The organism is Paraburkholderia sp. BL6669N2 (assembly GCF_003387275.1).
Taxonomy (GTDB): domain Bacteria; phylum Pseudomonadota; class Gammaproteobacteria; order Burkholderiales; family Burkholderiaceae; genus Paraburkholderia.
The window spans coordinates 1893923-1951593 of sequence record NZ_QUNA01000001.1 but is presented as its reverse complement, the minus strand read 5'-3'; the positions used below and the strand labels follow the sequence as shown (position 1 = coordinate 1951593).

General features: G+C 63.6%; 43 protein-coding genes, 1 tRNA gene and 1 pseudogene (1 of these 45 cut by a window edge). 31 read left to right on the top strand and 14 right to left on the bottom strand.

Going from position 1 to position 57671, the window contains the following annotated elements:
* Positions 1 to 135: the 3' portion of a hypothetical protein gene (locus B0G80_RS08945; protein ID WP_147309846.1), read on the top strand. It extends 132 nt beyond the left edge of the window; only the last 135 of its 267 coding nucleotides appear in the window; its start codon lies beyond the left edge, outside the window; the stop codon is at positions 133 to 135.
* A gap of 31 nt (positions 136 to 166) precedes the next feature.
* Positions 167 to 652, top strand: a complete 486-nt coding sequence (locus B0G80_RS08940; RefSeq protein WP_116117746.1) for a hypothetical protein — start codon at positions 167 to 169, stop codon at positions 650 to 652.
* Positions 653 to 830: 178 nt separating this feature from the next.
* On the opposite strand, the gene B0G80_RS08935 is transcribed toward B0G80_RS08940, so the two are convergent.
* Positions 831 to 4427 (bottom strand): indolepyruvate ferredoxin oxidoreductase family protein, encoded by a 3597-nt coding sequence (locus B0G80_RS08935; RefSeq protein ID WP_116117745.1) that lies wholly within the window; start codon positions 4425 to 4427, stop codon positions 831 to 833.
* Between the two features lie 97 nt (positions 4428 to 4524).
* Here B0G80_RS08935 and B0G80_RS08930 point away from each other — a divergent pair, with 97 nt between their 5' ends.
* The 4 genes from B0G80_RS08930 (at position 4525) to B0G80_RS08915 (ending at position 7518) form a co-directional block, all read left to right on the top strand.
* Positions 4525 to 5430: a LysR family transcriptional regulator gene (locus B0G80_RS08930; RefSeq protein WP_106279359.1), complete on the top strand. Its 906-nt coding sequence runs from the start codon at positions 4525 to 4527 to the stop codon at positions 5428 to 5430.
* Positions 5431 to 5862: 432 nt separating this feature from the next.
* On the top strand, positions 5863 to 6171 hold the full coding sequence (locus tag B0G80_RS08925) for a hypothetical protein (RefSeq protein WP_106279757.1): 309 nt from the start codon (positions 5863 to 5865) through the stop codon (positions 6169 to 6171).
* Between the two features lie 191 nt (positions 6172 to 6362).
* Complete coding sequence (locus B0G80_RS08920; RefSeq protein ID WP_116117744.1) at positions 6363 to 6995, top strand: hypothetical protein; 633 nt, start codon at positions 6363 to 6365, stop codon at positions 6993 to 6995.
* A gap of 19 nt (positions 6996 to 7014) precedes the next feature.
* Positions 7015 to 7518 carry a M48 family metallopeptidase gene (locus tag B0G80_RS08915; protein WP_116117743.1) on the top strand — a complete coding sequence of 168 codons (504 nt, stop codon included), beginning with the start codon at positions 7015 to 7017 and terminating at the stop codon, positions 7516 to 7518.
* Positions 7519 to 7521: 3 nt separating this feature from the next.
* Here the strand turns inward: B0G80_RS08915 and B0G80_RS08910 are convergent, their stop codons facing one another.
* Positions 7522 to 9837 carry an FdhF/YdeP family oxidoreductase gene (locus B0G80_RS08910; RefSeq protein ID WP_116117742.1) on the bottom strand — a complete coding sequence of 772 codons (2316 nt, stop codon included), beginning with the start codon at positions 9835 to 9837 and terminating at the stop codon, positions 7522 to 7524.
* Between the two features lie 169 nt (positions 9838 to 10006).
* On the opposite strand from B0G80_RS08910, the gene B0G80_RS08905 reads away from it, so the two are divergent.
* Positions 10007 to 11449 carry a PLP-dependent aminotransferase family protein gene (locus B0G80_RS08905; protein ID WP_116117741.1) on the top strand — a complete coding sequence of 481 codons (1443 nt, stop codon included), beginning with the start codon at positions 10007 to 10009 and terminating at the stop codon, positions 11447 to 11449.
* 18 nt (positions 11450 to 11467) lie between these two features.
* Positions 11468 to 11782: a helix-turn-helix domain-containing protein gene (locus B0G80_RS08900; protein WP_116117740.1), complete on the top strand. Its 315-nt coding sequence runs from the start codon at positions 11468 to 11470 to the stop codon at positions 11780 to 11782.
* Between the two features lie 50 nt (positions 11783 to 11832).
* Here B0G80_RS08900 and B0G80_RS08895 read toward each other — a convergent pair whose 3' ends face one another.
* On the bottom strand, positions 11833 to 12582 hold the full coding sequence (locus B0G80_RS08895; protein ID WP_116117739.1) for an SDR family oxidoreductase: 750 nt from the start codon (positions 12580 to 12582) through the stop codon (positions 11833 to 11835).
* A gap of 267 nt (positions 12583 to 12849) precedes the next feature.
* On the opposite strand from B0G80_RS08895, the gene B0G80_RS08890 reads away from it, so the two are divergent.
* Positions 12850 to 13980: a BMP family ABC transporter substrate-binding protein gene (locus tag B0G80_RS08890; RefSeq protein ID WP_106279372.1), complete on the top strand. Its 1131-nt coding sequence runs from the start codon at positions 12850 to 12852 to the stop codon at positions 13978 to 13980.
* 43 nt (positions 13981 to 14023) lie between these two features.
* Positions 14024 to 14566, top strand: a complete 543-nt coding sequence (locus B0G80_RS08885) for a nucleoside deaminase (protein ID WP_181919933.1) — start codon at positions 14024 to 14026, stop codon at positions 14564 to 14566.
* A gap of 96 nt (positions 14567 to 14662) precedes the next feature.
* On the opposite strand, the gene B0G80_RS08880 is transcribed toward B0G80_RS08885, so the two are convergent.
* The gene (locus B0G80_RS08880; RefSeq protein ID WP_116117738.1) at positions 14663 to 15241 is read right to left on the bottom strand and encodes a lysozyme inhibitor LprI family protein; all 579 of its coding nucleotides are present in this window, start codon (positions 15239 to 15241) and stop codon (positions 14663 to 14665) included.
* Positions 15242 to 15802: 561 nt separating this feature from the next.
* Between B0G80_RS08880 and B0G80_RS08875 the strand changes: the two genes are divergently transcribed.
* The 8 genes from B0G80_RS08875 (at position 15803) to B0G80_RS08830 (ending at position 24199) form a co-directional block, all read left to right on the top strand.
* Positions 15803 to 18109 carry a bifunctional diguanylate cyclase/phosphodiesterase gene (locus tag B0G80_RS08875; RefSeq protein WP_116117737.1) on the top strand — a complete coding sequence of 769 codons (2307 nt, stop codon included), beginning with the start codon at positions 15803 to 15805 and terminating at the stop codon, positions 18107 to 18109.
* Positions 18110 to 18331: 222 nt separating this feature from the next.
* The gene (locus B0G80_RS08870) at positions 18332 to 18520 is read left to right on the top strand and encodes a hypothetical protein (protein WP_116119584.1); all 189 of its coding nucleotides are present in this window, start codon (positions 18332 to 18334) and stop codon (positions 18518 to 18520) included.
* Positions 18521 to 18645: 125 nt separating this feature from the next.
* A complete protein-coding gene (locus tag B0G80_RS08865) occupies positions 18646 to 20046 on the top strand; it encodes an FAD-containing oxidoreductase (protein ID WP_116117736.1) in 1401 nt (466 codons plus the stop codon).
* Positions 20047 to 20073: 27 nt separating this feature from the next.
* The gene (locus B0G80_RS08860) at positions 20074 to 20424 is read left to right on the top strand and encodes a cupin domain-containing protein (protein ID WP_116117735.1); all 351 of its coding nucleotides are present in this window, start codon (positions 20074 to 20076) and stop codon (positions 20422 to 20424) included.
* Positions 20425 to 20560: 136 nt separating this feature from the next.
* Positions 20561 to 21136: a TMEM175 family protein gene (locus tag B0G80_RS08855; protein ID WP_116117734.1), complete on the top strand. Its 576-nt coding sequence runs from the start codon at positions 20561 to 20563 to the stop codon at positions 21134 to 21136.
* A gap of 5 nt (positions 21137 to 21141) precedes the next feature.
* Positions 21142 to 21948: a hypothetical protein gene (locus B0G80_RS08850; RefSeq protein WP_116119583.1), complete on the top strand. Its 807-nt coding sequence runs from the start codon at positions 21142 to 21144 to the stop codon at positions 21946 to 21948.
* 325 nt (positions 21949 to 22273) lie between these two features.
* A complete protein-coding gene (locus B0G80_RS08835; protein WP_116117733.1) occupies positions 22274 to 22762 on the top strand; it encodes a metallophosphoesterase family protein in 489 nt (162 codons plus the stop codon).
* Between the two features lie 70 nt (positions 22763 to 22832).
* A protein-coding gene (locus B0G80_RS08830) for an IS3 family transposase (protein ID WP_116119582.1) occupies positions 22833 to 24199 on the top strand; the annotation gives its coding sequence in 2 pieces (ribosomal slippage) (positions 22833 to 23298 and positions 23298 to 24199; 1368 coding nt in all).
* 97 nt (positions 24200 to 24296) lie between these two features.
* Here B0G80_RS08830 and proP read toward each other — a convergent pair.
* The 3 genes from proP to argA all read right to left on the bottom strand — a co-directional run bounded on the left by proP (position 24297) and on the right by argA (position 28218).
* The gene (gene proP / locus B0G80_RS08825) at positions 24297 to 25799 is read right to left on the bottom strand and encodes a glycine betaine/L-proline transporter ProP (protein WP_243856777.1); all 1503 of its coding nucleotides are present in this window, start codon (positions 25797 to 25799) and stop codon (positions 24297 to 24299) included.
* Positions 25800 to 26497: 698 nt separating this feature from the next.
* Complete coding sequence (locus tag B0G80_RS08820) at positions 26498 to 26773, bottom strand: oxidative damage protection protein (protein WP_106279384.1); 276 nt, start codon at positions 26771 to 26773, stop codon at positions 26498 to 26500.
* 56 nt (positions 26774 to 26829) lie between these two features.
* Positions 26830 to 28218 (bottom strand): amino-acid N-acetyltransferase, encoded by a 1389-nt coding sequence (gene argA, locus B0G80_RS08815; RefSeq protein WP_106279386.1) that lies wholly within the window; start codon positions 28216 to 28218, stop codon positions 26830 to 26832.
* Positions 28219 to 28241: 23 nt separating this feature from the next.
* Between argA and hrpA the strand changes: the two genes are divergently transcribed.
* Complete coding sequence (hrpA, locus tag B0G80_RS08810; RefSeq protein ID WP_116117732.1) at positions 28242 to 33008, top strand: ATP-dependent RNA helicase HrpA; 4767 nt, start codon at positions 28242 to 28244, stop codon at positions 33006 to 33008.
* Positions 33009 to 33242: 234 nt separating this feature from the next.
* Here the strand turns inward: hrpA and B0G80_RS08805 are convergent, their stop codons facing one another.
* Positions 33243 to 36116 (bottom strand): YadA-like family protein, encoded by a 2874-nt coding sequence (locus B0G80_RS08805; protein WP_408967990.1) that lies wholly within the window; start codon positions 36114 to 36116, stop codon positions 33243 to 33245.
* Positions 36117 to 36137: 21 nt separating this feature from the next.
* Positions 36138 to 36674: pseudogene (locus B0G80_RS48015) on the bottom strand (hypothetical protein); the annotation flags it as partial.
* A gap of 588 nt (positions 36675 to 37262) precedes the next feature.
* On the opposite strand from B0G80_RS48015, the gene B0G80_RS08800 reads away from it, so the two are divergent.
* The 4 genes from B0G80_RS08800 (at position 37263) to B0G80_RS08785 (ending at position 41191) form a co-directional block, all read left to right on the top strand.
* A complete protein-coding gene (locus B0G80_RS08800) occupies positions 37263 to 38282 on the top strand; it encodes a beta-propeller fold lactonase family protein (protein ID WP_116117730.1) in 1020 nt (339 codons plus the stop codon).
* 60 nt (positions 38283 to 38342) lie between these two features.
* The gene (locus B0G80_RS08795) at positions 38343 to 39341 is read left to right on the top strand and encodes a sterol desaturase family protein (protein ID WP_116117729.1); all 999 of its coding nucleotides are present in this window, start codon (positions 38343 to 38345) and stop codon (positions 39339 to 39341) included.
* A 147-nt stretch (positions 39342 to 39488) separates the two neighbouring features.
* Positions 39489 to 40322 (top strand): EI24 domain-containing protein, encoded by an 834-nt coding sequence (locus B0G80_RS08790; protein ID WP_106279395.1) that lies wholly within the window; start codon positions 39489 to 39491, stop codon positions 40320 to 40322.
* Positions 40323 to 40354: 32 nt separating this feature from the next.
* Positions 40355 to 41191, top strand: a complete 837-nt coding sequence (locus tag B0G80_RS08785; protein WP_106279397.1) for a molybdopterin-binding protein — start codon at positions 40355 to 40357, stop codon at positions 41189 to 41191.
* A 285-nt stretch (positions 41192 to 41476) separates the two neighbouring features.
* On the opposite strand, the gene B0G80_RS08780 is transcribed toward B0G80_RS08785, so the two are convergent.
* Positions 41477 to 41941 (bottom strand): rhodanese-like domain-containing protein, encoded by a 465-nt coding sequence (locus B0G80_RS08780; RefSeq protein ID WP_106279399.1) that lies wholly within the window; start codon positions 41939 to 41941, stop codon positions 41477 to 41479.
* A 438-nt stretch (positions 41942 to 42379) separates the two neighbouring features.
* On the opposite strand from B0G80_RS08780, the gene glnA reads away from it, so the two are divergent.
* From glnA to B0G80_RS08760, 4 genes are all read left to right on the top strand, one after another.
* Entirely contained in the window at positions 42380 to 43795 is a 1416-nt protein-coding gene (glnA, locus tag B0G80_RS08775; protein WP_073427532.1) for a type I glutamate--ammonia ligase, read from the top strand.
* A gap of 199 nt (positions 43796 to 43994) precedes the next feature.
* Positions 43995 to 45137, top strand: a complete 1143-nt coding sequence (gene glnL, locus B0G80_RS08770) for a nitrogen regulation protein NR(II) (protein ID WP_116117728.1) — start codon at positions 43995 to 43997, stop codon at positions 45135 to 45137.
* Between the two features lie 44 nt (positions 45138 to 45181).
* Positions 45182 to 46699 carry a nitrogen regulation protein NR(I) gene (gene ntrC, locus B0G80_RS08765; RefSeq protein WP_116117727.1) on the top strand — a complete coding sequence of 506 codons (1518 nt, stop codon included), beginning with the start codon at positions 45182 to 45184 and terminating at the stop codon, positions 46697 to 46699.
* 113 nt (positions 46700 to 46812) lie between these two features.
* Positions 46813 to 48918 (top strand): prolyl oligopeptidase family protein, encoded by a 2106-nt coding sequence (locus tag B0G80_RS08760; RefSeq protein ID WP_116117726.1) that lies wholly within the window; start codon positions 46813 to 46815, stop codon positions 48916 to 48918.
* Between the two features lie 15 nt (positions 48919 to 48933).
* Here B0G80_RS08760 and xth read toward each other — a convergent pair whose 3' ends face one another.
* A complete protein-coding gene (gene xth, locus B0G80_RS08755) occupies positions 48934 to 49710 on the bottom strand; it encodes an exodeoxyribonuclease III (RefSeq protein WP_116117725.1) in 777 nt (258 codons plus the stop codon).
* Positions 49711 to 49880: 170 nt separating this feature from the next.
* Between xth and B0G80_RS08750 the strand changes: the two genes are divergently transcribed.
* On the top strand, positions 49881 to 50168 hold the full coding sequence (locus tag B0G80_RS08750) for a hypothetical protein (protein ID WP_106279408.1): 288 nt from the start codon (positions 49881 to 49883) through the stop codon (positions 50166 to 50168).
* 89 nt (positions 50169 to 50257) lie between these two features.
* Positions 50258 to 50334: transfer RNA gene (locus tag B0G80_RS08745), tRNA-Met, on the top strand.
* A gap of 91 nt (positions 50335 to 50425) precedes the next feature.
* On the opposite strand, the gene B0G80_RS08740 is transcribed toward B0G80_RS08745, so the two are convergent.
* The gene (locus tag B0G80_RS08740) at positions 50426 to 51124 is read right to left on the bottom strand and encodes an aspartate/glutamate racemase family protein (protein WP_116117724.1); all 699 of its coding nucleotides are present in this window, start codon (positions 51122 to 51124) and stop codon (positions 50426 to 50428) included.
* 216 nt (positions 51125 to 51340) lie between these two features.
* On the opposite strand from B0G80_RS08740, the gene B0G80_RS08735 reads away from it, so the two are divergent.
* Positions 51341 to 52633, top strand: a complete 1293-nt coding sequence (locus B0G80_RS08735) for an amidohydrolase family protein (RefSeq protein WP_116117723.1) — start codon at positions 51341 to 51343, stop codon at positions 52631 to 52633.
* Positions 52634 to 52743: 110 nt separating this feature from the next.
* Here B0G80_RS08735 and B0G80_RS08730 read toward each other — a convergent pair whose 3' ends face one another.
* On the bottom strand, positions 52744 to 54852 hold the full coding sequence (locus B0G80_RS08730) for a M3 family metallopeptidase (RefSeq protein ID WP_116117722.1): 2109 nt from the start codon (positions 54850 to 54852) through the stop codon (positions 52744 to 52746).
* Positions 54853 to 55176: 324 nt separating this feature from the next.
* Between B0G80_RS08730 and B0G80_RS08725 the strand changes: the two genes are divergently transcribed.
* Positions 55177 to 56292 (top strand): acyltransferase, encoded by a 1116-nt coding sequence (locus B0G80_RS08725; RefSeq protein WP_116117721.1) that lies wholly within the window; start codon positions 55177 to 55179, stop codon positions 56290 to 56292.
* 249 nt (positions 56293 to 56541) lie between these two features.
* Here B0G80_RS08725 and folD read toward each other — a convergent pair whose 3' ends face one another.
* Positions 56542 to 57402: a bifunctional methylenetetrahydrofolate dehydrogenase/methenyltetrahydrofolate cyclohydrolase FolD gene (gene folD / locus B0G80_RS08720; protein ID WP_106309215.1), complete on the bottom strand. Its 861-nt coding sequence runs from the start codon at positions 57400 to 57402 to the stop codon at positions 56542 to 56544.
* Between the last annotated feature and the right edge of the window lie 269 nt (positions 57403 to 57671).

Here is a 57671-nt window from a genome sequence, read left to right as displayed (position 1 = left end):
CAGACAGACGACATTGCGAGAATCCTGCGCCTTAACCCAAGGCAGATTCGCCAGCTTCACGATGAAATTTCCGGGGAAGGGCTGGGGTTCCACGAAATAATGGAACGCGCGAAGGATATGTTTAACCTGTGGTGATATAGGTGGAATTTGAAACAGGGATGTTCCGATGTTAGATACTCGAAAAGAAATTGAACGGCGCTTATTGGTGCTCCGTGGCCTGGACCTAAGCGATGTAAACCGCGCCGCAAACATGCTGACGCTCGGATTTGGGCCGCTCAGGGAAGCCAAGAACTTCAAGGGAGTACTGAAACATGTGGGCCAGTGGGCGCTTCACGTGCAATGCGCGTGGCGGCTCGAGCGCGCAGGGAACACCGTGGCAACCCAGCAAGATCTTTGCGGCTCTGACAAAGAGGCGTGCGCCACCGCTGACCGTCTGCGCGAGCTGTTGGTCCAGAACGGTCCGACTGTAGTCGAGGCGGTCTCTGCGAGTGAAGCCGGCGGCCTGGAACTCGCGCTTTCGGGAGGGCTGTGCCTTGTCATCGTTCCAGATCGAATCGAAGGATCCGAGGATTGGAGGTTCTTCGCGAGGGGTGTTGATGCCGCGCACTTTGTGATTGAAGGCGGCAAGGTCGATCCCGCAAGCTTGGCGTGAGCGCAGATCGAAAGCGGATTCGCTTGGGCCGGACAGCTTAGCGGGTCTGTGCAGAAGTATGCGCCCAAGGCGCACGCCGGCCACGATCCCAATCATCGCCGCTATGGCAAGAAAGTGGCGAGGGCGATGCGGCGACTACGCCCGCAAACGCCGTCACGATCACGCATGGTCGTTTTCATCACGCCTGTTCAAAAAGTTGAGAAGACGAAACAGGCGGTGCGCCGGCCGCATCGACCCGGTATTCAACAAGCCAGCGTTCACGCTTCGCCGCCGCTGCGAGCACATTTCGCTCCTTCACGTGACCGAAGCCGCGAATCTCATCAGGCAGATTGGCGAGTTTCATTGCCGTATCGAATCGAGCGGTGTCGAGCGTCGCGCAGAATTCGTCGATCAGCGCGAAGTACTGCGCGATCAGCTCACGTTCATTGCGCCGTTCTGCCGTCTTGCCGAATACGTCGAAAGTCGTGCCGCGCAGGAACCTGAATTTTTCGAGCACGCGGAACAACGTGAGGGTCCATTGTCCGAAGCGCTGCTTTTTCAGGTGGCCGTGCTCGTCGCGTCTGGCGAGCAATGGCGGCGCGAGATGAAACGCGAGCTTGTAATCGCGGCCCGGCTCGCCTTCGAACTGGGCCCGCAGCTTGTCCATGTAAGCCGGATCCGCATAGAGACGGGCCACTTCGTACTCGTCCTTATAGGTCATCAGTTTCGCCAGATTGCGCGCCGCCAGCGGCGTAAGGCGAGGTTTTGCCGCGCCCATAACCGCCGTTTCCTTCGCGCGCAGCCGCTCGACCGCTTCGACATAACGAGCCGCATACCGAGGGTTCTGGTAGGCACTCAACCGATCGACGTTGCGCTCGATCAACCGGTCCAGCGACTCCGGCATCTGCACGACGATGGCCTGTTGTCTGGCGGGCTGCGGCGTAAAAGCATCCGCGGCGGCTTCACCGTGCTGTGCGACATAGCGGCCCCATTCGAACGCCAGGCGATTCTTTTCGACGGCCACGCCGTTCAGTTCGATCGCGCGATCGAGACTGTCGTAACCGAGCGGCAGCCAGCCGCGTTGCCAGACAAAGCCGAGCAGCATCGGATTGGCATAGAGCGTGTCGCCCAGCAGCGCGAGCGCGAGACGATTGGCGTCGATGAAGTCGCAGTCGTCGCCGATGCTCGCGCGCAGGTCCTGTTGCGTCTGATCGGCCGGGAAACTCCATTGGGGGTCACGCACGAACTGAGCGGTCGGCGTGGCGCCGCTGTTGATCGCTGCTTTCGTGATGCCGCGTTGCGTGCGCGCCAGCACTTCAGCGGAAGCGGAGACAATCGCATCGCAGCCGAGAATCAGGCGCGCTTCACCGGCCGCAATCCGCGTGGCGTGCAATTGCTCGGGTGCCGCCGCGATCTGCACATGACTGAGCACGGCGCCGCCTTTCTGTGCGAGCCCGGCCATGTCGAGCACGGTGACGCCTTTGTTTTCCAAGTGAGCCGCCATGCCGAGCAAGCCGCCGATCGTCACGACGCCGGTTCCGCCGACGCCTGTCACGAGCACGCCGTACCGCTTCGCGAGTGAAGCAATCGCGGGCCGGGGCAACGCCGCAAAATCGGGCAATGTAGCCGCGGATTCGGGTTTGGCGGGCTTCTTCACCTGTGCGCCTTCCGCCGTGACGAAACTCGGGCAGAAGCCTTTCACGCACGAAAAATCCTTGTTGCACGACGACTGGTTGATCTTGCGCTTGGTGCCGAGCGGCGTTTGCAGCGGCTCGACCGACAGACAGTTCGATTGCACCGAACAGTCGCCGCAACCTTCGCATACCGCATCGTTGATAAAGGCGCGCTTCGCGGGATCAGGATACGTGCCGCGTTTGCGGCGCCGGCGTTTTTCGGTTGCGCAGGTCTGGTCGTAGATCAGAATCGAGGTGCCCGTCATCTCGCGCAACTCGCGCTGCAAGCGATCGAGTTCGTCCCGGTGATGGACCTTCACGCCGTCAGGAAGGCGAATGCTCGCGTCGTATTTTTCCGGCTCGTCGGTCACGATCAGCACGTGCTTCGCGCCTTCCGCAACGACCTGAAACGCGATCTGCGGGACGGTGAGCACGCCGTCCACCGGTTGGCCGCCGGTCATCGCGACCGCGTCGTTGTAGAGCACCTTGTAGGTGACGTTCGCGCCAGCCGCAATCGACGCGCGGATCGCGAGCAGACCCGAATGAAAATAGGTGCCGTCGCCCAGATTGACGAACACGTGACGCTCGTTCGTGAAGTGCATCTGGCCGGTCCACGCGACGCCTTCGCCGCCCATCTGACTGAAGGTCTCCGTCTTGCGGTCCATCCACATCGACATGTAGTGGCAACCGATGCCGGCCAGTGCGCGCGAGCCTTCCGGCACACGTGTCGAGGTGTTGTGCGGACAGCCCGAACAGAACCACGGTTGGCGCTCCGTCACGGAACGCGGCGTGGCCGCCTCGCGTTCCTTGGCCTCGATCACCGCGACGCGCGCTTCGATGCGCGCCCGCAGATCGGCGGGCAGATCGGCTTTGGCGAGGCGCCGGGCGATCGCTTTCGCGATCAAGGCGGGCGACAGTTCGTAGTGCGCGGGCAGCAGCGTCTGCCCACGCGGCACGGACCATTCACCGCCTTCGTCGTCGCGCTGATCGAACTTGCCGAATACCTTGGGACGCACGTCGTCGCGCCAGTTATACAGTTCCTCCTTGAGCGCATATTCGAGAATCTGGCGCTTTTCTTCCACCACCAGAATCTCGTCGAGCCCGGTTGCGAAGTCGCGTGCGTTCTGCGCATCGAGCGGCCATACGCAGCCCACTTTCAGCACGCGGATGCCGACGCGGGCGCAGGTTTCGTCGTCGAGCGAGAGGTCGGCGAGCGCCTGCCGCACGTCGAGATACGCCTTGCCCGCGGTCATGATGCCAAGTCGTGGGTTGGGGCTGTCGATCACCACGCGGTTCAGCCTGTTCGCGCGAATGTAGGCGAGCGCCGCGTACCACTTATAGTTCAGCAGACGCGCTTCCTGCGCGAGCGGCGGGTCGGGCCAGCGGATATTGAGGCCGCCATCGGGCATGTCGAAATCTTCCGGCAGGACGATCTGCAAACGGTCCGGATCGATGTCGATCGACGCGCTCGATTCGACCACGTCGGTGACGCATTTCATCGCCACCCACAAACCCGCGTAACGGCTCATGGCCCAGCCGTGCAGGCCGTAGTCGAGATACTCCTGCACGCTTGCCGGATACAGCACCGGAATGCCGCTTGCCACGAACATATGTTCCGACTGATGCGCGACCGACGACGACTTCGCCGCATGGTCGTCGCCCGCCAGCACCAGCACGCCGCCGTTCGGATCGGTGCCGGCCGCATTCGCGTGCTTGAAGACGTCGCCGCTGCGATCGACGCCCGGCCCCTTGCCGTACCACATGCCGAATACACCGTCGACCTGCGCGCCCGGCCAGAGATTGAGCTGCTGCGTGCCCCACACGGCAGTGGCGGCGAGATCCTCGTTAACCCCTGGTTGGAACACGACGTCGTGTTCCTTCAGATGCTGCTTCGCTTTCCAGAGACCCTGATCGAGCGCGCCGAGCGGCGAGCCGCGATAGCCGGACACGTAGCCCGCGGTGTTGAGGCCGGCGCGGCGGTCGCGCGCCTTCTGCAGCATCGGCAGCCGCACCAGCGCCTGAGTGCCGCTCATATAGACGCGGCCCTTTTCCAGCGTGTATTTGTCGTCGAGCGATACGGCGGCAAGCGCGTCACGTAGCGGGGGCGTCAGCGGGGCGTTCATGGGAAGTCTCCGGGGGGCTTTTATTAGAGGCGGAGTATAGGAAGCGGAATTTCCAACGTAAAATCACGAATACCGAATCCTGCTATTCGAAAAACACATGTCAAAAGACGTTACCTTGCGGCAGATGCGCTACTTCGTGGCGGCCGCCCAGAACGGGCAGTTTTCGATGGCGGCGACCGCCGAGCATGTGTCGCAATCGGCGATTACGAATGCCGTTCTCGCACTGGAGGAAACCCTGGGTACGCGGCTCTTCGAACGCCTGCCTCAGGGCGTCACGTTGACGCCGGACGGGCATGATTTTCTGAATCACGCGAGACACATACTCGATTCGGTGCGCGACGCGGTCTACAAGGCGCCGTTCCGCTCGCACGATCTGAAGGGGACCGTGCGCATTGCGGCGTCGTATACGGTGCTGGGCTATTTTCTGCCCGAGTTGATGGCGCGTTTTCGCGCGACGTATCCCGACATCGCGATCGATCTGCACGACCTGGATCGCGAATCGATCGAACAGGCCGTACTCGCCGGCGACATCGATCTCGGTATCGTTCTGCTCTCCAACGTCGAAAATCTCAGGCGTTTCCGGCACCATGTGTTGATCCGTTCGCGCCGGCAGTTGTGGACCTCGCCGACTCATCCTCTCGCGCAACTCAATGCGCCTTCGCTCGCGGATATCGCGAGTTATCCGTACATTTTGATTACCGTGGACGAAGGCGAGCAGTCGACGCTGCGCTACTGGAAGCAGAACGACGTCGAGCCGAATATCGCGTTTCGCACGAGTTCGATGGAAGCGTTGCGCGGTCTGGTCGCGCATGGTTTCGGCGTGACGATTCTGTCCGATATGGTGTTTCGCCCGTGGTCGCTGGAAGGCAAGCGGATCGACGCTCGGCCCATTCTCAACGCCATTCCGCAGATGGACGCGGGCATGCTGTGGCGCAAGGGCGCAACGCTGGATACGGCTGCAATTGCGTTTCAGCAGTTCCTCATTCATGCATGCGGGAGTTGAAAGCAGGGCGTGAGCGGGCCGGCGAAATTGACCCTGTATTGCGGGAATTGAAGCTGGCGGAAGATGCGTATCTGTTTTTCGCATAGCCTAGCCATTGTTTTCTTCCTGTACGATCGACTGTCGGCCCGTGCCGCAACGCCGCGCCGGCATTAGCCGGAGCCAGGACGCGATGCATCGATTCATTGAGAATCGATCGACGACCTTTTTCGCCTTCCGTCATACCCAAAGAGAGAGCCAGCAAACCCGTCAAGCCTGTGTCGCGCAGCCGCAAATCTCCGCGGGGCTCGCCCGCCGTGCAGGACGTGGGGCGTCTTGCGAATGTGGCGGTCGGCTCGAACGCGGTGTGCGTATCTGGGCCACGTCAACCTGATCGCCCGCAGATTAAGCGGCGCATAATGCTGGAATCCATTTATCAGGATGACGGAGGTCGACGTGACTACCTTTGCTATAGACGCCGTTCGCATCAACCCGACGAGCGACCGGATCACGCACGTGCGTTGGGCTCCCGTCGACCCGTCGACGCGTGACTGGTTGTCCCCCACGGCGATTGTCGAAGTGCCCGAAGTCGTCGCCGCGATCCGTCGCGGAGATGCTGTTTGGTCCCTTTTTACGCTCGGCGGCACGCGCTTTCTGGGGCCCAAAATCGTCTCCGTCTCGCACACGGACGGCCACGACGGGATTGACACGGATGTCCCCGGCGCCCACGTCGAAAAATGCATTGACGACCTGCCGCGCGTTTGATCGCCTCGCCTTAGCGCCATCGACGATCATCCGCTGGAAAAACTACAATAGCGGTTTCCGCATGGCTTGAACCCAAGGCGCCGATTCGGCATCTCGGGTTCAAGCCGTCGGCTCGGCTCAAGTAATCTGCATGTCGATCCGCATAACAAGTGTTTCCCACCAGGCCAACCCAGCCCCAACCGAGAAAATCAATGGCCAACGAAAAATCAAAGCGCGCACGCCGTGCTGCCGAAAGCCTCTTCGGGGATTTGCCGACCACCAGCAACACCACGGCCAGCCGGCCCTCGAATCCTTTCGACAACGACCCATTCAACAGTCCCGCCAGCGTGACTCCGAGCGGGGACGAACTTGTCGTCCTGCCGGGCCAATTCGAACTACCGCCCGGCTATGCGGACGCGGCGGCCATGCGCGATGCGCTCGCGCGCACCTGGCGCATGGACTGGATCAAGGTAGGCAATGGCGAATGCGTGGTCAGGCTGCCGGTCGGATGGCGCGCGGACAAATCGGTGGATGGTGTTTTGCGAATCGAAGCCGCCGGCGTCGTTCGGGCGCAAGGCCGCATCGTGGAGGGCGCCGCATTGCAGATCCTTCCGCGCTACTACCTGAAGGCGGAATTCCATGAATCGAACGACCATTGCCGGATCGTCGTGCGGGATCGCGGCCGTAACAACAGCGTCCTGAAGGATTCGTTCTGGGACACGCGCAGCGGCCCGAACCATCCGCAGTGGAAAATTCTGTCCGACTGGCTGGACAAGGAATATCCCGATCATCGCGATCCGCTTCGGTACTGGGACGATTGCGAAGACAATCGCCGCGGCGTTTGAGCGAGTGCCGAGCGGAACCATGTCCCACCTGAAATACCTGACCGGCTACTCGCCCACGCTTCAAGACAAAGTCAAACAGCTGATCGCCGACGACCAACTCGGTCAGTACCTCGCCACGCGCTATCCGAACACCCACGACGTGCAAACGGACCGGGCGCTGTACGCCTACTGCGCCGACCTGAAGCGCGAGCACCTGCGCAGCGCGGACCAGATCGACAAGGTCAGCTACGACAGCAAACTCGACGTCGTGCGTCACGCGCTCGGTCTGCACACCAGCATTTCCCGCGTGCAAGGCGGCAAGCTGAAGGCGAAGAAAGAAATCCGCATCGCGTCGCTGTTCAAAGCGGCCGCGCCGGAGTTTCTGAAAATGATCGTGGTGCACGAACTCGCTCATCTGAAGGAAAGCGACCACAACAAGGCCTTTTACCGCCTCTGCGAGTTCATGCAACCGGGTTATCACCAGATCGAGTTCGATCTGCGTCTCTATCTGACGCAGCGCGAGCTGGCAAAAAAGCCCGTCTAACGATCAAGCCGCGATCGCCTCGACTTCGGAGGCTTTCAACAAAACGGGAATCGACTTCGACGTCGGCGTTCCCGCGCCGTCGGCAACCGACGACAGCGGCACGAGCGGATTCGTCTCCGGATAATAAGCGCCGAGACAGCCGCGCGGAATGTCGTACTCCACCAGCAGAAAACCATCCGCGTGACGCTCGATACCGTCGGCCCACACGCTCGTGATATCCACACGTTGTCCCGCCACGAAACCGAGCATCGCGAGATCGTCCTTGTTGGCGAACAGCACGCGGCGCTGCCCGTACACGCCGCGATAGCGGTCGTCGAGACCGTAAATTGTCGTGTTGTACTGATCGTGCGAGCGGGTCGTCATCAACGTCATCAGCCGCTCGCCATGCTCCTTGCGAGCCTGGTGGATCGGCGTCGCCATGTCGATCGCATGCACCAGAAACTGCGCCTTGCCGCTCGGTGTCTTCCAGATCCGTTCGCGCGACGCCACGCCGAGGTGGAAGCCGCCAGGATTTTTCAAGCGCTCGTTGTAGTCGGTGAATCCTTCGATCACTTGCGCGATGCCGTCGCGGATCAGCGAGTAGTCCGCGGCCTGCGCGAGCCAATCCACTTTCCCGCTGCCGAGCGTCGCATGCGCCATGCGCGCGACGATCGCGATTTCCGACAGCAGATTCTCGGATGCCGGTTTGTTCATGCCGTAGGAGATATGCACCATGCTCATCGAGTCCTCGACGCTCACGCCTTGCGCCACGCCGTTCTGCATGTCGATTTCGGTGCGGCCGAGCGTCGGCAGAATCAGCGCGTCGCGTCCATGCACGAGGTGGCTGCGGTTCAGCTTGGTCGTGATGTGCACGGTGAGATCGCACGAGCGCATCGCTTCCCACGTGCGCGGCGTGTCGGGCGTCGCGATCGAGAAATTGCCGCCGAGACCAATGAACACCTTCACCTTGCCGTCGAGCATCGCCTGAATCGTATTGACGACGTCGAGTCCGTGCTCGCGCGGCGGTTCGAAATCGTAGACCTCGCCGAGGCGGTCGAGAAACGCCTCAGTCGGTCTTTCCTCGATGCCGACCGTGCGGTCGCCTTGCACGTTCGAATGGCCGCGCACCGGGCACAGGCCCGCGCCGCGCCGGCCGATATTGCCGCGCATCATCATCAGGTTCGACAGGATCTGCACCGTCGGCACCGAATTCTTATGCTGCGTGAGGCCCATGCCCCACGTCGAAATCACGGCGCGCCCCTTCACGTAGATGTCGGCGAGTTGCAGCACGTCTTCGAACGGCACGCCGGCTTCGGCGACGATCGTGTCCCAGTTCTCGGCGCGCAAGTCATCGGCGAACGCGTCGAAGCCGACGGTATGTTCGGCGATGAACGCGACATCCAGAACGCGTTCCAGGCCCGACGCCAAGGCTTCGTCGTCGAGTTCGATCACGCGCTTGGCGACGCCCTTGATCAGCGCGAAATCGCCGCCGACTTTCGGGCGAATGAACACGGAGCTGATCTTCGTGCTGCCCATCGTCAGCATTTCCACCGGATGCTGCGGGCTCGCAAAGCGTTCGAGGCCGCGCTCCTTCAGCGGATTGATCGACACGATGGTCGCGCCGCGTTTGGCGCACTCGCGCAGTTCGCCGAGCATCCGCGGATGGTTGGTGGCCGGATTCTGGCCGAAGATCAGCAGCGTGTCGGCGTGTTCGAAGTCGTCGAGCGTCACCGTGCCTTTGCCGATGCCGACCGTATGCGGCAAGCCGCGGCTGGTCGCCTCGTGGCACATGTTCGAGCAGTCGGGGAAGTTGTTGGTGCCGTACATGCGCACGAACAACTGGTACAGGAACGCGGCTTCGTTGCTCGCGCGGCCCGAGGTGTAGAAGGCGGCGCGGTCCGGATTGTCAAGGCGCTTCAGGTGGTCGGCGATCAGGTCGAACGCTTCGTCCCAGCCGATCGGCACGTAACGGTCGCTCACGGCGTCGTAGACGAGCGGGTCGGTCAGGCGGCCATGCTGTTCGAGTTCGAAGTCCGACTGCGTCATCAATTCGGCGATCGTATGTTTTTCGAAGAACGCCGGCGTCACGCGTTTGCTGGTTGCCTCGGCGGCCACGGCCTTCACGCCGTTTTCGCAGAACTCGAAGGTGGACGCATGCTCGCGATCCGGCCACGCGCAGCCGGGACAGTCGAAGCCGTCCGGCTGATTCTGCTTGAACAGCATGCGGTAGTCGCCGCCCGTCACCTTCTCCTTGATCAGGTTGATGGCGACGTATTTGAGCGCGCCCCAGCCAGCGGCGGGGTGCGTATAGGGTTCGATGCGAGCTTCGGGTTTCTTCATGATGTTGCCGCCGGATCGGGCTTGGACGTGGCTGTTGAGCCGATAAGTGCAAGCCTACTGTGTTCCAAAAAGGGCGCAGCATACAGAAAACTGGAAAGGAAAGGGATACAGTTGGCGGGTTTTGTCATAGACTGGCGCTTCAGCCCACGCTCCCGTGTGACTCAAGTCCTTGAAACTGTACGAAAAACTCGCCGATGAAATGACCGAAGCCGTGCGCCGCGGCGTGTTCGCGGCGGGCGAGCGGATTCCGTCGGTGCGGCAGGCGAGCCAGCAGCACAGCGTGAGTATCAAGACGGTGTTGCATGCGTACGCGTTGCTGGAAAGCCGTGGGATTGTCGAAACGCGCCCGCAGTCGGGCTATTTCGTGCGCGATGCGGCGGCGCGGGCGCTCGCACTCGACGAGTTGCGGCCCGATCGTCCGCATATCCCGCATATGCCGCCAACGCCGCCGGTGGCTGCCGCCGTGGACGTGAGCCGCCTCGTGCTGTCGACTTTGCGCAGCATCCGCGCTCACGACGCCGTGCCGTTCGGCTCGCCGTATCCGGATCCGTCGTTGTTCCCGTGGCGGCGCATCAACCAGTACGCGAACGCGATCGCGCGGCGTCACGCGAGCTGGAATCTGATCGACGACCTGCCGCCCGGCAACCCCGAACTGATCCGGCAGATCGCCCGGCGTTATGCCGAGAACGGCGTGCCGGTCGATCCGGACGAAATCGTCATCACGCTCGGCGCGACAGAGGCGATCAACCTGAGCCTGCAGGCGGTCGCCAAACCTGGCGACACGGTCGCCGTCGAGTCGCCGACCTATTACGCGATGCTGCACGCCATCGAACGTCTGGGCATGCGCGCGATCGAGGTGGCGACGCATCCGGTGCACGGCATCGATATCGAGGCATTGGCTCAGGTGATTGGCGAACAGAAGGTCGCGGCCTGCATGGTGATGCCGAACTTCCAGAACCCGCTCGGTTTCCAGATGCCCGACGCGCGCAAACGACAACTAGTCGAACTGCTCGCGGCGCACGAAATCCCCGCGATCGAGAACGACGTCTATCAGGAGCTGTACTTCGGCGAGACGCGGCCATCGACGTTGAAGAACTTCGACACCAAAGGGCTGGTGCTGCACTGCGCGTCGTTTTCGAAGAGTTTGACCGCGTCGTACCGGATCGGCTGGGCGCTGCCGGGACGCTATCGCGCGCAGGTCGAGAAGCTGAAGTTTCTCAATACGCTGACCACGCCGTCGGTGCCGCAAGTCGCGGTCGCCGATTATTTGCGGCTGGACGGTTACGATCGGCATCTGCGGCACGTGCGCAAGGTGTATCGGCAGCAGGCCAGCATCATGACGGCGATGGTGCAGCGGTTCTTTCCGGCCGGCACGCGCATGTCGACGCCGCAGGGCGGCTACGTGCTGTGGGTCGAACTGCCCGAGCAAGTCGATTCCATGCGGCTCTACCAGGCGGCGCTCGCGCGCAGCATCACGGTCGGGCCGGGCATGATGTTTTCGATGCGCGACGATTTTCGCCACTTCATCCGGCTCAACTACAGCTATCCGTGGACCGCGCAGACCGAAGCGGCTTTGAAGACGCTCGGCGAACTGGTCACGCGGATGGCGTAAAAAGAAGGAGACACTGACATGGAAGACGACGAACTCGATCCGGTGCTGGCGGCCATCCTGACGCAGTTGTGGCGCGCGCATCGTGAAACGCCGGGCGGCGCGTGGTCGCTCGCCAAACTGTCGAAGCAGGCGGGCGTGCCGATGAGCGGCTTGCGGCGTCAGTTGACGGCGCTCGTCGACGGCGGCCTGGTGGATACCACCTTCAGCGAGGAAGGCACAGGCGCGGCGCGCCTGAGCGAACTGGGCCAAAGTCTGTGCGGCGAGTTGTTCGGTAACGGTGACGGCGAGCCGCCCGACGAGGATCAGGCGGACGCGTCGCCGAAACTTCACTGAATCGCGTGGCGCGCAGCGCGAGCCGCGTGCGCGGCTCGCCTGAGCGTGGCTTAAAGCTGGCTCATGCCGCCATCGGCGATGATTTCCGTGCCGACGATAAACGCGGACTCCGGCGCGGACAGATGCAGCACGGTCGAGGCGATTTCTTCCGGCGTGCCGAAGCGGCCGACCGGCACCTGGCCGAGAATCTGCGCGGCGGTGGCTTCGAGCGCGGCGGCGTCGAGGCCGAGCTTGCCGTACAGCGGCGTTTGCACCGGGCCGGGGCTGACCACGTTGACGCGCACGCCTTGCGGCAGCAGTTCCGACGACAGTGTCTTCGCCAGCGAAATCACCGCGGCCTTGCTCGCCGCATACACGGACGACGCCGGCATGCCGATATGCGCATTGATCGACCCGTTGATCACGATCGACGCGCCGCGATTAAGCAACGGCAGCAGTGCCTGAATCTGGAAGTAGGCGCCCTTGACGTTGGTGTTGAACATCGCGTCCCAGAAGGCTTCGTCGACGTCCGGGAACGGCGCGAATTTCGCCATGCCGGCGTTGACGAACACCGCGTCGAGGCGGATGCCGGCGGCGCTGATCGCAGCCGCCAGTTCACGCGCCGACGCTACCGAGCCGGCGTCGTTGCGCACCGCGACGGCATTGGCGCCGAGCGCCTTTCTTGCCGTTTCGAGCGCGTCGGCATCGCGGCCGGTGATGACCACACGGGCGCCTTCACTGGCGAATGCCTGGGCGGCCGCGAAGCCGATGCCGCTGCTGCCGCCGGTGACGAGAACCGACTTACCTTGGAAGCGAGTCATTTTGAATCTCCGAAAGAGTGTTGCGGGTTAGTGAGAGTGATATTGCGCCTGTGCGGAGTGCTTGCCGTACCACTTTTCCGACGCACTCGTTCGAAATTATCGAACATGTTTCGATGCTACCCAGAATACTGGATTCGTTATGGGTGAGATAACGAATAATAATTTTTCCGCGGAAATTGGCCTTCGAATATGGCCCCCTATGCTGGAGCCTTGCCCGGGTTATCCCGAGCGCTGGGGCAGGCACCTTCAACCATCTTCGGAGAATCCATGAAAACAACGCTGGCGCGAGCGCTGCATCAATCACTGCGCATCAAAACTGTCCGAACCGTTCTCGCCGCGACGCTCGGCGCGACCTTGGCATTCAGCGCCGCAGGGGCGGCCGCGGCCACCACGCAGCCAATCGGCATCGCCTTCGTCTACCTCGGCAATCCGGGCGACGCCGGCTGGACCTACGCGCATGAACAGGGCGTGAAGGCGCTCGAGGCGAAATTCGGCGACAAGATCAAGGTGACGCGCGTCGAGAACGTGCCGGAGTCGGCGGATTCGGAGCGCGTGTTCCGCGATCTGGCGTCGAAGGGCAACAAGATCGTGGTGGGTTCGAGCTTCGGCTTTCAGGATTTCGAGCTGAAGGTCGCCAAGGACTTCCCCGATGCCGTGTTCGAACACGCCACCGGCTACAAGAAGGCCGCCAACTTCGCGACTTATGACGTGCGCACCTATCAGAGCGCCTACCTGGCGGGTCTCGTCGCGGGCTATACGACCAAGTCGAACACGCTCGGCTTCGTCGGCTCGGTGCCGGTGCCGGAAGTGGTGCGCAACATCAACGCGTTCACGATGGGCGCTCGCTCGGTCAATCCGAATGCGCGCGTGAAGGTGGTGTGGATCAATAGCTGGTTCGATCCGGGCCGCGAAAAGCAGGCCGCCGAAACGCTGATCGGCCAGGGCGCCGACGTGCTGATCCAGAACACCGATTCGACAGCCACGATGCAGACCGCCGAGCAGAAGAAAGTGCATGCGTTCGGCTGGGATTCGGATATGAAGAAGTTCGGGCCGAATGCGCAACTCGGCGCCTGCGTGAGCAACTGGGGTGTGTACTACACGCACCTGGTGGATCAGGTGATGGCGGGCACATGGAACAATTCGCCGGTGTGGTGGGGGCTGAAAGAGAAAGCGATCGATCTCGCCGACATCAACACGGACGCCGTTTCGCCGGCCGCGCAAAAGGCCTTGAGCCAGAAGCGCGATGACATCATCTCCGGCAAGTTCAATCCGTTTGCCGGTCCGATCATGGATCAATCCGGCGCGGTGAAGGTCGCTGCCGGCAAGTCGCTGAGCGATCCGGAACTGCTGCGTTTGAACTGGTTCGTGCAGGGCGTGGACGGCTCGCTGCCCAAGTAGGAATTTGCTTCGCTAATCTAACTATTATTCAGGGAGATCGCCCGTGAGTCTGACGGTTTCGACGGCGGCCGCCGCAACGGCCGCCAGCTATCCGCCGCAGGGGTTGACGCCCACGCACGAGCAGATCGTGCGGCATCTGCGGCATTCGAGCCGGGTGGCCGAACGGGCGACGCTGCTGGGACATCATCCGTTCGGTGCGGTGCTGGTCGGACCCGACCAGGAGACGGTTCTGATGGAGCAGGGCAACGTCGACACGGTGAATCACGCCGAGTCGGTGCTGGCGCGCGTGGCGGCGTTGAACTTCACGCCTGAGTATTTGTGGAGTTGCACGCTGTACACGTCGGTCGAGCCCTGCTGCATGTGCGCCGGGACCATGTATTGGGCCAACATCGGCCGGGTCGTGTTCGGCATGACCGAGAAGCGCTTGCTGGAAGCGACCGGCGATCACGCCGAGAACCCGACCATGAGCTTGGACTGCCGGTACGTGTTCGATCACTGCCAGAAACCGGTCGAGGTGATCGGGCCGGTGCCTGAAGTGGAAGCCGAGGTGATGGCGGTGCAGCGCGGATTCTGGAGCAGCCGCTAGCTGTGCTTGGTGCGCGCTCGCGAGAGAGAATCGCGACGCTTGCACCCCTGCGTGCGTGCTCGGCCTCGCTGCGCCGACATGCAAAGCATGCTTTGGTCATTGCGCGGCGTCCGCCTGCATTTCCGCCGGCGCCAGCATCGCGACGCCGCAGAACCAGTCGCGGCCGTGCGGCTGATGTTTCCACTGGCCGCTGGTTTCCTTGAGCACGGTGGAACACTGCTCGTTCACCATGATCCCAGGATTCGCCGCCGTGCACTGACGCATCGCCACCTCGGTGGGTTGCGCGGGCGCCATGAGCGGCCTGCGTCGTGTGTCGGGGTCATACGGCGTGGAGGATGGCTGCGGCGTGGCGGTTTGCATCCCGTCGATCAGCGTTCGTAGTTCCTCGATACGCGTCGCGTACCACGTCCCCAGACACACCGCATCGCGGCAGTTCGCTTCACGCCACGCCCACTTGCTGTCGCTGTCGGTGAGAAAGGCGCGCCGGTCGCTGACTTGCCGGCGCGCTTTCCAGTACAGATGCCCCAGCGTGTCGTCGAGCTTCGACAGCGCGGGGTCGTGGCAAATCATCTTCTCGGTTAGCGAGCGTCCCCGGTTGCAGTCGAAGCTGGTGGCGTGCGCGACTGGATGCGCTAGCATCAGCGCGGCGATCAGCAGTGGGCGGATGAAGGTCATGGCGGTCCCGGCAGTGCATGGCTTTTTCATGCAATGGATGATCGACCGAGTTGCCGGAACACGGAGGCCCGAAAAACGCGTGACTTCGGGTGGGTCGTTACCAGATATTGCCTCACGGGGGCGGCGGGGATCGACGCGGGCGGATGACCTGACGATTTCGGGCGTCTGCCGGGCAACTCGCCCGTGAGCGGAAGCACCGCTCGGCAGCACACGGCAAGGCGGCGTTCCGTGCGGGCACCACAAGCACTCACCACACCAGCGGGACCGGCCGGCAGGTCACACGCGGACTCCCGGCAAGCCGCCGCGAAGCGTCCCGACATAATTTGGGGTCCGCCTGTGCAACAGGCGCCGGAACAACCGCGCCCGCGCTGCGCCCGCGCGGCCCGCGCCAAGGCGCCGTCACCCGCTCCAGCAAGGCCTTTGCGCCGTTTCCTTTGACCCTTAACCGGCCCCATTTGCCAAGCCGTCTCCCGTCCGCGACGAATTAAATTCGCCGGCCTCGCGTAAACCCCGGTGTGCCGCGTACACTAAGTTGCCGATGTCGGGTTAGGGGGCGCACATATGACTTGCGAAGCGACATCAGAAAACAAGCTGGAAGCAGCGCCTGAAGGCCGCTATGGACCGAATCTCGCCGAAGCCGTGGTGGCGTCGGAGCGTACGGTGTTGCGGTTGATCACCCGCAACACGCCGCTGCCGGAATTGCTCGACGAAGTATGCCGCCGCGCGGAAGCGCTGCTGGGGGAAGGCGCGTCCTGTTCGATCCTGTTGCTCGATCCGGACGGCGTGCACGCCAGAGTGGGCGGCGCGCCGTCGCTGCCGGCGCATTTCAGCGCCGCGATCGACGGCGCGGCGATCGGTTCACGGGCCGGCTCGTGCGGCACCGCGATGTACGAGCGGCGCCTCGTCGTCGTCGAGGATATCGAAACCGATCCGCTGTGGGCCGACTTCCGGCACCTCGCGTTGCCGCTCGGTCTGCGGGCCTGCTGGTCGGTGCCGTTTGAAAACGATTCCGGCGTGGTGCTCGGCGCCTTCGCGGTCTACTACCGCGCGCCGCGCCGTCCGAGCGCCGGCGAAGAAGCGATGCTGCGCGACATCGGCCACAGCGTCGGTCTCGCCGTGCATCAGGACACCATGGTCCAGCGCCTCGCGCACAGCGAGGAGCATCACCGGCTGGTGGTCGATCATCTGATCGAAGGGATTGTCGTGCAATCGCGTGACGGCATCGTGCTTGCCTGCAATCCAAGCGCGCAGCGCATTTTGCGCACGACCCCGCAGATCGTCGGCCGCAGTATTCATACGGTGATGGTGCGCGCCTATCACGAGGACGGCTCGCTCGTCGCCGACACGGCCCGCCCGACCGCCCAGGTGCTGAGCACCGGCAAACCCGTGCTCGGCGTCACGATCGGCGTGGAGCTGATTGGCGGCGACATCGTCTGGATTACCGAGAACGTCGTGCCGATCATCAAGCCCGGCGAGAGCGAACCGGGTTCGGTGCTGATTTCGTTTACCGACATCGGACCGGTGCGCGAGGCGCAGCGCCAACTCAAGTTCCTCGCCACCCGCGATTCGCTCACCGGCCTCTACAACCGCGCCTATCTCACGGAGCGGATGCGCGACCTGTTCACGCCGGACATGTCGTCCGGCATGGGCGAACTGGCGAGCGTCGCCGTGCTGTTCGTCGACCTGGACGGCTTCAAGAAGGTCAACGACACGGCGGGCCACGAGGCCGGCGACTCCCTGCTCTGCAGCGTGGCGGAGCGCCTCTCGGCGTGCATCTCGCCCGAGGACACGCTCGCGCGCGTGGGCGGCGACGAGTTCGTGATCGTGGTCAGCGCGTATGAAAACACCGCGCGTCTGATCGGCCTCGCGCGCCGCATTCTCGACATGATCGCGGTGCCGTTCGCGGTGGCGGACAACGAGTACTACCTGGGCGCGTCGATCGGCATCAGTCGTTTTCCGGAAGACGGCCAGGACGTCGCCACGCTCATGCGCAACGCCGATTCGGCGATGTATCACGCCAAGCAGCGCGGCCGCAACAACTTCCAGTTCTTTACCGCCGAGCTGAATCAGCATCTGCAGCGCCGCTTCACGATCGAGCAGTCGCTGCGGCGCGCGCTCGCCGCCAACGAACTGAGCCTCGTGTACCAGCCGATCGTCGACAGCCATGACGGCCGCACGATCGGCGCGGAGGCGCTCCTGCGCTGGTACAACAGCGAGCTGGGCAACGTGTCGCCGGGGGAATTCATCCCCGTGGCCGAAGATGCCGGGCTGATCGTCGAGATCGGCGACTTCGTGCTGGCGCGGGCCTGCGAGCAGGTGGCGCAGTGGCGGCGCACGCTGGCGCCGGAGCTGATCGTCGCGGTGAACCTGTCGCCGCGGCAGTTCAACGACGGCCTGGTGGAGCGGATCGAACGGTGTCTGGCGCAGTCGGGGCTCGAGCCGACGGCGCTGGAGCTGGAGATCACCGAACGGCTGCTGATGAGCGACAGCGAAACCGTCCTGCCGATGCTGAGCGCGCTGAACGCCATGGGCGTGCGCATTTCCGTCGACGATTTCGGCACCGGCTATTCGTCGCTGTCGTATCTGAAGCGCTTCCCGCTGCATAACCTGAAAATCGATCGCTCGTTCGTCGCGGGTTTGCCGGATCATCGCGACTCGATTGCGATTACCCAGGCCGTGGTGGCGATGGCGCACTCGCTCGGCATGAACGTCACCGCCGAAGGGGTGGAAACCGCCGAACAGGCGGCGTTCCTGCGCGCGATCGACTGCGACAAGCAGCAGGGCTATCTGTACAGCCGTCCGGTCGGGGCCAGTGCGTATGCCCGCGGTTTGTGGGACGCGCAGCTCAACGTGGCCGACGCCTCCTGAATGTGCCGCCCGTTCCGCACGCGAGCCCGGACGCCTTGCCGGGCTTGCGAATGCGGGCTTGAACGGCGCGCGCCGCGCACATGCTGACGGGATTGTTCGGTTTGCCGGACAAGTGACTTCGCGTTCGCGGTATTTATCCGCGAGGCCGGTCTCCCTAAAATCCTCCCATCGAAAAGTAAATTGAGCGCGATGTCGAAGCGGCATCGTGCGATGGGAGTTGTCATGCCAGATGTAATCAGAGACCAGCTCTACCGGCCGTCGGTGGTCTTACCGATGGTCGCCCTCATGCAGGTGATGGTGTCGCAGGACTTCAATCTCGGCCAGGTCGGCTGGGTGATGGCGTCCCGCGGCGCGCAGGCCGCGCTGCAACGTTCGCGCGAGCTGATCTGCGCCGTGCATTGCCACGCCTGAGTACACGGACGGAAAACAGCAGTCATCCGCAACAATCCGCGGCAGTAGTGAGCGGCGCAGCATGGTGATTCCAGGGCCGAAGGGTAAGATGCTACGACCAGCAGCCCAGCCTCGGGAGAGTTGCCATGCCACAGCACTTCGACGCAGTTGTGATCGGTACGGGACAGGGCGGCTCACCGCTCGCCGTGCGTCTCGGTCAAAGCGGCCGCAAAACGGCGGTCATCGAACGGGCTGCCTTTGGCGGCACCTGCGTGAACGTCGGCTGCACGCCGACCAAATCCTATGTAGCGAGCGCCCGCGCTGCGCATGTCGCGCGTCATGCCGCGGAATTCGGCGTGCAGGTGGGCGGCGCCATCAACGTCGATCTGGCCGCGGTCAAGGCGCGCAAGGACAAGATCATCGGGCAGTCGCGCGATGGCGTGGAGAAATGGCTGCGCGGCACCCAGAACGTGAGCGTGTTCAACGGTCACGCGCGTTTTACCGGACCGCATGCGCTCGCTATCAGCGGCCCGGACGGCAATCTGCTCGATGAGATCAACGCCGACGAAATCTTCATCAACACCGGCACGCGCGCGGTCGTGCCGCCGCTCGCCGGGCTCGAGCGGATTCGCTACTACACCAATTCCAACCTGCTCGATCTGACGGAATTGCCGAGTCATCTGGTGATTGTCGGCGCGAGTTATATCGCGCTCGAATTCGCGCAGATCTTTCGCCGCTTCGGCAGCCAGGTGACCGTGCTGGTGCGCGGTGAACGCCTGCTCACGCGTGAGGATGCCGATTTCGCCGAATCCGTGCAGAAGGTGCTCGCGCGCGAGGGCGTGGAGTTTCGCTTCAATGTGCAGCCTTCGCGGGTCGAGCCGCATCCGCATCGCGAGAACGAAGTGTGCATCGGCTTCGAGCAGAACATTCCCGCGCTCGAAGCGTCGCACCTGCTGTTCGCGACCGGCCGTGAGCCGAATACCGACGACCTCGGCCTTGCCGCCGCCGGCATCGCGGTGGATAAGCACGGCACGATTCCCGTCGACGGCCAGTTGCGCACCAATGTGCCGGGCGTCTGGGCGATCGGCGACGTCAACGGACGCGGCGCCTTCACTCACACCTCTTACGACGACTATCAGATAGTCGCGGCCAATCTGCTCGACGGCGGCGCGCGCAGCGTCGATACGCGGATCATGGCGTATGCCGTATTCGTCGACCCGCCGCTCGCGCGCGTCGGCGCCTCGGAGGCCGAGGTGCGCAAATCGGGCCGCGACGCGCTGATCGCCACCATGCCGATGACGCGCGTGGGCCGCGCGCGCGAACGCGGCGAGACCGACGGCTTCATGAAGGTGATGGTCGACAAGGAGAGCAAGCGGATTCTCGGGGCGGCGATTCACGGTATCGAAGGCGACGAGGCGGTTCACACGTTCATCGACATCATGACGGCGGGCGCGCCGTATCCGACCTTGCAGTACGCGATGCATATTCACCCGACCATCAGCGAACTGGTGCCGACCTTGCTCGATGGACTCAAGCCGATGAAGTGAGCGGCGCACGCGACCGGAGCACGTACGATGAAGCGCGCGATCCGAAGCGGCAATCTGTTCGATCACGACGCGTCCGCGGACGCGGACGAGCAGATCGACGCGCTGGTCGAGCAGGGCGGCGTGAGCATCGAGCGGATCGTCTCCATGGGTCACGCCAGCCCGCCGGGCTTCTGGTACGACAGTCCGCGCGCCGAGTGGGTCGTGCTGCTGAGTGGCGCGGCGGCGCTCGAATTCGAAGGCGAGGCCGAGCTTCACCAGATGAAGGCCGGTGATCACGTGCTGATCGACGCGCATTGCCGGCATCGCGTGGCATGGACGAGCGATCAGGAGCCTAGCGTGTGGCTCGCCGTCTACTACCCGGACGGCGCTGCAACCTGAACGCGGCAATCTGCCGATCGATCAGACGCATCGACAAAGCGTTGAGCCATCGCGGATAATCGGCAACGGCGTGGGTCGTCCGCGGAACGCGGGCGAACGGTGCGCGCAACCGCATTCATCATCAGGAATTCAACCGATGGGCAAGGGACGTGTCGAAGCCTTCAGCGATGGCGTGATCGCCATCATCATCACGATCATGGTGCTCGAGTTGAAGGTGCCTGAAGGCTTCGATCTTGCCGCGCTGCGTCCGGTTCTCCCCGTGTTCTGCGCGTACGTGCTGAGCTTTATCTACGTCGGCATCTACTGGAACAATCATCATCACATGTTCCATGCCGTGCAGAAGGTCAACGGCGCGGTGCTGTGGGCCAACCTCCACCTGCTGTTCTGGCTGTCGCTGTTGCCGGCCGTCACGCATTGGGTCGGCGAAAACCATCTGGCTTCCTGGCCGACCGCGATGTACGGCGTGGTGCTGTTCATGTCTTCGATCGCGTACTTCATTCTGATGGGCGTGCTGATCCGCGAGCACGGCAAGGACTCGACGCTAGCCAGGGCGGTCGGCAGCGACATCAAGGGCAAGGTTTCGGTCGTGATCTATCTGACGGGCATTGCGCTGGCGTTTGTCGTGCCGTGGGTTTCGGCTGCGCTTTATACGCTCGCTGCCGCGTGGTGGCTGGTGCCGGACCGGCGCATCGAACACGTGCTGGAATCGTAAGCGTGCTGTTCGCGCTCAAGCTGGTGCTGGTGCCGGCGTTTCTCGCGGCACTGACCGTGGCGGGACGCGTGTGGGGGCCGTCGGTGGCGGGGTGGCTCGCGGGGCTGCCGGTGGTCGCCGTACCGATCGTGTTGCTGCTCGCCTTGGAGCGCGGGCCGTCGTTCGCGGCGCAGGCGTCGGCGGCTTCGATCGCGGCGATTGCTGCGTCGGAAGCCTTCAACTTTGCGTATGCATGGACCTGCCGGCGTGTCGCGTGGCCGCTCGCGTCGATGGCGGGCATGGTGGGCTGGGTCGGCGTGGCAATGGTGCTCACGCAGATTCCCGCCGGACTTGCATGGGCGGTCGCGGCGGCGTGCGTGGCGGTGGCGGTGTCGCAAAGCGGCTTGCCGCGCGTGACCGGCCGCGTGCCGGCGGCGCGCCTCGGACTCGGCGATCTCGTCGCGCGCATGATCGCCGGCGCGTTGCTGACGGTCGCGGTGACTACGCTGTCCGCGTCGATGGGCGCGACGTGGAGCGGACTGCTGTCTGTCTTTCCGTTGCTCGGCATCGTGCTCGCGGTCTCGGCGCAGCGCGCGCACGGCGCGGACTTCGTCGCCTTGCTGATGCGCGGCATGGTGATCGGCCGCGCCTCGTTCGCGGCGTTCTTTGCCGTGACGGCGACGATGCTGCCGCGGTATGGCGTGTGGCTCAGCTTTGCGTGCGCATCGGCGGCTTCGGTGATCGTGCAGGGCGCGACTAAACGGATGCTCGATGCGAAGCGGCCGGTTCAGGCTGGGTCGCGTGAACTCGCGGAGCGGCAGTTGGCGGATTGAGCGGGGTGAGTTTGAAGTGCTTATTGCGGCTCATTGCGGCTCGCAGCGTGTCGAGGCCATTGGCCGCGGCACGAAGCGGCTGAAGCGGCTGAAGTGGCTGAAGTGGCTGAAGTGGCTGAAGTGGCTCAAGTGGCTCAAGTGGCTCAAGTGGTTCAAGCACCTCAAGCACCTCAAGCACCTCAAGCACCTCAAGCACCTCAAGCACCTCAAGCACCTCAAGCACCTCAATGCGATGCATCGCGGTGCTAGAGACTCGAAGCGCGGAGATGCCCGCTCAGCGAAACCACCGCGCACGCAGTCCGCTCATTTGCCCGATACTTCCAACATGACTTCGCGCCCTCGACAACCCACACGCAGACGAATCGGCCTGATCTCGGACACGCACAACCTCGTGCGCCCGGAGGCGTTGCACTATCTGGCCGGTTGCGACGCGATCATTCACGCGGGCGATATCTGCAACGAAGCCGTACTCGATGCACTCGCGCAGATCGCGCCGGTCACAGCGGTGCGCGGCAACAACGACACCGGCGACTGGGCCGCGTCATTGCCGACGCACACCACGCTAACCGTGCAGCAAGTGACGATTCTCGTCGTGCACGATATCGCCGACGTGGGCGCCGATCCGCGCAGCCAGGGCATCAACGTAGTGGTAACCGGCCATTCGCACAAACCGTTGATCAGCGAACGCGACGGCGTGCTGTACGTCAATCCAGGCAGCGCCGGACCACGCCGTTTCAAGCTGCCGATTTCAGCTGGGATACTGATCGTCGAAGGCGCGCACGCAAGCGCGAGCTTCGATTCGCTGGTGCCATGAAAAACGGGCCGGCAAAAAATGAACTGCACCCCAAAAGTTGGACATCGATCCAACCTTTGGGGTGTTTTTCATGACGAAGCACAGTGAGCAGCTAAAAGTAAAAATGGTGAAGCAGTACCTGGCCGGGGTTGCTGGGACCGGGGTGCTGGCACAACGATATGGAGTGGGTCGTTCTGTGTTGCGTCGCTGGATAGCGGCCTATGAGCAACACGGACGTGAGGGATTGCGCAAGAAGTTCAGTCATTACGATGCGCGGTTCAGGATGTCGGTTCTTGCTCACATGTGGAAGAAGGATTTGTCACATGAGCAGGTGGCAGCGGTGTTCGACATTCGCAGTCCGGCTTGCATAGCGAGGTGGGAACGCCAGTATCATATTGGCGGTATTGACGCATTGGCACCCCGCCCCCGAGGGCGACGCCCCAAGGTAATGACCCAACCCGATCACGACAAGCCGACCGAAGATGGTGCGCCGGATGAGCGCACGCGCGAGCAGTTGCTCAAGGAAAACGAATACCTGCGCGCGGAGGTGGCGTACCTAAAAAAGCTCGATGCCCTGCTTCAGGCGAAGAAGCAGGCCGCGCAAAAGAAAAAACGCAAATAGTGCAGGCACTTCGGCAACACCACCCGGTGGCCGCCCTGCTCAAGGCCGCGGGTCTGGCGCGCAGCACGTTCTACTACCAGTTGAACGTGCTGACTGCTGGCGACCGGCACGCAGATCTCAAGACCCGGATCAAGGCCGTGTATGAAAGTCATAAGGGTCGCTATGGCTACCGACGCATCACGGCATCGATCCGGCAAACCGGTCAGAGCGTGAACCACAAGACCGTGCAACGTCTGATGGGACAGCTGAAACTGAAATCGCTGGTGCGGGCGAAGAAATACCGCTCCTGGCGCGGCGAAGTCGGGCGTATTGCACCGAACCTGCTGAACCGCGAGTTCAGCGCGCAACAGCCGAACCAGAAGTGGGTCACGGATGTGACGGAGTTCAACGTGCTGGGACAGAAGTTGTATCTGTCGCCGGTCATGGATCTGTATAACGGCGAGATCGTCGCTTACCAGATGAGCGAGCGTCCAGTCTTTGAACTGGTGAGCAGCATGCTCAAAAAGGCGCTGGCAAAGCTGGGCAGGCAGGACGCACCGCTACTCCATTCAGATCAGGGCTGGCAGTATCAGATGTCTGCCTATCGAAGGTTGTTGCATCAACGCGGCCTGACCCAGAGCATGTCACGGCGGGCAAACTGTTATGACAATGCGGCAATGGAAAGCTTCTTTGGCACTCTCAAGTCGGAGTTCTTCCGGCTGAACAGATTTGAGAGCGTCGACGCACTGAAGGCCGGCATCAAACAGTACATTCATTACTACAACCACAAACGCATCAGGCTGAAGTTAAACGGCCTGAGTCCTGTGATGTACAGGACTCAGGCCTCCGCAACCTAGCCACAAACTGTCCAACTTTGCGGGGTCAGTTCAAAATTGCCGACCCGTTCTCAGACTGCTCGCGGACTAGCCGCGTCAACCGTCAAACAACCCACGCTCAGGCACGCGCCGTCGCGGCTGCCGCAAAGCGTTCGTCCATCTCTTCGGCTTCACGCTCACCACGCAACACCGCATGCGCTTCCGCACGCGTCGCCACGCACGGGCCCGAGCCGAGCAGCGGCTTGCGGGCGGTTTCGCGCAGCGCCATCACCGAGACGATACCGATCAGCGACGCGCCCATCAGGTAGTACGCGGGCATCATCAAATTGCCGGTGCTGTTCACCAGCCATGCGGTCACGAGCGGCGTCGTACCGCCGAACAGCGACACCGAAACATTGAAGCCGATCGCCAGCGCGCCGTAGCGGATTTTGGTCGGGAACAGCGCCGGCAGCGCCGACGGCATCACGCCGGTAAAGCACGACAGCAGCACGCCGAGAATCATCAAGCCGCCGAACACCGGCAGCACCGTGCCCATGCGGATCAACAGCAGGGCGGGAATCGACAGCGCGAACAGGCCCACGCAACCGAACAGCATCACCGGCTTGCGGCCGATCGTGTCGGACAGACGGCCGGCGGCGAGCGTCATCGGCATCATCAGCACCATGACCAGCAGCACGAGGAACAGGCCGTGCGTCTCGTTGAAGTGCAGCGTGGCCGACAGATAGCTCGGCAGATACGAGAGCGCCATGTAGTCGGTGACGTTGAAAATCAGCACGAGGCCGACGCACAGCAGCAGCGGCTTCCATTGCTGCGCGAGCAACTGACCGAGCGACTGCTTCGGCACCGCCTTGTCTTCCGCTTCACGTTGCTCGGCCTGCTTTTTGAATGCGGGCGTTTCTTCGAGCTTCATGCGGATGTACAGACCCACCAGACCCAGCGGGCCGGCGATCAGGAACGGCACGCGCCAGCCCCACGAGAGCAGCGCGTCGTTCGAGAGCGTGGCGGTCAGCACGGCAACGGTGCCCGCGCCGAGCACGTAGCCGATCAGCGTGCCGAACTCGAGGAAGCTGCCCATGAAGCCGCGGCGCTTGTCGGTCGAGAATTCGGCGATGAAGGTGGCCGCGCCGCCATACTCGCCGCCGGTCGAGAAACCTTGCACCAGACGCGCAACCAGCAGCAGCACCGGAGCGAAAATGCCGATCGTCGTGTAGCTGGGGATCAGACCGATCGCGAAGGTGCCGAGCGCCATCATGATCATGGTCATGGCGAGCACACGTTGTCGGCCGATGCGGTCGCCGAGCGGCCCGAACACCATGCCGCCCACCGGCCGCACGAGGAACGCCGCGGCGAACGTGCCGAACGTGGCGATCAGCTGCGCAGCCGGACTAGCCGACGGGAAGAACACTTTGCCGAGCGTGACTGCAATGTAGCTGTACACGCCGAAATCGAACCATTCCATGGCGTTGCCGAGCGCCATGGCGCCGACGGCCCGCTTGAGGAGAGATTTGTCGACGACGGTGATGTCGTCCAGAGAGAGGCGTTGTTCTTCTTTGTGGTGTCGCCAGAAGCCGTTGCTGGAAGCGGTCAAGGTGAAAACTCCAATGACTGCGACGAAACTCATGATGCGCATGAACGTTCCGCCACGGTTGCTGGGAAGTGCAGTTTCGCGAGCGAGGCGAAGCATCTCCGTCGCCGTTGAAGGGCGATGGAGCGGGGCGCGATAGAAAACACAACGCCCGTGCCTCGCGAGACAGGTCGCGAAAAAACACTCGTCTAGATTGTGCTGACGTTGCACCTGCGTGGCCGTGGAAGGGGGGCAGATGCATGAGGACGCTGTGGCTGAAAGCTGGCCCATGCGCCGCTGGAAGGCTTGAAACGAAAAAGGCCGGTGCTTTATTCGCCGCTCACGTGTGACGCGAAACGGGGAAACGACCGACAAGCCTTCTTGTATAAAAACTGTTCAATTCGGGATGGCACACGCACTGCGCGCCAGATTGAAGAGAACGTGAATGAAGGTGAAATGCTGTTGGAACGAGGCACATGATAGCACGATAACAGAGGATCGTGCAAACCCGGAGTCCGCCGGGGGCCTTGGCGGGCATGCTCAATCCCTTGCCGGGCGGGGGATCGAGCGGATCTTGGCGGTCTGAAAAAGCGGCTTAAAACGGCGCGGAAATGTACCGTTTGGGGAATGTTCACGGCGAGGTAGCAGCAGCGATCTGGCGGTCTCGATTCGGCGAATCCGGCGGCGCGTGCGGACGAAAAAAATCCGCGCACGCGGCGCGGATTTGGTCATGCAGTTTAAAAGCGCGAAAGCCTTTACTCAGCCGACGGCGGCACATAACCCTGCGCCGTATCCGCGCCTTCGCCGAAGAAGAACTTTTCGGTCTGCTTCATCAGGTATTGGCGCGCGCGCGGATCAGCCATATTCAGGCGGTTTTCGTTGATCAGCATGGTTTGCTGCTTCAACCAGGCTTGCCAGGCTTCCTTCGAAATGCTTTCGTAGATCCGCTTGCCGAGTTCGCCGGGCAGCGGCGGGAAATCGAGGCCTTCGGCTTCTTTGCCGAGCTTCGCGCATTGAACCATACGAGACATGCTGTGCTTCTCCTAGAATCGGTGTGGGGGCGGACAGTCGCTATATATAGGGCCGCTCAGAGCTGTTTCATCAGCACGAGCGACTTGCGCTGCCAGTTATAGAGTCTGCGGCGGTCTTCCGGCAGGTCGTCGACCGTGACCTTGACGAAGCCGCGCTTGAGGAACCAGTGTTCGGTACGCGTGGTGAGCACGAAAATGCGCGTCAGGCCGCGCGCCCGCGCGCGTTGCTCGATGCGCTTCAAAAGCCGTTCGCCGTCGCCGGTGCCTTGCGCTTCGGGCGCGACCGTCAGGCAGGCCATTTCGCCGATGCGCTCCTGCGTGTACGGATACAGCGCCGCGCAGCCGAACAGGACGCCATCGTGCTCGATCACCGAGAAATGGTCGATGTCGCGTTCGATCTGGTGACGGCCGCGCCGCACCAGCGTGCCGTCCGATTCGAGCGGCTCGATCAGCGCGAGAATGCCGCCGACGTCGTCCGGCGTGGCTTCGCGCAGGCTTTCGAGGTTCTCGTACGAGATCATCGTGCCCACGCCGTCGTGCAGGAACAGTTCGAGCAGCAGGCTGCCGTCGAGCGCGTAAGGGATGATGTGCGCCCGCGCCACGCCGCCGCGGCAAGCGCGAATCGAGTGCTTCAGATAGAAGCCCGCGTCACCGGTGACTTCACCGCTTTCGTGCAGTTTGTAGGCGTCGTCGAGCGATAGTTCGCGCACCAGTTCGGGGCCTTCTTCGCCGGCTTGCATCAGCCCCGGCGTTTCGGTCAGGAACACGATCTTGTCGGCGCGCAGCGCGATCGCCGCGGCGGACGCCACGTCTTCCATGGCCAGATTGAAGGCCTCGCCGGTGGGCGAGAAGCCGAGCGGCGAGAGCAGCACTAGCTTGCGGCTCGCGAGCGAGTGGCGGATCGAATCGGCGTCGATCTTGCGCACCACGCCCGTGTGCGCGAAATCGACCCCGTCGAGAATGCCGACCGGCCGCGCCGTCACGAAGTTGCCCGACACCACGCTGATGTGCGCGTGCGCCATTGGCGTATTCGGCAGACCCTGGCTGATCGCGGCCTCGATATCCAGACGCACTTCGCCGGCCGCCTCTTTCGCGGATTCGAGCGCGCGCGCGTCCGTAATGCGCATGCCGTGCGAAAACTCGGACTCGACGCCGTGCAGGCTCATCTGTTCTTCGACCTGCGGGCGCGAGCCGTGCACCAGCACGATCTGGATGCCCATGGCCTGCAGCAGCGCGATGTCGGAGACGAGCGCGTTCAGGAGCCCCTGATGCACCACCTCGCCGCCGAACCCGACGACGAACGTCTTGTTGCGGAACGCATGGATGTAAGGGGCGACTGAGCGCATCCAGTCGACGAATTGCGCGTGCTGGGCGAGATCTTCCGTTGCGCCGGCGGGGGCCGGAGCGCTCGCGGGCGCGGGGACGAGGTCGGTTTGGGAATTCATGCCGGGGATTATAATGCGCCCCCATGTCGAATGTACCCAAAAGTCCCGCTGCGGCGAACGAGAATCCGGCGCCGGCCGCCGATCAACCGAAGGCCGGCGACGCGAAGCGCCGCGATGCGCAGGACGCCGAACGCAACACGCCGCACACGGGGCGCGAGCCGCGGCGCGCCGCGGAAAATGCGCAAGCGCACGAGCATGATTCGGACCGCGACGTGCGCGGTCCTGGAAAAGACTCGGCGCCGAAACACGCTGCAAGCGATGAATCGCGCCGGGCGTCCGAGCGTGCGCAGTCGCCGGCGCAGAAAAATAATCCGAGCGGCGAGGCGCACCGCCAGGGAAGCGGCGAGGGAGCGAAGCACGCCGGAAGCGGCGGGTCGCAGTCGCCGCGCGGCAAGGAAGGTGGGCGTTCCGGCCAGCACCTTAAGCGTGGACAGAATGCGCCGCAGGACGGGCAGTTGCAGCGTGGCGGTGAGCGTGGTGCCCAACCCGCGGACTCGCTGGGCCAGAAGCAACGGGAAGCGGGCGGTCGTGTCGATCGACCGCGCCACGTTTCTGGACAAAGCGGAGAGCCGCAGCGCCACACGGCGTCGCAAAGCGGAGAGCAACCGCGTCAGTCGGGCGCGCAAGGCGGGCAGCAGCCGAGCCGCACGCCTGCGCAAGGCGGACAGCAGCCGCGTCATACATCCGGGCAAGGTGGGACACCGCGCCGTGAGTCGGGCGGCGCACCCGCGCAAAAATCACCGGCGACAAACGACGCCGAGCGCAGCTCCAACCGCCGCGAAGCGCAGCCGCCACGTGAACCACGCGCGCCACGCGCACCGCGCGTCGTCCAGCCCAATCCGATCCCGCCGATTACTTACCCGGAAGCGCTGCCGGTTTCCGGCCGTCGCGAGGAAATCGCCAAAGCCATCGCCGGGAATCAGGTCGTGATTGTCTGCGGCGAAACCGGCTCCGGTAAAACCACCCAGCTGCCGAAAATCTGCCTCGAACTCGGGCGCGGTCTCGGCGCGGGCGGCTCCGGTCTGATCGGCCACACGCAGCCACGCCGGATCGCCGCGTCGGCGACCGGCCGCCGCATCGCCGAAGAACTCGGCACGCCGTTCGGCGAAGTGGTTGGCTACAAGGTGCGCTTCACCGACAATCTGTCGCCGGGCGCCTCCGTCAAGTTGATGACCGACGGCATTCTGCTCGCCGAAACGCAAACCGATCCGCTGCTCAAGGCGTACGACACGCTGATCATCGACGAGGCGCACGAGCGCAGCCTGAACATCGATTTTCTGCTCGGCTATCTGAAGGAAATCCTCGTCAAGCGTCCCGATCTGAAACTGATCGTGACCTCGGCGACGATCGACGCGGACCGTTTCGCGCGCCACTTCGGCAGCGAAGAAAAGCCCGCGCCGGTGATCGAGGTGAGCGGGCGGCTGTATCCGGTCGAGGTGCGCTACCGCCCGGTCGCGGAAGACAGCCCTGCTGTGAAGGCCGCGCAAGGTGATGCGCCTGCTGCGCAACGCGGCGGTGACCGGCCGAAAACCCAGCGCGAAACCGATCGCGATCTGATGGACGCGATCGTCGACGCCGTCGACGAACTGTGCCGCGAAGGCCCGGGCGACGTGCTGGTGTTCCTGCCCGGCGAGCGCGAAATCCGCGACGCCGCCGAGGCGCTGCGCAAGCATCATCCGCCGCATACGGAAATTCTGCCGCTGTTCGCGCGGCTTTCCGCAGCCGAACAGGAGCGCGTGTTCCGAACCTCGAACGCGCGCCGCATCGTGCTGGCCACCAACGTCGCCGAAACCTCGCTGACGGTGCCGGGCATTCGCTACGTTGTCGATACCGGCCTCGCGCGTGTGAAGCGCTACTCGTATCGCAACAAGGTGGAGCAGTTGCAGGTGGAATCGATTTCGCAGGCCGCCGCCAATCAGCGGGCCGGGCGTTGCGGCCGCGTGGCCGATGGCATCTGCATTCGTCTCTACGAGGAAAGCGACTATCAGGGCCGCGTGCGCTTCACTGATCCGGAAATTTTGCGTTCGTCGCTGGCGTCGGTGATTCTGCGCATGAAGTCGTTGCATCTGACGGCGATCGAGACGTTCCCGTTCATCGAGCCGCCGCCGGGCCGCGCCATCGCAGACGGCTATCAGCTGCTCAACGAACTCGGCGCCGTCGACGACGACAACCAGCTCACGCCGCTCGGCCGCGAACTCGCGCGCCTGCCGCTCGACCCGCGCGTCGGGCGGATGATTCTGGCCGCGCGCGACCAGCAGGCGTTGAAGGAAGTGTTGATCATCGCGAGCGCGTTGTCCGTGCAGGATCCGCGCGACCGGCCGATTGAAGCGCAGGAGCAGGCCGATCAGGCGCATCGCCGTTTCGCCGATGAGCGCTCCGAATTTTTGCAGTGGCTGAAAATCTGGAACTGGTTCGAAGAAGCGATCGCGCACAAGAAGTCGAACAAGCAGTTACACGAAGAGTGCCGCAAGAACTTCCTGTCGCAACTGCGCCTGCGCGAATGGCGCGACGTGCACTCGCAACTGCTGACGGTGGTGCGCGAGCACGGCTGGCGGCTGAACGAAGCGGAAGCGACCTTCGAGCAGATCCATCTCGCGCTGCTGACGGGCCTGCTCGGCAACATCGGCCTCAAAGCCGACGACGAGCCGTATTACCTCGGCGCGCGCGGCATCAAGTTCTATCTGTGGCCGGGCTCGGCGCTGGTGAAGAAAGCCGGCAAGTGGGTGATGGCTGCCGAACTGGTCGAGACGAGCCGGCTGTACGCGCGCTGCATCGCGAAGATCGAGCCGGAGTGGATCGAGAAGATCGGCGCGCATCTGTTGAAGAAGTCGCTCTCCGAGCCGCATTGGGAGAAGCGCGCGGCGCAGGTCTCGGCGTTCGAACGCGCCGTGCTGTACGGCCTGCCGATCTATCACCGGCGGCGCGTGAGCTTTGGCAAACAGGACCCGGAGCGCGCCCGCGAACTGTTCATTCGCGGCGCGCTGGTGGAGGGCGAGTTCGACACGAAGCTTGCGTTCTTCGCGCACAACCGCAAACTGCTCGCCGATATCGAGCAGCTCGAACACAAGTCGCGCCGCCAGGACGTGCTGGTGGACGACGAGTTGATCTTCGCCTACTACGATCAGGCGCTGCCGAAGGGCATCTACACCGGCGCCTCGTTCGAGCGCTGGTATCGCGACGAGGTGAAAAAGAGCGGCCAGCCGGAGGACAAGCTACGCCTCTTGTATCTGTCGCGTGACGATTTGATGCGGCACGAAGCCGCCGGCGTGACCACCGACCTGTTCCCGAAGCGCATGACGATGGCGGGCGTCGAGATGGCGCTCACCTATCATTTCGAGCCCGGTTCGCCGCGTGACGGCGTGACACTCGCCGTGCCGCTGTATGCACTGAATCAGGTCGACGCGCGGCGCTGCGAATGGCTCGTGCCCGGCATGCTGAAAGAGAAGACGCAACTGCTGCTGAAGTCCTTGCCGCAGAAGCTCCGCCGTCATTGTGTGCCGCTGCCCGAGTACGCGGCGGGTTTCGTCGACCGGCACGGCGGTCCGCGCTTCGGCGCGGGCGGGTTGCTCGAGTCGCTGATCGCCGATGTTCGCGAGCAGACGCAAGTCGCGATGAAGCAGTCGGACTTCAAACTCGAGACCTTGCCGCCGCATTTGTTCATGAACTTCAAGGTCGTCGACGAGCATGGTCGCCAGCTCGCGATGGGCCGCAACATGTCGCAACTGCGCGCCGAACTCGGTGGCCAGGCGCAGCAGCATTTTCAGAAGATCGCATCGAGCGCGGCCGGGGCGGCGCTGGCGGACGCGGGCGGCGGCGGTGTGGCGACGCCGTCACAAGCATCCGGTGGTGCGGCCGGCGCAGGTGCGCAGCGAGGCAAGGGCGGTGCTGCCGTGTCAGGCCCGCAGACCGCGCCGCAAGCCGGCGCGCAGGGCACGGCCTTGTATGAAAAGCTGACGACATGGAATTTCGGCAAGCTTCCCGAGTTGCTCGAAATCCGTCGCGGCGGGCAGACGCTGTTCGGTTATCCGGCGCTGGTGGATCGCGGCACGCATTGCGACGTCGAAGTGTTCGATTCGCCCGACGAAGCCGCGCGGATTCATCGCGCGGGATTGCGTCGACTGTTCGCGTTGCAGTTGAAGGAGCCGATCAAGTATCTGGAAAAGAATCTGCCGGGTTTGCGCGAAATGGCGATGCAGTTCATGCCGCGCGGCACGCAGGAAGAGTTGCGCGATCAACTGATCGACACCGCGCTCGACCGCGCCTGCCTGCAAGACCCGTTGCCCGATGACGACGTCAGTTTCCATACGCGCCGCGACGAAGGCCGCAGCCGCCTGACCTTGCTCGCTCAGGAAATTGCCCGGCTGGTCGGACAGATTCTGGGCGAATACGCAACCGTGGCGAAGAAGCTGGTGCAGGCAAGGTCGTTCACGGCGGCGCATGCCGATTTGCAGAACCAGCTCGACGGACTGATCGGCAAGCGCTTCGTGGTCGACACGCCGTACGCGCAACTGGCGCATTTCCCGCGCTATCTGAAGGGGATCGCGCTACGCATCGACAAACTGAAGGCGGACCCCGCGCGCGACGCGCGGCAGTTCGCCGAATTCCAGCCGCTGCTGCAGAACTACCAGCGCGCGGTGGCGCAACGCGGCGGCGTGCTGGATCCGCGACTGTCGGAGTTCCGCTGGTTGCTGGAAGAGTTGCGGATCTCGCTGTTTGCGCAGGAGTTGCGTACGCCGATGCCGATTTCGGTGAAGCGGCTTTATAAGGTGTGGGAGTCGATGCAGCGCTGATCGGGGCGAGCAGGGGCGCCTCGCGCGGGTCGATCGGGCTACAGATCGGCGTGATAGGCCCGCGGCCTTTCGCGGCGAGATAAAGAGGCGCGCGCCGCCATGCCTTGTGGGCGTAGCGGCGAGGCAAAAACGGGCGCGGGGCTTGGGTCTAGCCCGCGCTCGTCGTATATGAAAAGTCGATCGACCGGGCTGCTGCTGCGACTCGCGTTGGCCCGGTCTGTCCTGCCAGTTCCGTTACCAGTGCATGCCGGCGCCGATCGCCGCGCCGAACTGTCCGCGCGAATCCGTGGTGCCTTGCAGCTTGTAGACCCACTTCCCCGTTTCCGAGATTTGCGATACGCCGATGGCCAACGCCGACTGACCCGCATAGGTGCCGCCGGCCATTGCGACCATGCCGCGACCTGGCAGAATTGCCTGCGGCAAGCCGGCCATTGCCATGGCGGATGCCGTGCCGCCATAACCGTCGCGACGGGCCGAGCGGATCTGGTCGTCGGTATAGCTGTTCGCCTGGCTGACCGCTCCGCTCACGCTTTGCTGCAACTGGTTGACGTTGACCGCGTCGGTGCCTTGCACACCGGCTGCGACATTGGTGATCTGGCGTTCCTGGCCTGCCGCGCCGACCGAGACCGTGTTTGCGCGGTCCGCGATCGAGCCTTGGCCCAATGCGACGGAGTTGTCAGCGCTGGCGTTCGCAGCTGCGCCGAGCGCGGTGGCATTGGCGCCGCTCGCAAGCGAGTTCGCGCCGATGGCGACCGCGTTGGTGCCGGTAGCCTGAGCGTTGGCGCCCGCGGCGACGGACTGTGTGCCAGACGACACGGCGCCCTGGGTGTCGCGATTGCCTTCCGCGCTGAAGAACGGATTACCCGAGTTGACCACGACGTTGTTGACCGCGCCCGCGATGGCGGCGTTCAACTGATTGACGTTGACCGCGTCGGTGCCGTCCACTCCCGCCGCGACGTTGTGGATCGCCGTGCCGCCGTTCGCCGCGTCGCCACCGAGCGTGACGCTGTTCTTGTTGACGCTGCCGTCGGCGTTCTGGTCATACGTGAGCGCACCGTCGAGTTTCGCGGCGTTGGCGGCGCCCTGGTCGCTCACGGCTTTCAACTGCGCGACGTTGACCGCGTCGGTGTCCGCCGTGCCGGCTGCGACGTTCGTGATCTGGCGTTCGTTGCCGGCGGAACCGACCGAAACCGTGTTCGCCCGCGTCGCGGTCGAGCCCTGGCCGAGTGCGACCGAGTTGGCGGCCGAGGCGCTGGCCTGATAACCGAGCGCGGTCGAATTCGCGCCGCTTGCGCCGGCCTGGTATCCAAGCGCGGTGGAGCCGTCGCCCTGAGCGATTGCGGCGCCACCGACCGCGGTGCTGAACGCGCCGCTCGCCTGTGAGCTCGCGCCAGCGGCAAAGGCGGCTTGCCCGGCAGCGAGCGCGGAACTTCCGATGGCGACTGCGTTGCTGCCGGTGGCCGAGGCGTCGTCGGTGCTGTCGTTCAGGCCGTTTGCCTTGAAGTAGCGCGAGGCGCTCGCGCTAACGGCCTGCAATTGCCTCAGGTTGACGGCGTCAGTCGCGCTGGTGCCGTCGGCGACATTGGTGATCTGACGTTCGTTGCCGGCGGAGCCGACGGAGACGCTGTTCGCTCGATCGGCCACCGAACCTTGGCCCAAGGCGACTGAACCGTCGGCCGACGCGTTCGCGTCATGGCCTATCGCAATTGAATCGACGTTGCCGGCGACGGCGTTGTAACCAATCGCGACGCTACCCGCCGAGGCGGCGGATGCATACGCACCGAGCGCGGCGGCGCCGGTTGCGGCGGCCGCGGAATTGGCGCCGAGCGCGGTGGCGTTGTCGCCCGATGCGCTCGCCAGCACCCCTGCCGCGACCGCGTGCGTACCGGCGGCGACGGCGTCGTCCGTGCCGTCGCCGACGCCGTCGGCCTTGAAGTAGTGCTGGGTGCCGCTTTGCGCGATAGCGACGATCTTGCCGTCGACCGCGCTCAACTGGCTGACGTTGACGGCATCGGTTGCCGCCGCGCCTGCTGCGACGTTAGTGAGGCGGCGCTCGTTGCTCGGCGAGCCAACCGACACCTCGCCGACGGCCCCGGTCGCCTGGACCACGCCGCTCGTGCCGAATTCCGCGCCGGGTTGGCTGAGATTCGCAGTGGTGGTTGAGTTCGCGCCGACGCCGACACTGTTCGCGGCGGTCACACTGGCGTTGTAGCCAAGCGCCACGCTGTTGGTCCCGGAGACCTTCGCATTGGCGCCGAGCGCCGTGGAGCCGTCGGCGTAGGCGAGCGAGCCGTAGCCGAGCGCGGAAGCGTTGGCGCCATACGCGGTGGCGAGCCGGCCGAGCGCAGTGCCATTTTGCCAGGCGCGGGCGCCGGCGCCGAGCGCCACGGCATTGGTGCCGTTCGCCAGCGCGGCGTTGCCGATGGCGACGCCGTTCAGGCTGCTCGCCGATGCGGCATAGCCAACCGCGATTGCATTCGCTGCGGATGCGCTTGCCTGATTGCCCGTGGCGACGGCGCCGGTCGCCGCCGCGTCGGAGTTGTAGCCGATTGCAACGGCCCCGGCGGCGGCAATTTCCGAGCGAGCGCCGCGGCCGAGCGCGACCGAGTTATCGCCGTCTGCCCGGGCCTTGTAGCCGATCGCCGAAGCGCCGGTGGCGGTTGCGTGAGCGTCGTCCGGCGTCAGCGAGTTGTCGTTGGTCCGGACGTATTTGACGCCGTTGCCGTTCTGACTGATGTAGGCCGCGCTGGTGTCGCCGGCGACGGCGTAGAGCTGGGCGCCGTTCACGGCGTCGGTGCTGCCGGCGGTTATGGCACCTTGATGCACGTTGGTGATCGTCGTACCGCCCGTGACGCCGCCATCCGTGGAGGTGGGACCCGCGAGCGTGACGCTGTTCGTGTTGACAGTGCCGTCCGCATTATTACCGTATGAGACAGCGTTGGCCGTGGCAGCAGTAATGGCGCCCTTGAGCTGGCTGACGTTGACGGCATCGGTGTCGGCTGCGCCGGCAGCGACGCCGCTAACGGACCGGTTGCCGACGTTGACTTCGCCAGCCGAAGATTGTGGTGCGGTGAGGCCGTAAGCGGTGTACCCGGTCTGGGCCCCGATGGTCGTGAGTGAACCCGCGCCGAGCGCGACACTGTTGGCGAGCGTGGCTGACGCCGCATAACCGATGGCGACCGAGTTGAGGCCGCCAGCCTGCGCGGCTTTGCCGAACGCCATGGCCCCCACTCCGCTGACGAAAGCCTGATTGCCGATTGCGATTCCGTAGAGCGCAGTGGGTGCGGTTGTCGCCTGCACGCCCATTGCGATCGAATTGACGCTGTTCGCGTTGGCCTGAACGCCGGTTGCGATCGACATCGCGCCCTGCGCAACGGCCTGGAAGCCCGTCGCCGTCGCGTAGGGGCCCGCCGCGGTTGCGCCGATGCCGATCGCAATCGCGCCCGGGCCTGCCGCATAGGGAGCGAGATCGTTTCCGGGCGAATTGACGCTCGTGTCTACGAAGAGGGCGGCATGCGCCGCCGGCGCGCCCCCCGCCAGCGCAGCCAGAATCAGCACTGCCCGCGCGATGGCCTTCTTGCGCTTCGTCTTTGATCTTGCCGTTATCGGCGCCGCCGGCGACGTTGCTGTCGCTTCACACCAAACCAATGGGTTATTGCTATGCATTGTTTTAGAAACTCCGCGGTAGTGCGTGAATGCGCGGCACATGAGCGCGGGTGTTCGTGTATGGATTCATCGCCCGGATAAATCACGCAAAAATAAATCCGCGAGGTTTGGCTTTGCCAGAGCAGGCCGTTCGTTATCTCGTACGTGCAAAACACCCGCGTCACGCCCGTGCATCCAGGAATGAGTGGATAGGGATGAGGCGGGAGGATTTTCAGGTTCGGCGGCGGCGCGGGAGATCAGTTAAATCTGCAGCAGGTGCGGAAAAATCACATTATGTCGGCGTGTCTCAATTGATCGGTATGTAAGAGGCGTTAAATAAGGAATGTTCGAAATATATTCTGGTAATTGTTTGGTTAATCTAAGCATTCTCCTGTGTTTATACGTCTTCAATGAGATTCCAATATTCACGCGCGATACTCGCCACCGGCGCTTTCAGAACGACGCGATTCGCGTGTGTGTCCGAACCGCTCGTCATCCGGCAGCCGGGTCATCCCGCCCCTGATTTCTCCTGGCCTTACACCGACCTGCGTCAACCGCTGGCCGCGGCAAACGTTCTACAATGATGGTTGTTCTCCGAAGTGAGTTTTCATGCGTAAATTTTTTCTTCCCGGCTTGACTGCCACGGTCGCCGCGGGCGCGGTGCTGGTCGCCGCCACTGGCTTTTTTTCTCCGGCGGCCCACGCCAACAACGTGATCGTGCTCAATTCCGGCGAGGCCACGCTGAGCCTGATCGACGAGGCGACCCGCCAGGTTGTCGGCACGGTGCCCACGGGTAAGGAACCGCATCACCTGATGGCTACGCCGGACAATTCGTCGTTGATCGTCGCGAATTCGGTGTCGAACAACCTGATGTTCGTGGATCCGAAATCCGGCCAGGTGCAGCGCTGGGTCGAGAATATCGAAGATCCGTATCAGATCGGCTTTTCGCCTGATCGCAAATGGCTGGTCACCACCGGCCTGCGGCTGGACCGTCTGGACATCTATCACTACGACGGCCAGAAGAACCAGATGACGCTGGCCTCGCGCCTGCCGCTCGCGGTCATGCCGAGCCACATGGCGTTCACGACTGACAGCAAGACGGTATTCGTCACGCTGCAGGTGTCGGGCGAACTGGCCGCAATCGACCTGGTCACGCAAACCGTCAAATGGAAAATGAAGGTCGGCAAGGTGCCGGCGGGCCTGTGGATGACGCCGGGCGAGAAATATCTGCTGATCGGCATGACCGGCTCGGATTACGTCGCGGTAGTGGATTGGCGCAACCAGAAGATCGTCAAGACGATCCACACCGGCAACGGCGCGCACAACTTCCGTTCCCTGGCCGACGGCAAGCACGTCGCGGTGTCGAACCGCGTGGCAAGCACCATCAGCATCATCGACGAGGACACGCTCACCAACGTCGGCGACATCACCGGCTTGATGCCTGGACCGGACGACATGGAACTTTCCGCCGACAAACGCTATCTGTGGGTTACGTTCCGCTTCGCGAAGCACGTCGGCATCATCGACCTGAACACGCGTAAGCTGATCCAGACGATCGCCGTCGGCCGTTCGCCGCATGGCATCTATTTCTTCAATCGCGCGCCGGTCACGGCGCCGAACGGCGCCTGATGCGAACGGCTCATGCCGCACCACGCGAACCGTCACGGATGAAGTAACCAGACCAGCACCATGTTCCATCTGATTTTTTCTTCCCTCGACAACTTCGTCTCCGCCGTGCAGACGTTGCTGTACGTCGACGTGGTGCAGCCGCTGCTGTTCCGCTTCAATCTGATGGATTACGACGAAGACACCTACGACAGCCTGTATTGGGTGATCGTGGGCGTCGTCGAAGTGCTGGCCATGTACGCGGTTCTGCGTCCGCTCGAAGCGCTGCGCCCGGTGGAGCAATGGCAGAGCCGCAAGGCGGTGCGCGTCGACGTGATCTATACGTGGATCGCGAAGCTCGGCATTCTCAACCTGTTCTTTTTCTTCGCGCTTCAGCCGTTCTTCGACGCCGTGCAGGCGTGGCTGCGGCTGCATAACATTTCGAATATCGAGTTCGACAATCTCTGGCCCGGCGTGACCACGCAACCGCTCGTCACGTTCGTGATGTATCTGCTGGTGCTCGATTTCGCCGGCTACTGGTATCACCGCTGGGAACACCGGATCGGCGTGTGGTGGGAGTTGCACGCGGTGCATCACAGCCAGCAGCAAATGTCGCTGTGGGCCGACGACCGCAACCATCTTCTCGACGATCTGCTGCAAGCCTCGTTCTTCGCGGTCATCGCGCTGGTGATCGGCGTGCCGCCGTCGCAGTTCGTCGTGCTGGTCGCCATCACGAATCTGGCGCAGAGCGTGCAGCACGCGAACATCCGCATGTACTTCGGCTGGCTTGGCGAGCGGCTGGTGGTCAGCCCGACGTTTCATCGGCGCCACCATGCCATCGGTTACGGCCACGAAGGGCTGAAATACGGCTGCAACTTCGGCGTGCTGTTTCCGTGGTGGGACATGCTGTTCCGCAGCGTGTCATGGAGCCGCGAGATGGAGCCGACCGGCATCCGCGATCAACTCACAGGCCGCCGTTACGGTGACGGCTTCTGGGCGCAGCACTGGCTCGCCTTTGTGCGCATCGCCGGGCGTCTCTCGCCGAAGCGCCGCACCGAAAACAACGACGCCGCCGCCGTTTGAGCGCGCTTCCTCCCACGCCGCCGGTTTCCCCGGCGGCGCGTCACGTGGTTTATCCTGTTCACTTTTGCGACCAAGCGCGGGGCTGCCCGGCGGATCCGTCGCGCGGTTCGCTCCATTCCATCGTTTTGTTCACCGGCACTGGCTCGCATGAATGATCTGTTGCGCTCGTTCGGACGTGCGCTCGCAAGCGCGCTCCACCCGCGCATGCTCTGGCTGACCTTCATGCCGTTTCTGGCGGCAACGGTCGGGTGGGGCGTGATCCTTTGGTTTTCCTGGCAAACGCTGATCGGCGCGACGCGTACCTGGCTCGAAGGCTGGTCGTTCACGATCACGCTTTATCACCTGTTCGACTGGCTCGGTTTTTCTGCGCTGCATGCAGCGATCGCGCCGTTTATCGTGATCGCGATGGCGATCCCGTTGATTGTCGTCACGGTGCTGCTGCTGATCGCCACACTGTCGATGCCGGCGGTGATCCGCTTCCTGTCGGCGCGGCAATTCCCGAGCCTCGAAATGCGCCGTGGCGGAACGTGGTACGGTAGCCTCGGTCAGGCGCTGTGGACCACGCTGGTGTGTCTGGTGCTGCTGATCGTCACGCTGCCGCTCTGGCTCGTGCCGCCGTTCTTCGCGTTGATTCCTCCGCTCCTGTGGGGCTGGCTGACGTATCGTGTAATGAGCTACGACGCGCTCGCGCTGCATGCCACGCGTGACGAGCGGCGCGCGCTGGTGCGGCGCTTCCGCTTGCCGCTGCTGCTGATCGGCATTGCGAGCGGCTTGCTGGGTTCGCTGCCGACCTTGTTGTGGGTGTCGTCGGTCTGGCTGATCGTGCTGTTCCCGGTGGTCACGGCCGTGACGATCTGGATCTATGCGTTCATCCTCATATTTTCGGCGCTGTGGTTCGGCTACTACTGTTTGCGCGCGCTGCAGCGCATGCGCGCGGAAGAGCACGGCGGCGTGCGGCACGCGGCGCCGGTTCCCTACTGATGCATTACTGACTAAGCGAAAAAGAGGCGGCAATGGCATTTGGCGTCATCATCATCGGCGATGAAATTTTGTCGGGCAGACGTATCGACAAGCATCTGCCGAAGGTCATCGAATTGCTGGGCGCGCGTGGGCTGTCGCTCGGCTGGGCGGAGTACATCGGCGACGATCCGGAGCGCATCACCGCGACGCTGCGGCGCACGTTCGCCTCGGGCGACATCGTGTTCTCCACGGGCGGCATCGGCGCCACCCCGGACGACCACACGCGCCAATGCGCGGCGGCCGCGCTCGGCGTGCCGCTCGAACTGCATCCGGAGGCCGCAAAGCTGATTCAGGAGCGTATCCGCGACATGTATCCGGCGAACGCGGCCGCGCCGCTCGATCTGGAGTCGCCGGAGAATCGGCATCGGCTGAATATGGGCACGTATCCGCAGGGCGCGTCGATCATTCCGAACGGCTACAACAAGATTCCGGGCTTTTCGATCAATCGGCATCACTTCGTGCCGGGCTTTCCGGTGATGGCGTGGCCGATGATCGAGTGGGTGCTGGATACGCAGTACGCCGATCTGCACCACGCCATGCCGCACGCGGAGAAGTCGCTGCTGGTGTTCGAGTTGCCGGAGTCACGCGTCACGCCGCTCATGGAAAAAATCGAACGCGATTTTCCGGGCGTGCGGGTCTTCAGCCTGCCGAGCGTCGGCGATGCGGAACGGGGTGGCGTGTACGCGCGGCATCACATCGATCTGGGCGTGAAGGGCGAGCCCGAAGCGGTGGCGGCGGCGTTCGTCAAGCTGCGGGAAGGCGTGCATCTGCTGGGCGGCGATATCGTCGAGCCCGAGGCGGCGGCTGCGGCGGCGAAGCCGCGCGGCTAATCCGCGCGTTACACGTTTATTCTGGTTCGGGCGCTGCGGCGCCCGTTTTTCATCGCGCTCGTCGCCGATTACGAGCGGGGCAGAGGCGGATCATCGGCCTGTCATATTCAGCGCCGACGATGTGGCTGTCCTTATCTGTGGCAGGCAAATAGCGGCGTTGCGGTCCCGAGAAGCCGCCGCGACTGCCAGCGAGCAATCAGCAAGCAGGCCGCGAGCGGGCAGCGCTCGCATAAGCGCCTTAAAGCGCCACGCAGGCGCTACGCAGCAGCCACCCAACCACCGCACTCACGCGCCGATCCACGGCAACCCGCGAAAGCACCAGCCCGACACCGTCTTCCGATGCCCCTGGCCATCCTTGTCGCCTTCGAAGCCTTCCAGCAGGTCATACGCCTTGGTGAAGCCGGCCTGCGTGGCGGCGATCGCGGCGAGCTTCGAGCGCGCGGCGCTGCGGCACAGGAACAGCACGGGTGTATCGGGCGTGGCGACCTGCTTCAACTGCGCGAGAAATTCCTGGTTCGGCACGGCGCCCGGATAGCGCGTCCATTCCACGTGTGCGTACTGTCCGTCGCCGATCACCGGCCGGCCGACCCAGTCGAGTTCGGCGCGGGTGCGCACATCGACGAGGCGGGTGCGCGGGTCGAGTTGCAGCAGTTCGAACGCTTCGGCGGGCGATATCGCGCCCGCGTACGGCAACTGGTTCTCGCTGCGGCGCTTGTCCGCGCTGGCGTACAACTGTTCGAGCGTGCTCATGAGCGCAAATCTCCTTCGGTCCAAACAACCATTTTAGCGCGCGCGGTGCGGCGCGCGCGTCTTGCACGAACGGCGGAGATAGGCTCCGTCGCAAGCGGACGAATGCGCAAATATGGTGCAAGTTTCGTGAAATGCACCAAAATAAAGATGTCGCCGGTTCCCAATCCGGTGAATGCACGCATTTGGTGCCAGCTCGGACTCGAGGATTTGGGGGCTGCATGCGGTGCGGTGCGCCCATTCCCCGCAATCGCGCGCGCAGTGTGGCTCTGCGCCGGGTTGGCGCACACATGGCACAGAAGCTGCTTTATTGGTGCCGATCGATTTGTCCAGGCAGACTTTTATGTTCCTCCTCAACGATTGAGGGTGGACGCGCCGGGACGGGTCAGCTAGATTGGGCGGCGGCTGAATCCGCCGAATTCGTTAATCAGGAGATAGGTTATGAGTAAATCCGTGGCCGACGTCGTACAACTCGTCAAAGACGAAGACGTCAAGTTTGTCGACTTTCGTTTCACCGACACGCGCGGCAAAGAGCAACACGTTTCGGTGCCGGTGTCGGCATTCGATGAAGACAAGTTCGAAAGCGGCCATGCGTTTGACGGTTCTTCGATTGCCGGCTGGAAGGGCATCGAAGCCTCGGACATGTTGCTGGTCCCGGATGCGAACACGGCTTTCATCGACCCGTTCTACGAAGAATCCACCCTCGTGCTGACCTGCGACGTCGTCGAGCCGGCGGACGGCAAGGGCTACGAGCGCGACCCGCGCTCGCTGGCAAAGCGCGCTGAAGCCTACCTGAAGAGCACGGGCCTCGGCGACACGGCCTTCTTCGGCCCGGAGCCGGAATTCTTCATTTTCGATTCGGTCCAGTGGAACACGGATCAATCGGGCTGCTTCATCAAGATCGGCTCGGAAGAAGCACCGTGGTCGTCGGCGAAGGAATTCGAAGGCGGCAACACCGGCCACCGTCCGGGCACCAAGGGCGGCTATTTCCCGGTCGCTCCGGTCGACACGTTCCAGGACATCCGTTCGGAAATGTGTCTGCTGCTCGAACAGATCGGCATTCCGGTCGAAGTGCATCACCACGAAGTCGCGGGCCAAGGCCAGAACGAAATCGGCACCAAGTTCTCGACGCTGGTGCAACGCGCCGACTGGCTGCAGCAAATGAAGTACATCATCCACAACGTCGCGCACACGTACGGCAAGACGGCAACGTTCATGCCGAAGCCGGTGGTTGGCGATAACGGTTCGGGCATGCACGTTCACCAGTCGATCTGGAAAGACGGCACGAACCTGTTCGCGGGCAACGGTTACGCAGGTCTGTCGGAATTCGCGCTGTTCTACATCGGCGGCATCATCAAGCATGCTCGCGCGCTGAACGCGATCACGAACCCGTCGACGAACTCGTACAAGCGCCTCGTGCCACACTTCGAAGCGCCGGTCAAGCTGGCTTACTCGGCTCGCAACCGTTCGGCATCGATCCGCATTCCGCACGTGTCGAACCCGAAGGGCCGCCGTATCGAAACCCGTTTCCCGGATCCGATGGCGAATCCGTACCTGTGCTTCTCCGCGCTGATGATGGCGGGTCTGGACGGCGTGCAGAACAAGATTCACCCGGGCGAAGCTGCCGACAAGAACCTGTACGACCTGCCGCCGGAAGAGGATGCAAAGATCCCGACCGTGTGCGCCGGCCTCGACCAGGCTCTGGACGCGCTGGACGCGGACCGCGAATTCCTGACGCGCGGTGGCGTGTTCACGGATTCGATGCTCGACGCGTACATCGAACTGAAGACGGGCGAGCTGCAACGCTATCGTCAGTCGGTGCACCCGATCGAGTTCGAAATGTACTACTCGCTGTAAGCGGCCATGGCGCTTCGCCCTTCACACGGCGAAGCGCTTTGCCCGACGCTCGCGATCGGTCACGAAGGGACGGCGGCGCCGTCCCTTTTTCGTTAGGCCGTGCATAACGCTTGCGGCGTATGGGTGTTGTTGAGGTATTGAGCAAAACAGCAGGCGGACTACCTGATTTATCACCATCTCCTATCGGCCGGACTGCAAGATGGTTCTTAAGAATCTGATCAAGGCAAGGAAAGGACACGAGCAGGCGCTCTCGGACGACGCTCAACTCGTCAGCTCCGGTTTGCTGCCGGGCTTCGAGGCGTTGCCGACAGTGGTGCTGGTGCTCGAAAAGCGCACGCTGCGCGTCGCGTTTGCGAATCCGTCGGCGGAGTCGATGCTGGAGCTCTCGCGCCGGCAACTGACGCAAATGGCGTGGCCGGACATCTTCTCGAATGCCGACGAACTGGTCGCGACCATCTCCGCGATCGCCGCCCATCGCTTTCACGCGACGCATCTGGATGCCGTGCTCGAGCGGCCGGCCCACGAGCCGCTGCATGTGCATGCGATCGTCGGCTTCCTGGAAAGCGCGCAAGACTACGTGCTGCTCGAACTGTTCGAAAACGAGCGGCATTTACGCACCGACCGCGAGGAGCGCATCAACGACCTCACGGCGGTCAACAAGCAACTGATCCGCAACCTCGCGCATGAGATCAAGAATCCGCTCGGCGGCATTCGCGGCGCGGCGCAACTGCTGGAGTTCGAACTCGGCGAGCGTCAACGCGATGAGTTGCGCGAGTACACGCAGGTCATCATCAAGGAATCGGACCGGCTGCAAACGCTGGTCGACCGGTTGCTCGAACCGCACCGTCATCCGCATATCGTCGGCGACGTGAACATTCACGAGGTGTGCGAGCGCGTGCGTCAGGTGATTCTCGCGGAGTTTCCGCGCGGCCTCACCATCGAGCGCGATTACGACGTGAGCGTGCCGGACCTGCGCGGCGACAAGGAGCAACTGATCCAGGCGCTCCTGAACATCGTGCGCAACGCGGCTGAAGCGCTGCGCGAACGTATTTCGCAAGGCGATGCGCGAATCGAATTGCGCACCCGCATTGCCCGCAAGATTACCGTGTCGAAACGCTTATGTAAGCTGGCACTGGACTTGCATATCACTGACAACGGCCCAGGCATTCCCGAAGAAATCCGTGACCGCATTTTCTATCCGCTCGTGTCGGGGCGCGAGGACGGCAGCGGTCTTGGACTGACGCTCGCGCAGACCTTCGTGCAACAGCATGACGGTTTGATCGAAGTGGATAGCCGCCCGGGCCACACCGAGTTTCAGATTCTGCTGCCGCTCAACTGCTAACACCATACGTACTCAAACGTACTCAAGACTTCTGACCGACCCATATGAAGCCGATCTGGATAGTAGACGACGATCAATCGATTCGCTGGGTGCTCGAAAAAGCACTGGCCCGCGAAAACTTCGCGACTCGCAGCTTCGCGAACGTGCGCGAGGCGTCGGCCGCGCTCGAACATGAGAGTCCGCAAGTGCTGGTGTCCGACATCCGGATGCCTGGCGGCTCCGGCCTCGAATTGCTGCAAACCGTGCGCGACAAGGTGCCGGGCTTGCCCGTCATCATCATGACGGCGTTCTCGGATCTGGATAGCGCGGTCGCCGCGTTTCAGGGCGGCGCGTTCGAATACCTCGCCAAGCCGTTCGACGTCGACAAGGCGGTCGAACTGATCCGCCGTGCCGTCGACGAAAGCATGCGCGGCGAACAGACGTGGGACGAGCGCGTCACCGAAGCACCGGAAATGCTCGGCCAGGCACCAGCGATGCAGGATATGTTCCGCGCCATCGGCCGCTTGTCCCATTCTGCGGCAACCGTGCTCATTACCGGCGAATCAGGCACCGGGAAGGAACTGGTCGCGCGTGCGTTGCACCGACATAGCCCACGCGCGAACGGTCCCTTCATCGCACTGAACACTGCCGCGATTCCAAAAGATCTGTTGGAATCCGAATTATTCGGCCACGAGCGCGGCGCCTTTACCGGCGCGCAGGCCATGCGCCAGGGCCGTTTCGAACAGGCCGAGAACGGCACATTGTTTCTCGATGAAATCGGCGATATGCCGTTCGATCTGCAGACGCGTCTATTGCGGGTGTTGTCGGACGGGCAGTTCTATCGCGTGGGCGGCCACAATCCGTTGCGCGCCAATGTGCGTGTGATCGCGGCGACGCACCAGAATCTCGAATCGCGCGTGCGTCAGGGTCTGTTCCGCGAGGACTTGTATCACCGCCTCAATGTGATCCGCTTGCGCTTGCCGGCTTTGCGCGAACGTAGCGAGGACATTCCGCTGCTCACACGGCACTTTCTGCAAAAGAGCGCACGCGATCTCGGCGTCGAGCCGAAGCGCGTGTCCGAAGAGGCGCTGGCTTATCTCGCGTCGTTGCCGTTTCCTGGCAACGTGCGTCAATTGGAGAACCTCGCCAACTGGCTCACGGTGATGGCGCCGGCGCAGACCATCGAGATCAAGGACCTGCCGCCTGATCTCGGTCCCGCGCAAGCGGGCGTGAGCGATCTGACCGGCGGTGGCGGCGGGGCGATCGGCGCGGGTGATGCGACTCTCGCGAGCGGCGTGCCGGTCAACGGCGCAAGTGCGGCAACGCATCCGGCCGCGGCGGGCGGCATGCCGGTCGCGACTACCGTGAGCGCCTGGGAAGGCGGCTTACGCACGGAAGTCGCGCGAATGTTGCGCGAGAATGCCGCGGACGTCATGGACGAACTCGCGCGCCGTTTCGAAGCGGCGGTGATTCGCGAAGCGCTCGACTTCACGCGTGGCCGCAAGGTCGAAGCGGCGGAGCGTCTCGGCATTGGCCGCAATACGATTACGCGCAAGATTCAGGAACTCAATCTCGAGCCCTGAGTGTCTGATTGCAGAGCGGGGCGGCGCGGGAGCCGCGCCGCTCATTCGCTTGTCGAACGAGTCACGCGCTTCCGCAAGGCATAATCAACGCTGTTTTCATTCGACAGCCGACGATGCCCGCACCTCGCACTCTCACCGCTCCTTTCTCCTGGCCGCTTTCCCCCGATCCCTTCCTGTCGCTCGAAGCGCTCGACGACCCTGACGCGCTCGCGTGGGTCGAACAGCAGAACGCGCGCACGCGCGCCGCGTGGTGCAGCAGCGCGGAGTTCGCCTCGCTCAGGCAGCGGCTTGCTGACGCCTATCTGCCGCGCGAACGTCCGGTGATTCCCGATCGCTGGAAAGAGTGGGCTTACGACCTGTGGCAGGACGAGCGCAATCCCAAGGGCATCTGGCGGCGTACGACGTGGGCGGCGTGGCGTGGCGGCAAACCGGAGTGGCAGAACCTGCTCGACTTCGACGCGCTCGGCGCCGCTGAAGGCACGCCCTGGGTGTGCGCGGAACTGGATATCCTCTATCCCGATGGCGACCGCGCGCTGATCACGCTGTCGCCGGGCGGCTCGGACGCGCTCGTGGTGCGCGAGTTCGATATCGACGCGCGACGCTTCGTCGACGACGGTTTTGTGATCGCGAAGGCCGGCAAGCACACGGCGTCGTGGGTCGATCGGGACACGCTTTACGTCGGCTGGGATAACGGCCGCAAGAGCCTGACGCGCTCCGGTTATCCGCGCGAAGTGCGGCGCTGGACGCGCGGCACGGCGCTCGCCGACGCGCATGTGGTGTTCAAGGGCGCGTTCGGCGATATCGGCGTGGAAGCGCACTACGATCCGGTCGAACAGCGGCATACGGTGGTGAGTAGTGTCGAATTCTTCGATTCGCACACGTACTACCTCGATGGCGCCCAAGGGGCCGCCGACGCATGGCGCCGCTACGAGGTGCCGTCGCACGTCGCGGTGAGCGGCTGGCAAGGCTGGCTGTTGCTTGAGCCGCGGCTCGATTGGGATTGCAATGGCGTGCACTATCCGGGCGGCGCGTTGCTGGCGATTCGCGAAGATGCGTTCCTGCGCGGTGAGCGCGACGTACTGCCGCTATTCACGCCGACACCGCAAACGTCGGCCTGTGAGTGGACGCATACGCTCAACCACCTGATCGTGTCGTATCTGGAAGATGTGCGGAACAAGACCTTGCTATTGACGCCGTCGCAAGCCGACAACCAGGCATGGCATTGGCAGCAGCGCGTTTTTCCGACGCGCGACGACGCGCAAGCCGACGTGTCGCCCGTCGAGCCGACGCTCGACGACGAGGTGTTCGTCGACACCGACGATTATCTTCAGCCGCCTGCGTACTGGCTCGCCGACCTCGCGCGCGACGATCTGAGCGAATGGGAATTGCTCGACCGCTGGCCGACGCAATTCGACGCCACGCAGTTCGCCGTCACGCGCGGTCACGCTGTTTCCGCGGACGGCACGCGCGTGCCGTACACCGTTGTCGGCCCGCGCGATGCGCAACAGCACGCGCGCCCATGCCTGCTCAACGGCTACGGCGGCTTTGCGATTCCGTTGCTGCCGAGCTATCTCACCGGGCAAGGCATTGGCTGGCTGGCGCGCGGCGGCGTGTACGTGGTCGCGCATATTCGCGGCGGCGGCGAATTCGGCACGCGCTGGCATACGGCCGCGCAAGGCGAGCATCGGCAGCGTGCGTTCGACGATTTCATCGCGGTGGCCGAGGCGTTGATCGACACGGGCGTGACGAGCGCTACGCAACTCGGCATTCAGGGTGGCAGCAACGGCGGCCTGCTGGTGGCGGCGTGCATGGTGCAGCGCCCCGAGCTGTTCGGCGCCGTGGTGTGCGAGGTGCCTTTGCTCGACATGCGCCGCTACCATCTGCTGCATGCGGGCGCGTCATGGATCGACGAATATGGCGACCCCGACGAGCCCGATGAGGCAGGCATGCTGGCCGCTTACTCGCCGTATCACCGTGTGGCGGCGAACGTTGCGTATCCGCCTGTGCTGTTCACCACATCGACGGCCGACGACCGTGTGCATCCCGGTCATGCGCGCAAGATGGCCGCGCATATGCAGGCGTTGGGCGCGCAGCACGTGTGGTATCGGGAGAACACGGAGGGCGGGCACGGCGGCTCCGATGAACTGGAGCAGGCCGAGCATGATGCGATGGTGTTCGAATTCCTGTGGCGTACGTTGAACCCGTCGACGCAGGCCTGACGCTGTGACGAAAGATCAACCGAGCTGCGCGACGACCGGCGCGTGGTCCGACGGCTGTTCCCACTTGCGCGGCACCTTGTCCACATCGCACGACGAGCACACGTCGGCCAGCGCCTTCGACAGCAGGATGTGGTCGATACGCAGCCCCGCGTTGCGGCGGAACGCCATCATCCGGTAGTCCCACCACGAGTAGATCTTCTCCGGCTGCTCGAACTGGCGGAATGCGTCGAGAAGACCGAGCTCGATGAGCCGCACGAACGCGGCGCGTTCTTCGGGCGATACCAGGTTCTGGCCTTCCCACGCTTTCGGGTCGTGCACGTCGCGATCTTCCGGCGCGATGTTGTAGTCGCCGAGCAGCGCGAGCTTCGGATGCAGCGCCATCTCGCTCGCGATCCAGTCGTGCAGCGCAGCAAGCCAGCGCAGTTTGTACGCGAACTTGTCGGTGCCCGGCGCCTGGCCGTTGGGGAAATACGCGGAGATAATGCGCACGCCTTCGATGGTCGCGGCAATCACACGTTGCTGCGGATCTTCAAAGCCCGGAATATTCCGCACGATGCTCGCTTCGTCGACCGTCAGGCCGGCGCGCACCACAATGCCGACGCCGTTATAGGTCTTCTGGCCGGCGAACCAGCTGCGGTAGCCCTTCTCTTCGAGTTCGGCGCGCGGGAATTTTTCGTCGGGCAGCTTCAGTTCCTGAAGGCACAGCACGTCGGTGCCGCTGGTTTCGAGCCAGTCGATCACATGCTGCTGGCGGACTTTAAGGGAGTTGACGTTCCAGGTGGCGATTTTCATGACATTCTCTTTTTCTTGCGTAATTCCGATAGTTCCGCATCTTATCGCGCGAACGAGGCGGTAGTGAAAATGGTCCTGTCGCGGCATCGAAAATAAAAGCGCGAGGCGCCCATGCCGCGGCGTATAGTGAGACGACTCACACTCGCGCTTGTGCGCATCGGGGAGGCATCATGGCCGAACTTTACCCAGCTCTTTATAAGGACTTCGAAGTGCATCCGCTGGTGTTTTCGCGAGCATTCGACAAGTTCGACGGACACAAGCGGCACTCCGAAGGCTATGACGTCGCGGTGCGCGTCTGCCGGCCGGGCGCGATCAGCGGCTCGAAGGCGAGCCGCGTATTTCGTCTCGTGCTGCCGCTCACGTTCTCCGATTTCGGCGTGGCTAAACGCAGCGCGAGCCAGTACGGCGCGGACATTATCGACGGTAAGGTGGAAGGCGCGACGGTCCAGGATCTGTGAGCCGCGTGTGCGTCATTTCACGAGCATGAAATAATTCGCGCGATTGTTTGACGTCTTGCGAACATCTCTATACAATCCGTTTTCTCTGACGCGGGGTGGAGCAGTCTGGCAGCTCGTCGGGCTCATAACCCGAAGGTCGTAGGTTCAAATCCTACCCCCGCAACCAAGCATTGTTGAAAGCCCGCTGGCGCAAGCCACGCGGGCTTTTTAACTTGTGCGGCGTGCGCGTGCGTTGAAGCACGCGCGCCCATCCACCTTCACTCCGCATCAATCGCCCATTCCACCGCCGCTTGCGCATGCAACGCAGTCGTATCGAACACGGGCAACGCAGAATCTTCCGGCTTGATCAGCAACGTGATCTCGGTGCAGCCGAGAATCACCGCCTGCGCGCCACGCGCGGCCAGCGCTTCGATCACGCGCTGATACACCGCGCGCGAAGCGTCGTTCACTTTGCCGTGGCATAGCTCGTCGTAAATGATGCGATGCACGTCCGCGCGTTCGGCTTCGTCGGGAATCACGGTCTCGAGGCCGTAGCGCTCGCGCAGCCGCCCCGTGTAGAAAGTTTGCTCCATCGTATAGCGCGTGCCCAGCAAGCCGACCCGCTCGACGCCTGCCGCGCGCAGCGCGCTGCCGGTCGGATCGGCGATATGCAGGAAGGGCACGTCGATCGCCGCTTCGATCGATTCATACACGCGATGCATCGTGTTGGTCGCCAGCATCACCAGATCGGCGCCGCCGCGTTCGAGTTGGCGCGCGGCGTCGGCCATCTGCTGGCCGAGCGCGGTCCAGTCGCCCGCGCGCTGGTTCGCTTCGATCGGCGCGAAGTCGACGGTGAGCATCAGGCTGCGCGCGTTGTGGTGGCCGCCCAGGCGCGCTTTGGCGTGGCGGTTGAGGAGCTTGTAATACTCGGTGGACGATTCCCAGCTCATCCCGCCGATCACGCCGATCGTTTTCATATGACTGCTCCGTGAGTGGATGACGGCGCGGCATCGACCGTCTGTCCGGCGAGTATAGGCGGGCGGCGCCATGCACTGCCGGTACGGATCGTGCGCCGCTCGCCGGTACGCCCAGACAAAAACGTCGAACGAAAACGTCGAACGAAATCGCCGCCACGCGCTTTCTGACGCCGATAGAATCGTAATCAATCAGGACGGGATCAAAGGGAGCGATAGATGGATCTGATCATCCGCCGCGCGATGCTGCCGCCGGGCGCCGCGCCGCAACACGAGGTGCCGGTTGACATCGGCATTGAAGCGGGCCGCATCGTTGCGGTCGAGCCGAATCTGGCCGCTAGCGCGCGTGAAGAAATCGAAGCCGCGGGCTCGCTCGTCACACCGCCGTTCGTCGATCCGCATTTCCATATGGACGCAACGCTCTCGTACGGTCTGCCGCGTGTGAACGCGTCGGGCACGCTGCTCGAAGGCATCGCGTTGTGGGGCGAACTGAAGCCGGATTTGACGCAGGAGGCGTTGATCGAGCGCGCGCTGCAGTATTGCGACTGGGCCGTCGCGCGCGGATTGCTGGCCATCCGCAGCCACGTGGATGTGTGCGACCCGCGCCTGCTCGCGGTCGAGGCGCTGGTCGAAGTGAAACGCCGCGTCGCGCCGTATCTCGACCTGCAACTGGTGGCCTTTCCGCAAGACGGCGTGCTGCGCAGCCCGGGCGCTTTCGAGAACCTCAAGCGCTCGATCGCGATGGGTGTGGACGTGGTCGGCGGCATCCCGCATTTCGAGCGCACCATGGCAGACGGCGCGCAGTCTGTGCGCCTCTTGTGCGAGTACGCGGCGGAGCAGGGCTTGCGCGTCGACATGCATTGCGACGAATCGGACGATCCGATGTCGCGGCACATCGAGACGCTCGCGGCCGAAACGAACCGGCTCGGTTTGCACGGGCGCGTCACCGGTTCGCATCTGACCTCGATGCATTCCATGGACAACTACTACGTCAGCAAGCTGCTGCCGCTGATGCGCGAGTCGGGCGTCGCGGCAATCGCGAATCCGCTGATCAACATCACGCTGCAAGGCCGCAGTGACACGTATCCGAAACGGCGCGGCATGACGCGCGTACCGGAGATGATGGCGGCCGGCATCAACGTCGCGTTCGGCCACGATTGCGTGATGGACCCCTGGTATAGCCTGGGTTCGGGCGACATGCTCGAAGTCGCGCACATGGGCTTGCATGTGGCGCAGATGACGGGCGTCGACGGTATGCGCGCCTGTTTCGACGCGGTGACGGTGAACGCCGCGCGCATTCTCGGTCTGGAAGGCTACGGCATCGCGCCGGGATGCGCGGCCAATCTGGTGCTGCTCGACGCGCGCGATCCGGTGGAAGCCATCCGCTTGCGCGCCGCGCGCCTCGCGGTGGTGAGCCGCGGCAAGGTGGTGAGCCGCGCGCCGGCTGCGCGCGCGGCGCTGTCGCTCGAAGGCCGGCCCGCGCAAGTGGATTTCAAACTGCATCGCGGCTGATCGCAGCGAGGCTCGGAGCTTCGCGCGAAACAAAAAAACCGGTGCCTGCATAACGCAGGTCACCGGTCTTTTATCGGCGCATGCAGAGCGCCGACGCTTGCATCAACCGATCAATGCGCCGCGCCCGGCGACATGCCGTTGTGACGCAGCAAAGCGTCGATATTCGGCTCGCGGCCGCGGAACGCCTTGAACGATTCCATCGCCGGGCGGCTGCCGCCCACTTCCAGAATCTCCTTGCGGTAACGCATGCCGGTCGCCTGATCGAGCACGCTGCCGCTCGCCGTTTGCGCCGCTTCTTCGAATGCCGCGTAGGCGTCGGCGGAAAGCACTTCAGCCCACTTGTAGCTGTAGTAGCCGGCCGCATAACCGCCCGCGAAAATATGGCTGAACGTATTCGGCCAACGCGAGAACGGCGCTTGCGGCACGACATGGAAGCGCTCGTTGATTTCGCTTGCGAGTTCGGTGGCGTTCTTCGTGCCGGACGCGTCGAAGCCGGTATGCAACTGCATGTCGAACATCGAGAAAACGATCTGGCGCAGCGTGCCCAGGCCGCTCTGGAAGTTCTTCGCGGCGAGCATCTTGTCGAACAGATCGCGCGGCAACGGCTTGGCGGTTTCGACGTGCGAGGTCATGTCGCTCAGCACGTCCCACTCCCAGCAGAAGTTCTCCATGAATTGCGAGGGCAGTTCGACCGCGTCCCACTCGACGCCGTTGATGCCCGACACGCCTAGCTCATCGACGCGCGTCAGCATGTGATGCAAACCGTGGCCGAACTCATGGAACAGCGTGATGACTTCGTCGTGCGTGAAGCAGGCGGGCTTGCCGCCGACCGGCGCCGAGAAGTTGCAGGTCAGATACGCGACCGGCGTTTGCACGCTGCCGTGCGTGTGCTTGTGACGGCCGCGCGCGTCGTCCATCCAGGCGCCGCCGCGTTTGCCTTCGCGCGCATACAGATCGAGGTAGAACTGCGCGACGAGGCCGCCGTCCTGATTCTCGACGCGGAAAAAGCGCACGTCCGGATGCCACACGGCCGCTTCGTCGCGACGGATACGCACGCCGAAAAGTGTCTCCGTGACCTTGAAAAGACCCTTGAACACGGCGTCTTCCGGGAAGTACTGTTTGACTTCGTTCTCGGAGAACGAATAGCGCTTCTGACGCAGACGCTCGGCGGCGAACGTCATGTCCCACGGTTGCAGTTCGGTCATGCCCAGTTCGTTGGCAGCGAACTCGCGCAGTTCTTTCCAGTCCTGCTCGGCATGCGGACGCGCACGCGTGGCGAGGTCTTCCAGGAAGCTCATCACCTGGGCGGGCGACTCGGCCATTTTCGGCGCGAGCGAGACTTCGGCGAAGTTGTTGAAGCCGAGCATATGCGCTTCTTCGGCGCGTAGTTTCAGCTGGTCGGCGAGCACGGCGGTGTTGTCCCACTCGGGCTTGCCGTTGCCGTATTGCGGGCCGAGCTCGGAGGCGCGCGTGACATAGGCGCGATACATCGCTTCGCGCATCGGACGATTTTCCGAGTACTGCATGACCGGGAAATACGACGGGAAGTGCAGCGTGAACTTGTAGCCGGTTTTGCCTTCGCGTTCGGCCGCTTCCTTCGCGCCTTCGATCACGTCTTCGGGCAAACCGGCCAGTTCCGCTTCATTGCCGGCTTCGACGATGTACGCGTAAGCGTTGGTCGCATCGAGCACGTGATCGGAAAACGCTTTCGAGAGCGCCGCCTGGCGCTCCTGCAATTCGGCGAAATGGGGCTTCTGGTCTTCCGGCAATTCCGCGCCGGACAGGCGGAAATCGCGCAGCGCATTGCCGAGGATCTTCTTGCGCTCGCCGGTCAGCGATTCGAACTCGACGCTGGCATTCAACGCCTTGTACTTCTCGTACAGCGCGAGATTCTGCCCGACGCTCGACCAGAACTCGGTGACGCGCGGCAGATTCTCGCCGTACACGGCGCGCAGTTCGGGCGTGTCGGCAACCGCGTTCAGATGGCCGACCACGCTCCACGCGCGCGACAACGGTTCGGTGGCGCGCTCGACCGGTTCGACCACGTCGGCCCACGAGGCGGGCGTGATCGGCTGGGCAGCGCGCTCGACGGCGGCGGCCGCATCGGCGAGCAGTACATCGAGGGCGGGCGTGACGTGTTCGGGGCGGATTTCGCCAAAGCGCGGCAGGTCGGAGAAATCGAGGAGCGGATTGTCGTGATTCGAGGCGGTAGTGGACATGAGGCTTCCTGTCTGACGCGGGTGAACGGGTAATCGGTGCATCGACGGGCGGCCCCCGAGGGGACTGCCTTCGGGGCGCGCGCTATGACGCCCCATAACAGCCGATACAGACATTATTGGGGCAGGGCGCGTTGATTCCAATCCGTCGGCAGACAAATTATCCGATGTCGCGGCCCGGTGCGCGAGCGCGACATCGCAGCCGAGCGCCCCGCGCGCCGAAATTCGCCGCTGTGCTCTGTGCGAAAGCGCACGGTTTCGATTGCTGCTATGCGGCAATGTGGAGCGTCGCTGTCGGTCGGCGGGGTTTTTTGCAAAGAGGTATCGATGAATCCGCTTTCGGACGCTCTCGCGCACAAGGGCAACAATTTCGATCTGGTGCGGCTGTTCGCCGCCGTTGCCGTCGTGTATGGCCATTCGTATGTGCTTCAGGCGCCCGACGGCAGCACGGACTGGGTCCAGAACGCGCTGGGTTTCGACGGTTTCGGCGCGCTGGGCGTCTACGCCTTCTTTCTGCTGAGCGGCATGCTGGTGACCGCTAGCTTCGACCGGCAGCGGTCCGTGCCGCGCTTCGCCGTGTTGCGCATCGCGCGGATCTGGCCGGCGGTGGCGGCCGGGTCGCTGGTGACGGTGTTCATCGTCGGTCCGCTTTTCACGACGCTGCCGCTGCGTGAGTATTTCGCTTCCGGTATGACGTGGACCAATCTCGACAACTTCTCGACCATCGTGCGCTCGGCCGGCTGGGCGCTGCCCGGCGTGTTCGAGCACAACCGTTATCCGGTCGACATTTGCGGTCCGCTCTGGACGCTGCCGGTCGAAGTGCGCTGCTATCTGCTCGTGCTCCTGACCGGCATGGTGGGTTTGCTGTCCAGCTCGCGCGGTGTCGTGGTCGCGGCCGCGCTCGGCTGCACCTTCTTCATGCTGCATGTGGATCACACGCATTGGCAGATCGGCTTGCGCGATTTCAGCGAAACGCCCGACGGCTATTCGTTCTGGCCGGAGCCGTTTTTCATGTTGGGCATGCTGCTGTACGGCTGGCGTGAACGGATCGACATCAACGGATTGACTGCGCTGGGGTTCACGATGGTGTTTCTGGTGTTCCGCGACACCGCCGGCGCGCAGCCGCTGTTCTATCTGGCCTTCGTGTATGGCGTGCTGTGGATCGGCACGACGCCGCTCCTGCGGCGCTTCGTGCCGCGTCACGATTATTCGTACGGCATCTATCTGTACGGCTTCATGGTGCAGCAATGCGTCGCGAACATCGCGCCGCAGTTGAGCCATGTGACGGCCGTGTTGATCGCCGCGCCGTTCATTCTGCTGTGCGCGGCGCTGTCGTGGCACTTCGTGGAGCGGCCGGTGCTGAAGTGGTGCCGCGGGCGTCTGGCGCGGCCCTCGACGCCGCTGGCCGCGGGCATGCCGGCTGGCGATCAGGCCGTGCGCTGAGATCTGGTGAGATGCGTTGACGTATGAGGCGCGCGCGGCGTCGATGGATGCGGATGCCTTGACAATACGCCGAGGCAGCAAGATCGCGAAGCCGGCGAGGGTGCTTCACCGGCGTTCAGAGGATCGATGCGAGCGCTGAGAACTGTGGGGCGCGTTAGCGCCGACGAATGTCGATACCCTGGCACGACGCCAAGGCCGTAAAGTCCGCGAAGCCGGCGAAGACGCTTCGCCGGCTTTTCTTCTACCGCTTTACGCGTTCGCTGCCGCTTCGCGCTCGGCGGCTTCGATCGTGTTGACGAGCAGCATGGTGATGGTCATCGGGCCGACGCCGCCCGGCACGGGCGTGATGTAGCCGGCCACTTCCTTGACGCCCGCGAAATCCACATCGCCGCACAGCTTGCCGGCTTCGTCGCGATTCATGCCGACGTCGATCACCGCCGCGCCCGGTTTCACCATCTCTGCCGTGAGAATGTTGCGCAAGCCGGTGGCGGCGACTACGACGTCCGCGTTGCGGGTGTGAGCGGCCAGATCGCGCGTCTTGCTATGGCAGATCGTGACGGTCGCGCCGGCTTCGAGCAGCAGCAACGCCATCGGCTTGCCGACGATGTTCGAGCGGCCGATCACCACCGCGTTCGCGCCTTGCAGCGGAATCTCGTAAGCGGCGAGCATTTTCATCACGCCGTACGGCGTGCACGGACGGAACAACGGCTGGCCGGTCATCAGCGCGCCCGCGTTGGCGACGTGAAAACCGTCCACGTCCTTTTCCGGCGCGATCGCCTCGATCACCTTGTGGCTGTCGATATGCGGCGGCAGCGGCAGTTGCACCAGAATGCCGTGAATGCGCGGGTCGCGGTTCAGTTCGTCGATGCGCGCGAGCAGTTCGGCTTCCGGCAGGTCGGCCGGATAGCGGTCGAACGACGAGCCGAGCCCGTTGTCGTGGCACGCCTTCACTTTGTTGCGCACATACACTTCACTGGCCGGATTGTCGCCGACCAGCACCACCGCGAGGCCCGGCTGATGCCCGCGGGCGGTGAGGGCGGCGGCGCGCGCGGCGACATCGGCGCGCAGGGTCTTGGAAAGGGCTAGGCCGTCGATCAGTTTGGCAGTCATGGTCGGGTCGAGATGGGCAGTTTGGAAAGCGGGGCGGGGCGCAGACGCTTGTACATGCCGCGCGCGATGGCGCTTTTCAACGGAAATGGGTCGGCACGTGAAAAGCGCGCGGCGCGAATCGGGGTTAAGCGGCGCTGCAAAGTGCGACATTATACCGGCCCTGCCTGGGGCGCTGCGTGGGGATCACGGGGGCAGCGCAACGGGGCGCAGCGCAGACGGGCGCCGCGTGCCTTGCGCGTGTGCCCTGGTGCGCACGGGCGCGCGGTTCG

Excerpts from the sequence above, each read along its gene's own strand:
- B0G80_RS08760 (WP_116117726.1), top strand. The coding sequence starts at position 46,813 with ATGCCCGCACCTCGCACTCTCACCGCTCCTTTCTCCTGGCCGCTTTCC.
- argA (WP_106279386.1), bottom strand. The coding sequence starts at position 28,218 with ATGAATTCCCAAACCGACCTCGTCCCCGCGCCCGCGAGCGCTCCGGCC.
- ntrC (WP_116117727.1), top strand. The coding sequence starts at position 45,182 with ATGAAGCCGATCTGGATAGTAGACGACGATCAATCGATTCGCTGGGTG.
- B0G80_RS08855 (WP_116117734.1), top strand. The coding sequence starts at position 20,561 with ATGGGCAAGGGACGTGTCGAAGCCTTCAGCGATGGCGTGATCGCCATC.
- B0G80_RS08920 (WP_116117744.1), top strand. The coding sequence starts at position 6,363 with ATGGCCAACGAAAAATCAAAGCGCGCACGCCGTGCTGCCGAAAGCCTC.
- B0G80_RS08910 (WP_116117742.1), bottom strand. The coding sequence starts at position 9,837 with ATGAAGAAACCCGAAGCTCGCATCGAACCCTATACGCACCCCGCCGCT.
- B0G80_RS08935 (WP_116117745.1), bottom strand. The coding sequence starts at position 4,427 with ATGAACGCCCCGCTGACGCCCCCGCTACGTGACGCGCTTGCCGCCGTA.
- B0G80_RS08900 (WP_116117740.1), top strand. The coding sequence starts at position 11,468 with ATGGAAGACGACGAACTCGATCCGGTGCTGGCGGCCATCCTGACGCAG.
- B0G80_RS08915 (WP_116117743.1), top strand. The coding sequence starts at position 7,015 with ATGTCCCACCTGAAATACCTGACCGGCTACTCGCCCACGCTTCAAGAC.
- B0G80_RS08740 (WP_116117724.1), bottom strand. The coding sequence starts at position 51,124 with ATGAAAACGATCGGCGTGATCGGCGGGATGAGCTGGGAATCGTCCACC.
- B0G80_RS08725 (WP_116117721.1), top strand. The coding sequence starts at position 55,177 with ATGAATCCGCTTTCGGACGCTCTCGCGCACAAGGGCAACAATTTCGAT.
- hrpA (WP_116117732.1), top strand. The coding sequence starts at position 28,242 with ATGTCGAATGTACCCAAAAGTCCCGCTGCGGCGAACGAGAATCCGGCG.
- B0G80_RS08730 (WP_116117722.1), bottom strand. The coding sequence starts at position 54,852 with ATGTCCACTACCGCCTCGAATCACGACAATCCGCTCCTCGATTTCTCC.
- B0G80_RS08735 (WP_116117723.1), top strand. The coding sequence starts at position 51,341 with ATGGATCTGATCATCCGCCGCGCGATGCTGCCGCCGGGCGCCGCGCCG.
- B0G80_RS08780 (WP_106279399.1), bottom strand. The coding sequence starts at position 41,941 with ATGAGCACGCTCGAACAGTTGTACGCCAGCGCGGACAAGCGCCGCAGC.
- B0G80_RS08895 (WP_116117739.1), bottom strand. The coding sequence starts at position 12,582 with ATGACTCGCTTCCAAGGTAAGTCGGTTCTCGTCACCGGCGGCAGCAGC.
- B0G80_RS08835 (WP_116117733.1), top strand. The coding sequence starts at position 22,274 with ATGACTTCGCGCCCTCGACAACCCACACGCAGACGAATCGGCCTGATC.
- xth (WP_116117725.1), bottom strand. The coding sequence starts at position 49,710 with ATGAAAATCGCCACCTGGAACGTCAACTCCCTTAAAGTCCGCCAGCAG.
- B0G80_RS08940 (WP_116117746.1), top strand. The coding sequence starts at position 167 with ATGTTAGATACTCGAAAAGAAATTGAACGGCGCTTATTGGTGCTCCGT.
- B0G80_RS08785 (WP_106279397.1), top strand. The coding sequence starts at position 40,355 with ATGGCATTTGGCGTCATCATCATCGGCGATGAAATTTTGTCGGGCAGA.
- B0G80_RS08860 (WP_116117735.1), top strand. The coding sequence starts at position 20,074 with ATGAAGCGCGCGATCCGAAGCGGCAATCTGTTCGATCACGACGCGTCC.
- proP (WP_243856777.1), bottom strand. The coding sequence starts at position 25,799 with ATGAGTTTCGTCGCAGTCATTGGAGTTTTCACCTTGACCGCTTCCAGC.
- B0G80_RS08870 (WP_116119584.1), top strand. The coding sequence starts at position 18,332 with ATGCCAGATGTAATCAGAGACCAGCTCTACCGGCCGTCGGTGGTCTTA.
- B0G80_RS08890 (WP_106279372.1), top strand. The coding sequence starts at position 12,850 with ATGAAAACAACGCTGGCGCGAGCGCTGCATCAATCACTGCGCATCAAA.
- glnL (WP_116117728.1), top strand. The coding sequence starts at position 43,995 with ATGGTTCTTAAGAATCTGATCAAGGCAAGGAAAGGACACGAGCAGGCG.
- B0G80_RS08790 (WP_106279395.1), top strand. The coding sequence starts at position 39,489 with ATGAATGATCTGTTGCGCTCGTTCGGACGTGCGCTCGCAAGCGCGCTC.
- B0G80_RS08875 (WP_116117737.1), top strand. The coding sequence starts at position 15,803 with ATGACTTGCGAAGCGACATCAGAAAACAAGCTGGAAGCAGCGCCTGAA.
- B0G80_RS08800 (WP_116117730.1), top strand. The coding sequence starts at position 37,263 with ATGCGTAAATTTTTTCTTCCCGGCTTGACTGCCACGGTCGCCGCGGGC.
- folD (WP_106309215.1), bottom strand. The coding sequence starts at position 57,402 with ATGACTGCCAAACTGATCGACGGCCTAGCCCTTTCCAAGACCCTGCGC.
- glnA (WP_073427532.1), top strand. The coding sequence starts at position 42,380 with ATGAGTAAATCCGTGGCCGACGTCGTACAACTCGTCAAAGACGAAGAC.
- B0G80_RS08880 (WP_116117738.1), bottom strand. The coding sequence starts at position 15,241 with ATGACCTTCATCCGCCCACTGCTGATCGCCGCGCTGATGCTAGCGCAT.
- B0G80_RS08930 (WP_106279359.1), top strand. The coding sequence starts at position 4,525 with ATGTCAAAAGACGTTACCTTGCGGCAGATGCGCTACTTCGTGGCGGCC.
- B0G80_RS08865 (WP_116117736.1), top strand. The coding sequence starts at position 18,646 with ATGCCACAGCACTTCGACGCAGTTGTGATCGGTACGGGACAGGGCGGC.
- B0G80_RS08795 (WP_116117729.1), top strand. The coding sequence starts at position 38,343 with ATGTTCCATCTGATTTTTTCTTCCCTCGACAACTTCGTCTCCGCCGTG.
- B0G80_RS08750 (WP_106279408.1), top strand. The coding sequence starts at position 49,881 with ATGGCCGAACTTTACCCAGCTCTTTATAAGGACTTCGAAGTGCATCCG.
- B0G80_RS08820 (WP_106279384.1), bottom strand. The coding sequence starts at position 26,773 with ATGTCTCGTATGGTTCAATGCGCGAAGCTCGGCAAAGAAGCCGAAGGC.